Origin of the sequence: Pusillimonas sp. ANT_WB101 (assembly GCF_008369125.1) — a bacterium.
GTDB lineage: Bacteria > Pseudomonadota > Gammaproteobacteria > Burkholderiales > Burkholderiaceae_B > Allopusillimonas.
Map to the genome: position 1 here is coordinate 1,779,748 of NZ_VOAY01000001.1, position 57,671 is coordinate 1,837,418.

The following is a 57,671-nucleotide window of genomic DNA, read 5'->3' on the forward strand; positions in this document are numbered from 1 at the left end:
TCCAGCCCCCCCCTCTTCCCTCTACCGAGCAGTTCCACCCATGGCAGTCGTGGGTGGCCCGTACTGCATTGCTGCGCGCTTCGGTCACGTGAAGCGTTACGCTGCAAATGACAGTAGATGAGAACAGATAACGGAACATTTAGGCTTATTTGTCGCAGATAAGCGACATAACAGGCTAAAGCACCACTCCAAACCTGAATAGAACCTGACAATTAGAATGGGAATCACTACTATTCCTATTCATTTGAAAACCATAACAAAATTAATGCAGATCAATTTGTTTTTTCTGGAGAAGCTTTATATGTACCAAAACGACTCTCAAGTTCAGCGCCCCAGCCTGCTCTATTTGGCCGTATGCGGCACACTGGCCATGCCCGCGATCAGTGTTGCGCAAACAGGCGTCTCTGAACTGTCGCCGGTAACAATCGAAGGTTCTGCACCCGCCTTCAAGCCCGAAGCCGTCCAGTCTGTCAAATTCCAGGCCCCGCTGCTCGATACACCACAAACCATTAATGTGGTCCCAGCCGAAGTTCTGAAACAGCAAAATGCACAGAGCCTGCAAGACGTGCTGGGCAACGTGCCAGGCATAACCTTTTCCTCAGGGGAAGGTGGCGCCGGCTGGGGTGATATGTTCACCATTCGAGGCTTCTCCGCAGAACAAAGCATTACGGTAGATGGCGTGCGCGACAGCGCCCTGTCATCGCGCACTGACATCTTCAACCTCGAGCAGGCCGAAGTATTCAAAGGCACAGGCTCCATTGAATCAGGTGTCGCCGCCGTCGGAGGCTCGGTTAACCTGGTAACAAAAACCCCAAAGCTGGGTAGCTTTTATGACGTAAGCGGCGGTGTGGGCACCGATAATTATTATCGCGCTACCATTGACCTGAACCAGCAACTGGGTGACGTCAGTGCCTTTCGCCTGAACGCCATGCGCCATAAAAACGATGTGGCAAAACGCGGCAAGGCTGATTTTGATCGCTGGGGTATCGCCCCGTCATTTACATGGGGGCTGGGCACACCCACACGTGTTACTGCCGCGTACTCTCACCAAAAAGACGAGAACATGCCAGATTTCGGCCTGCCGCTTAACCGGGACGGCCATCGCATGAAAGGCATTAGCCGCGATTTCTGGGGTGGCTATGCCAACAGCAACGCGGAAGACACCGAAACTAACAGTGCAATGCTGCGCATCGAGCATGATTTCAACAACAAGGCATCCGTACGCAACCAAACCCGTTGGTCTGAAACCAAACGCTTTACCCAGCTGACAACGGGCGGGCGGCTGTTGAACGCCCCCGCAGGCTCGTTGCCCGGTGATGTAGTAACCGGTGTGAACAAAAGCAACTACTGGGGCTACAACGCCACCGGCAATGAAACCTACCCTTCTGGCCCTTACGCCGTTGCACGCCTGTCCGATAACGCTAACGCCTATAAAGGCAAGGTACTGGCTAACCAGACAGACCTCAACCTGGACTTCAACACAGGCAGCGTGCGTCACCGCCTCGTCACCGGCCTCGAGTTGTATGAAGAAAGCTATCGCAAAGCACCCTACAGCGTTCGCGGCCCCGCCGGAGATATGGTTATAGATGTACGCGACCCCGCGCACTCTTACACAGGCGACTGGACAACCAACAGCAACACCTCCAGAAGTGGAGCAAAGGTTAGCAACTGGGGGCTCTACGCCTACGACCAGATCACATTGACGGAACATTGGGATATTGCTGCCGGTCTGCGCTACGACAAATACAAGGTCAAATGGTATGACAACGCCGGCGATAAACTGCCCTATACACAGAGCGAAGGCATCTGGAGCGGCCGCCTGGGTATTGTGTACAAGCCAGTCGATTACGGCAGCATTTATGTAGCGTACAGCCAGGCATCTCAGCCCTCCGCTGCGGCCGCAGCCTCACGCAGTGGCGGCGGCGGTAACGACGACGTAGCAAACTACTCTGCGGGCAAGGCAAAAACCTGGGAACTCGGAACCAAATGGGATCTGCTCGATAAAAAACTAGCACTCACAGCCGCTATTTTTCAAGTCGAGCAAAGCAACCCCACCGACACGGATCCCGATGACCCCAATCGCGTGATCCAGCATGGCGGCAAAGAACGCATACGTGGCATTGAGCTGGGGCTTGCCGGCAATATCACGCCACAATGGTCTGTTTATGGCGGCGCGTCGGTGCTGCGTAGCAAAATACTTGAAGACCAAGACCCCACCCAGGAAGGCGGAAAAATGAAAAACGTGCCCGACTGGACCCTCAATGTATGGACAAATTATCAGATCACTCCGCAGTGGGATGCCGGAGTAGGTGCACAATACATTGGTAAACGACGCCTGGTTGCGGGCAATACCGTACGCGGCAAAGGCGGCCACACGGCTGACATCTATATGCCTAGCTACTGGCTGGCCAACGCCACCGTTGGCTACCATGTCAACCGCAATGTGTCCCTGCGCCTTAACGTAAACAATATCTTTGACAAGTTCTACATTGCAAGAGGCACAACCAGCTCAGACGGCTTCCAGGCCTACGGTGTGCCCGGCGCTGGCCGCAGTGTGGTGTTAAACGCCGAGGCAAGGTTCTGATTGCCCTAACGCAAGCCTGAACTAACTTTACTCTGGTACAGTCCGTTTTTTGTACACTGCATGCAACCCGACGTGACCGATCAGGCACCTGGGTTGCATGCCATTTACGGCCAAGGAATATCACCATGATGTTGCAGATCCCTGACGTGCTCACACCAGAGCAGTTGCAGCAGTGCCGACAAGCACTTAAGCAGGCAGAGTGGTCTGATGGCCGAGAGACAGCCGGGCATGTTGCGGCCAAAGCAAAAGCGAACCTTCAATTACCTTTGGATCATCCGGTAGCGCAACAGATTGGACAGTTGATTTTGCAACAGTTGGCGCAAAACCCGACGTTCATTGCTGCGGCCTTGCCACTAAAAGTGTTGCCCCCACGCTTCAACCGCTACGAAGGAGGCGGTACCTATGGCAACCATATCGACAATGCTATTTTTGGCATTCCAGGCAGCGGCGAACGGGTGCGCAGCGACATATCTTCCACCCTGTTTTTTTCAGACCCCGATGAATACGATGGTGGTGAGCTAATTGTGGAAGACAGTTTTGGAAGCCACAGTGTCAAACTGCCCGCCGGCCATCTAATCGTCTACCCCGGATCGAGCCTGCATCGCGTAAACCCTGTCACACGCGGCACGCGTCTGGCATCATTCTTCTGGACACAAAGCCTGATACGCGATGACCATCAACGCTCTATGCTATGGGAGCTCGACAATGGCATACAGCGGGTTACCCAGAGCGTGCCCGACCTCGAAGCCATCCTTCAACTTACCGGTGTTTATCACAACCTGATACGCCAATGGTCCAACACCTGATCTTTTATGCCTTCCCAGCCATTGCCTCCCTTGGCGCATATACCCGCTGATATTACTGCCGTTGCTGATTACGCCGCTTACGCACGTGAACGCATGACACCATCTGCCTGGGCCTATCTCGACGGCGCGGCCGCTGACGGGATCACCTGCACAGAAAACCTCGCCGCATTTCAACGACTGCGACTGCAACAACGGGTTTTGACCGACATGGTCGGTGCCACGACTCAATTTACCCTGCTGGGTCAGCGGTTTAACTACCCAATTTTCCTGGCACCCGTGGCCTATCACAAGCTGGCCCATGCCGGCGCAGAAATCGCCACAATGCACGCCGCCTCCGCCATGGGCGCAGGTATGATTGTTAGCGCCCAGGCAAGTACCAAACTTGAAGACATCGCCTCAACCGCGCAGGCACCGCTGTGGTTTCAGCTTTATATTCAGCCAGATCGCGACTTTACACTGCAACTGGTGCGGCGCGCAGAGGCGGCTGGTTACCAGGCGCTGGTGCTCACCGTTGACGCCCCCGTCAACGGCGTGCGCAACCAGGAGCAACGCGCAGGCTTTGCCTTGCCCCCGGGGGTTGAAGCGGTGAACCTGTGCGGCAGCCCGGTGCCTGCACATACCGCACGCCCCGGCACCAGCCCGGTATTTGGCAGCAAACTGCTAGCTGGTGCACCTACCTGGAAAGATGTGCAATGGCTGGTTCAGCACACACGCCTACCTGTACTCCTTAAAGGTATTACGCACCCCGACGACGCTTTGTCAGGCCTGGATCATGGCGCGGAAGGCATTATCGTTTCGAACCACGGCGGCCGTACGCTCGATACGCTACCCGCAACCATAGACATGCTGCCCGGCATCGTCCGTGCAGTAAATGGGCGCGCGCCGGTACTATTGGACGGCGGCATACGGCGAGGCAGCGATGTGTTCAAAGCACTGGCACTGGGCGCCAGTGCCGTGCTGGTGGGCCGGCCATATATATACGCACTCGCTGCCGCCGGCGCCCCGGGTGTGGCGCATGTTTTGCATATACTGCGCACCGAACTCGAAGTTACGATGGCGCTGGCCGGTACGCCTACCTTGGCTGACATAGATCATCGCGCCCTATTTACGCCAGGCCTGATCTGAGCAGCTAACCCTTTGCCACCAACGGCCTAGCGTTTCGCCGCTTTACGCTGCACCAAACTGCGCGACACTTCTGCCCGCTGAACTTGCGGTGCACCTGCCGTGCGCGCTTTCCATAAGTCATGCGCCGCTTGCTGCGCCAGCCATATTTCGGCCTTGCTTCCGCGCTCGGTACCGATCCAGCCCTCCAACCGCAGCGCCATTTCAATAGATATTGCTGCTCGGCCGTTTAGCACCCGAGATAACGCCGCCCTGGTGACATTAAGCTGCGCTGCCGCTTCCGTAATGCTGACGTCAAGTAAAGGCAAAATATTACGCAGCAGATGCCCCGGATGAACGGAATCTGAAGAGACAATCATCATTAATCCTTCTTGTTTGAGATGAAATGTGCTTGATATCACCCTGGGCACGTTACTTGCTACGATAAGTATCAAGAATCAACCATACCGCTCAAATAAGAGGGTTACATTATGAATTACAACTTCATCCCCATAGCGTTGTATTCGCTCGGCTTCCTGATGCTAGGCGCCCTCGCGCTTGTTCAGTGGACGGACGAGCGTGTCAATGCTGCGGCAACGCATACGCCCTGACTGTTTCGTCTGCTGTCTTGGCATCGGGGTTACCACCCGCACCCGCGACCACCAAGACGTACTGGCGGCCGTCACGTCCTAGATAAGTAATAGGACTAGCCTGACTACCAACGGCCAAGCGATCCTTCCAGAGTTCTTCGCCCGTGCCAACGTCATAAGCCCTGACAGAATCATCAAGCGTGCCCGACAAAAAGGCCACGCCACCGGCAGTCATAGTGGGACCACTCAGGTTGGTAACACCCAGGGTTAGCGGCCAACGAAACGGCAAGGAAGAGACCTTGCCTGACATCCCGTTTCTATGCATCCAGACGATTTTGCCAGTGGTTAGGTCCGCAGCCCCCACACCGCTCCAGGGCGGCTGATTGCACGGAATACCCAGAGGCGAAGTAAAAGGACTTTGCTGCACTGCATAGTGTGCGCTCTGGCCTGTATTAGGCCCAGACAGACTGTTCTGGGTTCGGTCGATTTCTGCCACATAATTCCCAGTGTCATCATGACGCGGCACCAGGCGCAAGATATGCGCAAGATACGTTGGCGTGGCTAATACGACCTGACGCTTCGGGTCAACCGCGACATTGCCCCAATTAGATGCCCCAAAATTGCCCGGATATATCAGCGAACCTTGGGTAGACGGTGGCGTAAACCGCCCCTCATAGCGCAAAGAATGAAAGGCAATTCGGCAGGCAAGCTGATCAAACAGGGTGACACCCCACATCGACGCACCCGAAAGCTCAGGCGGGCTCAACGAAAGTGCGGCTACAGATTGGCTGGCATGAACACCATTGATCTTCTGTGCAACCTGTGGTGCAGGCTGTGCAGTCACGGGGAGCAGCGGCTCGCCCGTGGCTCGATTCAGCACAAATAGCTCATCCTGTTTGGTCGGCTGCACAAGTGCAGGTATGGTTTCTCCGTCAATTTCCAGATCAACCAGAACGGGCTGGGCAGTAAGGCCACTATTCCATAAACCATGCTGCACGGTCTGGAACGCCCAGCGTACCTGCCCTGTTCCAAGATCAAGCGCAACAACCGACGACGAAAAATACGCTGTATTGTCGTCACGCTTCGCACCCCATTGATCGGACCGGACGCTGCTCATGGGCACATACACCATGCCCAGCCGACTATCTACGCTGAATACCGCTCCGCTATTGAGCGAGTTGGCGGCATAAGTTTGCTCAGGTGCTATCGGACGCGTCTCATCGGGGTTACCCGCCTCCCAGTTCCACACCAAGCCGCCGGTCTTGACGTCGAAAGCGCGAATAACGCCAGACGTCTCGGACGTCGGCACGTCATCACGCACTACACCGCCGACGATGATCAACGAGTCTGTCACCGCAATCGGCAAGCTGGAATAGTCTTGCTGGGGGACGGTGCTGGTGACGGGGCTAGGATTTGGAACGGAGCCAAGAATAGAACTATGGCTAAGGCTAGGGCTGGGGTTGGGGACAGGGCTGAGGATAGGACTCGAACTCGAACTTGGGCTAGGGCTAGGGCTTGGGCTAGGGCTAGGGCTAGGGCTAGGGCTAGGACTAGGGCTAGGATTGGGGTTGGGGTTGGGCTGGGAGTTGAAGGTGGGGTTCAGGTTGAGACTCATACCGGGCATATTGGCCCACAAATTGATCTGGCCCGTGCCACCGCCAAAGGCCTTGCATACTGCTCCACTTTTTGGGTCTAACGCGATAACCCTTGCATCAGCGGTGGCCATGAAGAGCATTGCATCACAAACTTCAGCAACCAGACCGTCATCGGCCGCCACGGGCTGACCAGACGCCGAAGGCGCCGGGTCACGTGGTTGCGAGAACGCCAGGCGCTCGTCTGCGGCCATAGCAGCCTCAATCGAGCCTGCCGCCACAACGCCGGCTTCAGACGGCGACCATTCCTCCAGTGCCCTCATCTCTGAAGATGTCGCCGCTACCCCAGTATTTTCCGATAGTAAACCCGTAGACACTGAGGCGTCATCGGCGCTGAACTGACGCTCACCTGAATAATATGCGAGCCCTCTGCATGTAAGATGCTGCCGAGCCAGCTTGTCTTTGATTTCTGGATCATATCGCCAGACCTCTTTGCCTGTAGCGGCATCCAGCGCAATGACCAACCGATGCGGTGTACAGATATACAGAAGATCGCCAATCTTTAACGGTGTAATCTCAGAGAGGGTTTCAGTTGAATCACGCTTCTTGGGCAGACCACCCGTTTTATACTGCCACACAAGCTCAAGCTGCGAGACATTACCAGGCGTAATCTGAGTCAGGGGCGAATAACGCTGGCCATACCTGGTACGGCCATAAGCATGCCAATCACCATCCGGAATATCCTCTGAAGACCCCACCGGCTGTGCAGGCGCCGCCAGCAAGACGCTCTCAGCCTGGTTCAGGTCAACAAACCATGACGCCACGGCCACGGCCAAAAACACCCCCAGCGCGCCTGCAAGCGCCAGGCTGGCTGCATCATATCTGGCAACCGGCGCGTCTGCATGTTTACGCACGCCGTTTGACACTACGGGAGTATTGCTCTGCTTTCGAACGTCTACTCGTCCAGACAGCGAACGAACGACGGGTGGAAGAAGTAGAAATAGCCCCAGCACAAACACGACGTCGCCACGCGCGGCCAAAGACCACCAGTCTAGGCCAACCTCCCACAGCGACCACGCAAGCGTTACCAAGATCAGCGAGGCATACACCCATAATGCCAAACGGCTGCGGCGATACAGCAGCACCGACACAGCCACCAGGGCAAGCCCACATGCCAGGTAATACCACGACCCACCCAGCACAATAAGCCATGCACCGGCACCAGCCAGCAATGCCCCAGACAAAACGCAAAAAGCGGCAATTGCAATCAAGACGACGCTACGCCTGGCGGTATGCATGGATTCACCTGAAGCAAAATTGAACAAAAAATATTTACCCAGCGCTGAACGCACACGCCGTACCCGTCCCGTTGTAGCCGTCTTGTTGTGGCTGTTCCGTTGTAGCCGTCCTTTTGTAGCCGTCCAGTTGTACCCGTCTTGTTGTAGCTGTCTTGTTGTAGCTGTCTTGTTGTAGCTGTCTTGTTGTAGCTGTCCTGTTGTACCCGTCTTGTTGTAGCTGTTCCGTTGTACCTGACTCTTATACTTGGCTCGTTATACCTGATCCGTTTCACCTGATACGTTTCACCTGATACGTTCCACCTGATACGTTTCACCTGATACGTTTCACCTGATACGTTCCACCTGATACGTTCCACCTGATACGTTCCACCTGACACGTTCCACCCTACTTCGTGCGAGTGCCTTTTTATACCCATCTTGTTATACCAGTGAATTCAGGCTTGCCCTGATGCGCCTGCTGCCTCCTCTCTGTAACGTGAAATCTGCTGCGCGGCCTCTCAACAGGCCCTTCTCCCTGAAAACTACCAGCCAAATGGCATGATGCGGACGCGCAGCAAGTGAGCTACGCCTAATTAGTATTCCATACGCACTCCCAGCATCACACGCCGCCCAGAAAGAGGCGCGGTGGCCGCAAGAAATGATGCATGGTTGAAAGCGCGCACATCAAACAGATTCGTGGCTCGCAGGTACACCGTGTAATCGGCAGCACCCAATTGCCCGTCATACGAGACACCCAAGTTGACCATGTTATAGCCTGGCGTTGCAGACTCGAAATCAGCCACCCTGTTTTGACGGAAGACGCGATACGCCTCAACGTTACCAGACCAGTTGCCCCAGTTGGTCTTTGCCCTTAGACCTGCACGTGCAGCAGGAATACGCGGCAAGTTGCCACCATGTGACACCAGCTTTCCGTGGACTACATCACCAAAGACGCCTGCGGTAAGGTGCGGACCGAAGCGGTAACTGGCCTCGCCTTCAATACCGGTAAAGCGCGCATTACGCTGAGCGTATTCAATAAGACGGAAATCTTCGTAGCGGTCCAGCGTATTGGCGTAGATATAATTTTTTATGTAATTATGGAAAACACCCACTGAAAAGCGAGCATCACCTGCATGCTTGCGCAGCGTCAGGTCAACATTATGAGAGGTTTCTGCCCTAAGATCGGGGTTGCCCACCTCATAGGTGTTGGTGGCCAGGTGTATGCCGTCTGCAAAAAGCTCTTGCGCGTTAGGCAGCCTCTGGGATCGAGAAAGCGACAAGGAAAGTGCGTACTGTGGCGAAAAACTCCACACCGTCGCCGCCGAGAGCGATGTACCGTTCAAGCTGGACGAAGAACCCTGCGCGCTGGCCTCAACCGACTGCCAGTCTTGCCGGGCCCCCAATTCAAATCGCCATGCACCCAGTGTGTATTCTTCATGAAGAAACACACCCATATTGCGGGTGACGGTACGCGGTAAAAAGCTTTCTACGCCGAGCGCGCTGAACGTGCTGCGCGCGCCCTGAAGCCCCGCAACCCCACGCCACCCTGCAACGGGCTTGTGCTCAAGCTCAACGCGCATATCTTCACCACGGTTTTTGAATGTGGTGGCGACCTCGCCGTCGTCGATTTCGTCATGCCGATAGTCGGTGAGCCCTCCGCGCAAGCGGATCTTCTGTATACCTGCGAACGGTTCACGGTATTCGCCTCGCAGGTCTATGCGCTGAGAATTTAGCCGCACAAAAGGGGCTGCATGATCATGGTCGTGTTCGTGGTCATGTTCGTGGTCATGTTCGTGGTCATGTTCGTGGTCATGGTCATGTTCGTGGTCGTGGTCGTGGCTACCGCAATGCAGATGACTTCCGTGAGGATGGCACCCTTCGTATTCATGACTATGCCCAGGCAAGCCGTATTGGCTGCGAGTTTTGGTGAAGGCTAGCCCTGCAAAGCCTCGACTGCCTATCCAAGACAAACCAATACTTCCCGTTGCGCTTTCGTTGTCAGAGCCTTTCAGACGTGAACTCGCCCAGTGTGGCACGCGGTAATCGTCGGAGCGACGCTTTGCACCTTCAATGTGCATGGCGATATTGCCTTCGCCTGCCGTCAGGCCAAACGCACCTGCACGTTCACGCGAGCCTGTTGCACCTCGCACTTCAGCAAACCCTTCGAAACCGTTTTCGGGCAATGACTCAGGGATCTTGTCATCCAGTACATTAACAACGCCACCTATGGCCCCACCGCCATATAGCAGGGTTGAGGGCCCGCGCAATACCTCAATACGACGGGCCAGCATGGGCTCAGTAGTTATGAGGTGATCAGGCGAAACATTTGAAGCGTCCATGAGTTCAGAACCATCTGACAGGACTTTAACCCGCGGTGCCGTCTGGCCCCGGATAATGGGACGGCTGGCGCCACCCCCGAACGTGTCGGCACGCACCCCCGGCATGCTTTCTAGTGTGGTACCCAATGTGGCCTCGCGAAGCAACACCAGATTTGAACCATCAATGGCATCAGCCGACACGGCCATTGACTCGCCACGACGAGACAGCGGGTAGGCCTTAATTGTGACGGCATCGAGGCGGGTAACCGCATCATGCGTTGAATGGCTTGACGTGGCTGTGTCAGCAAAAGAAGGCGGTGCAAAAGCGAGAGTAAGCGCCACAATCAATGGACGGGCTTGTAACAACACAGGTTTCCCCTTTTATAAACGATTTAAACAGAAACGAAATGTTATAACATTACATTCAATTTAAACAAGTTAATCAAAGGCAAAACATAAAATACCAAGGGCTCGGTACACAAAGGCCTCACAGTGATAGCATATCGGCCTCACCTCTTCGGCTTTGTGTAAACATGCGTGTGGGTAACTGGATAAAACTGTCTCACCTTTCCGCCGGCTTCATTGCTGTGCTGGTGGGCTATACAAGCTCAGTCGCTATTATTTTCCAGGCTGCCCATGCGGCAGGAGCCACCGATGCCGAGCTAAATTCGTGGATGTGGGCACTCGGTATTGGTATGGGCATCAGCTGCATTGGGCTGTCACTGCGCTATCGCAGTCCCGTGCTCACCGCCTGGTCAACTCCCGGTGCAGCACTTCTTGCCACTAGCCTTTCGGGGCTCACCATGGAACAGGCAACAGGCGTATTCCTGTTTTCGTCGCTGCTGATTACGCTCAGTGGCGTTACCGGCTGGTTCCAGAACCTCATGCAACACATGCCCCGCCACATCGCGGGCGCCATGCTGGCTGGCATACTCCTGCGTTTCAGCATGGATTTATTTCTTGCCATGCAGACACAATGGCTATTGGCCGGCCTCATGTTCCTTACGTTTTTGCTCGCACGGATCTGGTTGCCCCGCTATACCGTTCCGCTTGCGCTCGTCGCCGGTATCGCGTGCGCAGCATCGCTCGGGCTCATCCAAGCCGACGGCCTTGCCTGGTTTCCCGCCACACCGCGATTCATGAAGCCCGAGTTTTCATGGTCTGCCCTGGTTGGCGTGGGTGTCCCTTTGTTTATTGTGACCATGACCTCACAAAACGTGCCCGGGCTGGCAGTATTGCGCGCCAACGGCTACCAAATCCCTGCCACGCCACTGATCAGCTGGACGGGTGCCCTGGGTGTTGTGCTCGCTCCATTTGGCGGGTTTGCGTTTAACCTGGCGGCCATCACTGCTGCCATTTGCATGAGCCCCGATGCAGACCCTGACCCTCGCCAGCGCTACAAGGCTTCTATTTGGGCAGGGGTTTTTTATCTGCTCACGGGTATTTTTGGTGCAACCGTAGTCGGGCTTTTTGCGGCATTTCCTGTTGAACTTATCGCAGCCATTGCGGGGATCGCCCTGCTGGGCACCTTAGGCAACAGCCTGGCCCTTGCCCTAAGCGACGAGCACGGCCGTGAGGCCGCGCTCGTCACCTTTGTGTGTACGGCGTCAGGCATGTCGCTGCTCGGCATAGGCAGCGCCTTTTGGGGGCTGGTGTTCGGCATGTCGGTGCATCTGATGCTGCGTCGATCGATCCGATAAAAAGCTAATGCTCAGAGTTCTGGGTTCAGATCTCAGAACCCAGAACCCAGAACCCAGAACCCAGAACCCAGAACAGCATCCGCAATTATTAGCTTCTGGCAGCCCTTACCGTGACGCCAGCCTCATCAAGCGCCTGCCGTATGGTGCGCGCAAACATGGCGGCGCCGGGCTGATCGCCATGAATACAGAGGGTGTCTGGCGAAACTGCAATGTCTTCCCCCTGAACCGTGCCCACCTTGCCTTGCTCTACCATGCGCAACACCTGCCTGACCGACACATCGGCATCTACAATCATGGCATCAGGCTCTTTACGAGGTGTAAGGCTGCCGTCGCTTTGATAACTGCGGTCGGCAAATACCTCTTGCGCCACAGCTAAACCAAGCTCTTGCGCCACCTCGACCTGTACTGTGGAAGCCAACGCATAGAGAATCAACGAAGCGTCGACATCTCGCACAGCCTGGGCAATAGCCGTGGCCAGCTCCCGATTTTTGGACGCCATGTTATAGAGTGCACCATGCGCCTTGACGTGATGCAGGGCTGCTCCCTGACTGGCCGCCACCCCCGCCAGCGCGCCCACCTGTACCACAACCAGGTCATAGACTTCGCGCGGGCTGATATCCATGACGCGGCGGCCGAAACCCATGAGGTCAGGCAGGCCAGGATGTGCACCCAAGGCAACCCCGTGCCTCAACGCTGCAGCCACCGTGCGCCGCATAACACCAGGGTCGCCGCCATGAAACCCACAGGCAATGTTGGCAGAAGTGACATAAGGCAAGACTTCAAGGTCATTACCCAATGTCCAAACCCCAAAACTTTCGCCCATGTCACAGTTTAGATCGATGGTACGGGTCATGTTTATGCTCCCTTGCTGAAAACCTCAGCATCATAGCAAACGGGGCTCATAAGAGCCCCGTTTATTTACGCAATCAACACAGACAGACTACTGCCCTTCGAGAAAGCTCTTGAGCTTGTCGGCGCGGCTAGGATGGCGCAACTTGCGCAATGCCTTGGCCTCAATCTGACGAATACGCTCACGCGTCACATCAAACTGCTTGCCTACCTCTTCAAGGGTTTGGTCTGTGCTCATTTCGATACCGAAACGCATGCGCAGAACCTTGGCTTCGCGTGGTGTAAGCGAATCAAGCACCTCTTTGACTACATCGCGCATGGAACCGTGCAGCGCCCATTCAGAAGGCGACAGCGTACCGGTGTCTTCGATGAAATCGCCCAAATGTGAATCATCGTCGTCGCCAATTGGCGTTTCCATGGAAATGGGCTCTTTAGCAATCTTGAGAATCTTGCGAACCTTGTCTTCGGGCATATCCATTTTTTGAGCCAGCGTTGCGGGATCCGGTTCGGCACCGGTTTCTTGCAAAATCTGACGATTAATACGGTTCATTTTGTTGATGGTTTCAATCATATGAACCGGAATACGGATGGTGCGCGCCTGGTCAGCAATAGAGCGTGTAATAGCCTGACGAATCCACCATGTGGCGTAAGTTGAAAACTTGTAACCACGACGGTACTCAAACTTGTCCACCGCTTTCATCAAGCCGATATTGCCTTCCTGGATCAGGTCAAGAAACTGCAGGCCGCGGTTGGTGTACTTTTTAGCAATGGAAATGACCAGACGCAAGTTGGCCTCTGTCATCTCACGCTTTGCCTTGCGGGCCTTGGCCTCGCCGGTTGCCATGCGCTTGTTGACATCTTTGAGGTCTTTAAGCGGCAGCACGACGGCGCGTTGCAGGTCAATAAGTTTTTGCTGCAGTTCTTGAACAGCCGGAACGTGACGCTCAAGCGTTTCGGAGTAGGCGTGGTTGCCCGCCACCTCAGCGATAACCCAGTCAAGATTGGTCTCGTTGCCCGGAAATGCCTTGATGAAATAGGCGCGCGGCATGCCCGCCCTGTCTACACACGTGTGCAGCACAGCACGTTCAAGCTTGCGCACCTCACCAACTTGCTCACGCAGCGTATCGGCCAGTTTTTCAACCATTTTGGCTGTAAAGCGCACACCCATGAGCTCATTAAGAATGGCTTCCTGAGACTCGATGTAAACGGGTGCCTTGTAGCCCTCTTGCTCAAACGATTTACGCATCTTCTCGAACCAGACGCTGATGACTTCAAACTTTTTGAGCGCCTTTGAGCGTAAGTGTTCGAGCTGCTTGCTGCTCATGCCACCAGCAGGGCCGTCATCATCTTCACCCGCGCTGACGCCAGCGCCTGCGTATTCTTCGCCGTCTTCATCAACAAGGCCATCAACGACCTCATCAATTTGCGCAGCACCATCGCGTACACGCTGTACGTATTGCAGAATTTCGTTGACCGTGGTCGGGCAGGCGGCAATCGCCATGACCATATGCTTGAGCCCGTCTTCTATGCGCTTGGCGATTTCGATTTCGCCTTCACGTGTAAGTAGTTCGACCGTGCCCATTTCGCGCATATACATGCGAACCGGGTCGGTCGTACGGCCAAAATCAGAGTCAACAGTGGTAAGTGCGGCGTCGGCTTCATCTTCAACGTCGTCGTCACTCGTTGCAACGGGAGCGTTGTCACTCATGAGCAGCGCTTCTGCGTCAGGTGCCTGATCGTAGACCGAAATACCCATGTCGCTAAATGTGCTGATGATGCCGTCGATCGCCTCAGCGTCGACCAGATCATCGGGCAGGTGATCATTGATCTCGCCATAGGTAAGATACCCACGATCTTTACCCAGCTTGATCAAGATCTTTAGACGATTGCGGCGGGCCTCTTGCTCTTCAGGCGTCATCTGGCTGCGCGTCGGCGCATCCTTTTCGCCCTTGGCGCGCTTGCCCCGCTTGGGCAGTGGCTTTAGCTCAGGAATTACCTCAGCATTATCATTGTCGTCGTCGTTGAAATCGACCGAGTCATTATTGGCATTTTTGGCTGGACGCCCCGGACGGCGCCCGGTGGGCACCCTACCCACCGCTTTCTTGGCCACAGGCTCGCCAGCTTTGGCGACGGTCTTGCGCGCAGCTTTTTTGACTGCCGTTTTTTTCGTAGCGGTTTTGGTAGCCGCAGCTTTTTTCGCCGGGGTCTTGGCGACGCTGCCTGCCGCGTCAGCGCTGACCCCTACTTGCACATCTGCCTTGTCAACACCTTTGGTGGCGGCAAGGGATTTCGCTTTCTTTGCTGTCTTATCAACAGCCTGAGGGGTGTTACCAGTCACTTTGGTCATAGTCGCTTCCGTGTTCGCAGACATGCAAAGGCATTAGCCGTGCATGCCGCAGGGCAAACTTGTTTACGCGCGAACGCCGTCATACCTTGCGCAACACGCTGACATGGGCCTGGCTGCTCCGTTTTGGTAACCCGTCCTTGACTTACTTTGTTTGCAAGGCGAAATGGCAGGCAGGCCTGCATACCTGAGGCTGCGGGCTGGATACAACTACAATTCGCGAAACTTTCTATTTTACAGCACTTTGTCGCGCTGAATTGCTGTGCAACAATGCAATCCGACGCGTCAATTCTTGATACCGCTTACGCGACACCTCATCCTTAAGACCGGCGTCAATCAACGCCGACTGCTCCGCCTTAATGGCTTCGAGCTCGATACGATGCATGGCGTCGCTCCACTCAGCCTGAGGGTCGGGCAACTCTTCGCCCAGCAGTTCAGGCGTGATCGATACAAGCACAGCAGCAAGATCCGAGCCCGGATCTGCAGCTTGCATTAATGCACCTGCGTGTCGTGCTCCACTCAGATTGGCAAGAGTGATCAAGTCTCTTACCAATACCAGATGGGGGCCATTCTCCAGAATTTCAAGCTGCTGGTCGCCAAGGTTGCTGACAAGTTCAGGATGAGCCAGCAACAGACGCAACAAACGCTTGGCCAATGGCGTGACCATACGCGAAGTACTCGTCTTGCGACTACGCCCACCTCTGGCCCGCGGTGCCCGCGGCGCTTCCTCAAAATAAGGAAGATTAACCTCTGCCGCGTAGCCGCTGTCTTCCATAAAGCCAGGAGGCTCATCATACCCATCACTACCAGCATCGCTCGACGACATAACGCCATCGCGCGCCGACTCCGGTGACTGCTCCCACGATCTGACAGCCGATATATGCCCAGGCGTCACGCCAGCTGCCAGATCTGGCATATCGCGCAACATTTCTGCCAGCTCCTCGGGCGTCAGCTGCACCATTCGTGCGAACTCACGCTCGATTTGCAGCCTCAATGTGCTCTCAGGCAGCAGCGAAAGCAATGGCTTGGCTTCATGCACGCATGCGGCCCGGCCCTCTGCTTCGTTCATGGCATGGTGCGAAGCCAATTCCTCAAGCATAAATCGCGACAAGGGTGCAGCCTCATTGGCAGACGCCCGAAACGCATCAGCCCCGTAAGCGCGTATATACGAGTCAGGATCATGTTCAGAGGGCAAAAACAGAAAGCGCATCGACACATCGTCGCGCACCATTGGCAAGCACGTGGTCAACGCCCGCCATGCCGCCTTGCGCCCTGCCTTGTCCCCATCAAAACTGAACACGACCTTATTACTTACACGCAACAGTTTCTGGATATGGAACGGCGTTGTTGATGTGCCTAACGTGGCCACAGCATTACACAGCCCGTGCTGGGCCAAGCCCACCACATCCATATAGCCCTCGACCACCAGCACATAACCTTCGGATCGTATGCCTGAACGCCCTTCCCACAACCCATAGAGCTCGTGCCCCTTGGAAAACAAACTGGTTTCGGGAGAATTCAAGTACTTGGGCTCGCCCTTCTGGATAAGCCGACCGCCAAAACCTATTAAGCTTCCCCGCGTATTGCGTATGGGAAACATAATACGTTCACGAAAGCGATCGTAGCGACGACCGTCTTCCGCCTCGATGACCAAACCCGATTCGACCAGAATCGCTTCTTCGTAATTGGGAAACACCGTAGCCAAGCCACGCCGATCACTACCAGACCAGCCCAGGCCGAACTTTGCCGCTATTTCACCGGTAAGCCCTCGTTGTTTCAGATAACGAATAGCCGGCTGAGAAGCCTTTAGCTCACGCAAATAATGCGCCTGCGCCATATCCAGCACCTGCTGGTGGCGTGACACTTCTTGCTTTCTACGGCTATCTGCAGCGCGCTGTTTGGGGCTGCGCGGTTCTTCAGGCACAAGCATGCCTGCACTGGCAGCCAAAGACCGGACGGCTTCAGGAAAGCTGGCTCCGGTATGCTCCATGAGAAAGCTTATGGCGCTACCATGGGCTCCGCATCCAAAACAGTGATAGAACTGCTTGGAAGGACTGACAGTGAACGATGGGGATTTTTCATTGTGAAAAGGGCACAAGCCAAGCAAGTTGGCTCCGCCCTTGCGCAGCTGTACATATCGCCCGACGACGTCAACTACATCGACACGGGCGAGCAGATCCTGAACAAATGACTCAGGAATCAATCAATACATACGCGGAGGCAGTTGTTGGCTGCGAATGCGTTTGTAATGGCGCTTGACTGCGGCGGCGTGCTTACGCTTACGCTCAGCCGTAGGCTTTTCGTAGAATTCGCGCGAACGCAACTCGGTCAATAGACCGTTTTTTTCGATTGTGCGCTTGAAGCGACGCAGAGCGGCTTCAAACGGCTCGTTTTCTTTCAGACGAACTATAGGCATGTAATCTTGCGCCTTGCAGGTTAATTATTAACGGGGTATACGACAACCAAGGAGTTTAGCACGAAATGGCCTTACTTAGGCGTATTCAGTTGCTTTGCCCCTTGCGCACCCATGATTCGAGCTGATGCGGACGGATACTGTCGTAGTCTTCAAAGGGTTGATGGATCCAGGGGTTTGTAGGCAGCTTCTCGACGAAATAGTCGGGAATCGCCTGCGAATGCCCCTTCCACCATAATACGGCAGTACGCAGCTCTGTAATGGCTGGAAACTGGTTCACCAGATGATCACGCACGCGACGGAAGGTAAGCCCGGTATCTACCATGTCGTCTACCAGCAACACTTTACCATCAAGCGTACCGCGCGTAATCGTAATAAATTGGGCTATGTCGAGTTCACCTTGCTGGGTGCCGGCTGCCTCACGATAGCTGCTGGTGGCCAATATACCCAAAGGCATGTCATAGATGCGCGACAGAACATCACCCACACGCACACCGCCACGCGCCAGACAGAGAATTTTATCAAATTGCCAGCCAGACTCGTGCACTTGCAACGCCAGTTGTTCGATACAACGATGATATTGATCCCAGCTGACCCAGTGGTCGCGCTCTGTGCTTGGTTGCACGGTCATGGCAATTATTTCCAAATTGTTTACAAGGCCGTAATCATAAACCCGTATGGCCTGCGAGAAAAGCCACAGGCGCCACTACGGCGCCTGTTTTAACAACGACTACTGGTTTGCTCAGCCTTTGAATGGATGGCGCAACACAATGGTTTCCAGGCGGTCAGGCCCCGTTGAAACCATATCAATAGCCACTTCACATACTTCGGCGATACGTTCCAGATAACGACGAGCATTGACCGGCAGCTTGTCGTACTCAGTAACGCCTACGGTCGACTCAGACCAGCCGGCCATTTCCTCAAGGACGGGCTCGGCTTCGGCGGCAGCATGGGCGCCATAGGGCAGAACATCAAGGAATTGGCCCTTGTAACGATAACCCACCCCAATCTTGAGCTGCTCAACGCCATCAAGCACGTCAAGCTTGGTGATGCACAAGCCTGAAATGCCGTTAATCATGACTGAACGCTTCATGGCCGCAGCATCAAACCAGCCACAGCGACGCGCTCTGCCGGTAACCGACCCGAACTCTTTACCAACAGTAGCCAAACGCGCTCCGGTGTCGTCAAGCAGCTCAGTGGGGAAAGGCCCAGACCCGACACGCGTAGTGTATGCCTTGGCAATGCCCAACACATAGTTGAGGGCCTGAGGGCCGACACCCGCACCCGCTGAAGCGGCTCCGGCCACGCAGTTGCTGCTGGTGACGAAGGGGTAGGTGCCATGATCGATATCAAGCAGTGCGCCTTGCGCACCCTCGAAGAGCAGTTTGTGGCCCGTTTTCTGAGCGGCATGCAGACTGCTGGAAACATCGGCCACCATGGGCTCCAGCTGAGGTGCCAATGCCATGGCCTCATCACGTACCTGATCGGCCGACAAAGGCTTGCCGCCCAGGTAATTGCTGAGCACGAAATTATGATAATCGAGCACTTCGGCGAGCTTTTCGTCGAAAATGGCGGGATCATAAAGATCTTGTACACGCAGTGCGCGGCGTGCAACTTTGTCTTCGTAGGCTGGGCCAATGCCCCGTCCTGTTGTACCGATTTTGCCTTCACCCTTACGCGCTTCGCGTGCCTGGTCCACAGCCACGTGATAAGGCATGATCAATGGGCAGGCTGGTGAAATTTGCAGGCGTGAGCGCACTTCGAGGCCAGCGGCTTCGAGTTCGGCAATTTCCTGCAACAGCGCCTGCGGAGACAACACCACACCATTGCCGATATAACACACGACATGGTTGTGCATGATGCCCGACGGAATCAACCGCAAGACGGTTTTTTTACCGTTGATCCACAGCGTATGCCCAGCATTGTGGCCGCCCTGGAAACGAACCACGCCTTGTGCGGATTCGGCCAGCCAGTCGACGATTTTACCTTTGCCCTCGTCACCCCATTGGGTGCCGATCACCACGATGTTCTTGCTCATGTTACGTATCAAATAAAGATTGGCCTGATACATCCAAAGCCAAAGCAGGTTTAATTTATGCGATACAGCAGTTCGAAAGCCAAACTATCAGTGTATCGCCCTTATTGTCCATACTCCGTTTTCCTGGACCAACTCGCGATCTACGGAGAATTCATCCAGCCTGGGCGGCTGGCCGGGCAGCATTTGCACTACGATTTCGCCTTTTGCCCGCAAATTACGCAACGCCTCAGCGAGCGCGGGATCGGTACCCCAGGGAGCCAGTATTGCCTTGGCAACTGGCGCTGGTGGCAGCCCTTCAGAAAGCTTGCGCAAGTCTAGGCTAAAGCCTGTGGCCGGGCGAACCCGCCCAAATGCGCGCCCCACCCCATCGTACCTACCGCCTCGCACGAGCGCATCGTGCCAACCATTGGCGTAAATAGAAAAAACCACGCCAGAATGATAGCCGTAGCCACTGCCCATGTCAGCAAGGTCTACGCTGAAATCATGCCCCGGCAAGGCCAGCACCAAGGTTTGAAGTTCGTTAAGCGCGGCGTCCAGTGCAGGCAAGTGCGGCAAGACTTCGCGTGCCCTGGCAATGACACTGGTGTCGCCATAAAGCGTAGTAAGCGTGACCAGCGCCTGAACCGTGTCAGGCCTAACGCCCGGATATCGCTGCGCGAGCGTAACGATGGCCGGCACCTCTTTGGTACTGAGAAGCTCAATAACTTCTTGAGCGGCATCAGCCAACGCTGGATCTGCATCAATAATGGCGCGCGGCACGGCTGGGTGGTTAAGATCGACACGTGCCAGTTGAACACCGGCACGCCTGACGCTCTCAAGCGCAAGCTCGATAATTTGAATATCGGCCTCAACGCCTGCATGCCCGAAAACTTCGGCACCAATTTGCAGCAACTCTCGATCTGACAGCAAGCCTGCAGGTTTGGCATGCAGCACCGAACCACAATAACACAGACGCGTTACGCCATCGCGATTGAGCAAATGCGCATCAATGCGTGATACCTGTGGCGTCATATCAGCACGAACGCCAAGGGTGCGGCCAGAAAGCTGATCTATCAGCTTGCATGTGCGAAGACTGAGGTCACCGCCCCCAGCCGAAAGCAGGGACTCAAGATACTCTACCAACGGCGGCGCTACGAGCTCGAAGCCATAGGTACGGTACAGATCAAGCAGAGTACGACGCAACTCTTCAATACGCCGCGCTTCTGCTGGCAGAATATCGGCCAGACTTTCGGGTAACAACCAAGTGGACATTGTTGAATCTTGAGTATTTGGTGCGGGCCAAACAAAAAGCGACTCGGGGCGTAAGCCCGCCAAGTCGCTTGCGGAAAAAGGTTAAACAAAAACTTACGCGTTAGTATAAACGATGTAGCGCCTTAAGTGAAACAGGGCCATTACTGGCCCTGTTTCACAGCGTGTACAGCAGATCAGGGTGTGGCTGGTTGCTTGCCCTGGGCGGAGTTCCAGTATTTGAAGAACTCAGATTTGGGGCTTAGCACCAATGTGTCCTTGCTGCCAGAGAACGCCTCGCGGTAACCCTCAAGACTCTTGTACAAACTGTAGAAATCAGGGTTTTTGCCATAGGCCGCAGAATATATACCTGCTGCCTTGGCATCGCCCTCACCCTTGATTTTCTGGGCTTCAGCGTAAGCATTTGCCACAAGCTCCTGGCGTTCGCGATCAGCCTGGGCGCGGATGCGCTCGCTGTCGGCAGCGCCAGTTGCACGAAGCCGGTTAGCCTCCTGCTTGCGCTCGGCTTCCATACGCCGATAAACCGATTCAGAAATCTCGGGCGCAAAATCAATACGGCGCAAGCGAACGTCGGTAACGTGGACACCAAGCGGCTCAGCACGACGGGCGACGTTTTCGAGAATTTCACGCATGATCTCGTCACGCTGAGTAGCGACAACTTCTTTGACAGTGCGAACGTTAACTGCAGCGTTCAGTGCATCACGAATCTGCGCTGTCAGACGCTCAACAGCAGCCCGGTCGTTGGCACCAAATGTCACGTAAAACAGCCGGGGATCATCAATGCGCCACTTGACGTAGGAGTCAATGAGCAAGTTCTTTTTCTCAGCCGTCTGGATGCGCTCAGGATCATTGTTTTCAATGGTCTGCAAACGCTTATCCAAGCGCACCACATTTTCGAAAGGCGGAGGAAATTTAAAATAAAGGCCTGGTTCTACAATTGTGTCGCGGACTTCACCCAGAGCAAAAAGCAGGGCAGCATCACGCTCGCGCACAACAAAAACGCAAGAAGAAAGTACGGCCAGGACAATGACAAGGCCTACCAAAGCGGGAAATAATCGTTGCATACGGGCCTCCTAGCGCGAATACGGATTCACTGAGAGTGATCTGGCCGGTGTGGTGCCGGTGCTGCCCGAAGCTCGGTTAGTGCCTGCTGCCGCCTGGTTAGAGGACGAGGAAGACGAGGAAGACGACTGCGTAGCTGCAGCGGCTCCAGAAGTGGTCTCAACTGAACCACTGCTACTGGGGCTATTTCCCTGTGCAACCTGACCCATAATCTTGTCTAGGGGCAGATACAGCATGTTATTACTGGCCTCCGAGTCAATCATGATTTTGCTGCTGTCCTTGAGTATCTGGCTCATGGTAGAGAGGTACAGACGTTCACGCGTAATTTCGGGTGCGGCGGCATACTCAGCTTCAATACTGCTGAAACGTGAGGTATCACCTGTAGCATCCCCAATAACCGTGGCGCGATAACCTTCAGCTTCCTGAACCATGCGAGCTACCTGGCCTTGAGCTTCAGGCAATACCTTGTTGGCATAAGCATTACCTTCGTTGATCTGGCGCTCGCGATCCTGACCAGCCTTGACGGCGTCATCAAATGCGGCCTGAACCTGCTCAGGTGGTTGCACGTTTTGGATAGCCACCGTGCTGATCTGTATGCCGGTCTGGTAACGATCGAGAATGCGCTGCGCAAGGGTTTGCACTTCGGACGCTACTTCAGTACGTCCGGAGTACAGCACGAAATCCATGGGCTTTTTACCGACGACCTCGCGCATGGCCGTTTCGGCTGCCTGGCGTACCGACTCATCAGGCTGGCTCGTCTTGAAGAGATAGTCGGGCGCACCTTCGGGCATCAAGCGATACTGCACCACGAATTGCAGGTCGACGATATTTTCATCGAAGGTTAGCATCAACGATTCGCCCAGCACCTTATTGCGTGCCGTGCCGCGGAAACCCACTTCGAAAGTACGCAATTGCGAAATATTGACCATTTGGTCGGCTTCGATTGGGTACGGCATACGCCACTGCAAGCCAGGATTCAGCGTCTTGGTGTACTTGCCAAACTTGGTAATTACAGCCACCTGCCCTTCTTGGACGATCACGAAGCCGCTGGCAAGCCAGAGACCCACAATGATGGCAACGATGACCGCGATAAATTTGGGTGAGCCTTTGGGCAATTGCAAGCCGCCACCGGGCGAACCGGGGCCACCACCGAAATTGCCGCCACGTTTGGGCTTGCGACCAAACAGCGAGCCCAGGCGATTATTAAAGTCACGCCAGACCTCATCGAGATCAGGCGGGCCTTCTTTATTGCCAGGCTTGCGGGGGGGCTCAGCATCATTATTGTTGCCACGCCCCCAACCGGGATCATTCAGATTGTAGATTTTCGATATTGAACGCATTGTTTCCTGCGATATGACCTGTTTCGACAATTGCCTCGCGCAAACCATCCAGCCCTAGGCGATTGAGGGCGCCGACAAAAACTCGTGCAATCGTACCATGTTCGTCACGTTCTACACGGGGTTCATATCCTGCCATGTCGATTTTGTTGTAGACGAGTATGCGCGGAATGTCGTCGGCTCCGATATCAGCCAATACTTTATTGACTTCTATCACTTGTTCGTCACGCTGCGGACTGGCTGCATCGACGACGTGCAAAAGCAAGTCGGCCTGCACGGTTTCTTCAAGCGTGGCGCGGAATGCAGCAATAAGTGTGGGCGGTAAGTCGCGAATGAAGCCCACGGTATCAGAGATAACCACTTGACCTGCACCTTCGATCCAAATGCGTCGGGTTGTTGTGTCAAGCGTCGCAAACAACTGGTCAGCCGCATAGGCGTCTGCCCGCGTAAGCGCATTAAAAAGTGTTGATTTGCCCGAGTTGGTATAACCGACGAGCGACACCGACAGCGTGTTGCCTCGTGCGCGTGCACGCCGCTGTGTTGCCCGTTGGCGCTGCACACGGTCAAGACGCGAGCGCAACAGCTTTACACGATCGCCAATCATGCGGCGGTCAAGCTCGATCTGTGCCTCGCCCGGGCCGCGTGTGCCTATACCCCCCTGCTGACGCTCCAGGTGGGTCCACATGCGGGTAAGACGGGTGGAAAGATGCTGCAACTGTGCAAGCTCTACCTGCAGCTTGCCTTCGTGACTTTTGGCGCGCAACGCAAAAATATCGAGAATCAGCGCTACGCGATCAACAACCCTGCGATTTAGCTTGCGCTCGAGGTTACGTTGCTGCGCGGGTGACAGGGGTTGGTCGAACAAAATAATTTCGGCCTCGCCCTCATCAGCCTGCAGCAAAGCCTCTTCGACCTTGCCCGAACCAATGAAATACTTGGCATCGGGCCGCGCACGACGTGCCCCCACGGTGCCTACGATGTCGGCACCCGCCCCCTTGGCGAGCATAAGAAACTCTTCCACATGAGGCTGATAATCGAGGCCGCCAAGATCGACACTGATGACGAGTGCTTTCATGGCAGCTGCACAAACGAAATACCCGCCGACGCTGAATGCGTGGCGGGTGTTTCGGTAAAGATATGGCGAAAATTATTCAGCAGAGTCATCTACTTGAAAATTGACGGGACGCGCGGGTACGACCGTCGAAATCGCGTGCTTGTACACCATTTGGGTTACGGTATTGCGTAAAAGCACTACATATTGGTCAAAAGATTCAACCTGTCCCTGCAGTTTGATACCGTTGACCAGATAAATGGATACGGGTACGTGATCTTTGCGCAGGGCGTTTAGAAATGGATCTTGTAGTGTTTGCCCTTTGTTGCTCATTGGCTAGGCTCCAATTTGTTATTGAAATGGTTTGGTGAAAGTTCTACTTTACAGGGTTTTCCCGATGATCGCACGATCAGCTGGAAAAAAATACCCACTACCCGGGGGAATCAGCAAATTACTGACAGATTTCGGCCAGGTTGATACATAGACGCTCACACTCTTCAGGAGTTCCAACAGTAATACGAAGAAATTGATCAATTCGCTGATTTTCAAAATGCCGAACCAGAATATTACGCTCGCGAAGGGCCTGGCTTAAGCCAAATGCATCATGGTGCGGGTGCCGGGCAAATACAAAATTTGCCGCACTAGGCAGTACGTCGAAACCCAGCCCAGCCAACCGTTTGATAAGCACCTGGCGCGCCTGCATGATGGCATGCCGAGTGCTATCAAAGTAGGCTGTGTCTTGAATGGCAGCAACTGCAGCTACCTGAGCCAGGCTATCAAGTGGGTAAGAGTTAAAACTATCTTTTATACGATTTAAGCCATTGATTATTTCTGGGCTGCCCATGGCAAACCCCACACGCAAGCCCGCCAGCGAACGCGATTTCGACATGGTGTGAATAACCAAGATGTTGTCATACTGGCCAAGCAACGTCGAAGCGGACTCAGCGCCAAAATCGACATAAGCCTCGTCAACCACCACTGGAGTATCGGGGTTGGCACGTGCAATCGCCTCGATGTCAGACAATGGCATGGCTATACCCGTCGGCGCATTGGGGTTGGCGAAAATGATGCCAGCAGGCGCATTGCCACCTGCCAAGGTGTAGTCGGACGCGCAAATGGAAAAATCATCAGTAAGCGGTACAAGCTGGACGTCAATATCATAAAGCACACAATACGTGCGATAAAAACTGTAGGTAACGTCGGGCATGAGCAACGTGCGCCCTGCCCGGCGAAACAAACCATTGAAAACGTGAGCCAGCACTTCATCAGACCCATTACCAACGAACACCTGCGCGGCATCAATACCATGCAGGGCCGCAACGGCCTCACGCAGTGCTTTGCTCTCGTTGTCGGGATAAAGCCTCAGACGGTTGCCTACCGCCTGCGTAATGGCCTGCAAAGCCTTGGGCGAGGGCCCGTAGGGGTTCTCATTGGTATTGAGCTTGAGCAGGTCTGGCACTCGCGGCTGCTCCCCTGCGACATAGGGGGACAGGCTCGACACATGATCACTCCAGAAACGGCTCACTTTTGCCCCTGTATGTATGGATTATGCGAAGATTTGAATTCAATTCGCAACGGCGTGCCATCCAGTTTGAACTCTGTACGGAAGCGCGTTTCAAGATAACGACGATACGATTCGGAAATCGCATCTAAGGCATTGCCATGCACCACGATAAGCGGCGGATTCTGACCACCCTGGTGTGCATATCGCATTTTCGGACGGAAAATGCCCTTACGCGGCGGAGGCTGTTGTTCAACCGCAGCCTGCAGCACCCTGGTCAGCTTTGGCGTCGACAGCTTGGCGAAGGCGGCTGCATGGGCCGCGTTAACCGACTTGAGCAAGGCGTTAACCCCCTGACCTTTGATTGCCGACGTCGTATGCATACGCGCAAATGACAGAAACCGTAATTTGCGATCAAATTCGCGCTGGGTAAGCTCACGCTGCTCGCTGTCTATGGCGTCCCATTTATTGATGGCGACAACCAGCGCCCGCCCAGTCTCCAGCACGAAACCAGCAATATGGGCATCTTGATCAGATATGCCGTTTTCCGCATCAAGCATGAGCACAACGACATTGCTTGCCTCAATGGCCTGCAGTGTTTTGATAACCGAGAATTTTTCTACGGTTTCAAATACCTTGCCGCGGCGTCTTAAGCCGGCTGTGTCAATAAGCGTATATTCAACGCCACCTCGTTCAAATTCGATCTCAATGGCGTCGCGCGTCGTGCCCGGCATGTCGAACGCAATGACGCGCTCTTCACCCAACAGCGTATTGATCAGTGTGGACTTCCCTACGTTGGGCCGCCCCACAATAGCCAGCTTGACGCGATGGTGCGGGTCTACCTTCGCATCTTTAGTTGTCTTTGAGGCTTCAGCAGCTTCAGGCATGGGGTTGCCATCGGCGTCGATGAGTACTACCTCACCCGACGGGGCTTGACCCTGTGTGTCATGCATCTCACTCGGATCGTTGTCGTCGACAGCAAATGTGTTGACGTCCTCATTACTGGGCAGCGTCTCAAAATCAGCGAGAGCCAATTCGATCAGATCTACAACGCCATCACCGTGCGATGCCGAAATGGGGTGAGGCTCGCCAAGCCCGAGTTCATGAAACTCTGCCGTGACCGAACCGTAACGCATGCCTTCAGCCTTGTTGACGGCCAGAAAAACACGCTGCCCGCTTTTACGCAAGAGGCGGGCAATTTCGTGGTCATGCGCATTGACGCCTGCTCGCGCGTCGACCAGAAAGATCACGACATCAGCTTCGGCAATAGCCTGCTCAGTTTGGCGCGCCATTTCGAGGAGTATGCCGTCTTTGGCCACCGGCTCGAACCCGCCGGTATCTACGGCAATAAACGGATGATCACCCACCCGACCCTCGCCGTAGTGACGATCACGCGTCAGGCCCGGAATGTTGGCGACCAGAGCAGCTCGCGAACGGGTTATTCGGTTGAAGAGTGTGGATTTGCCTACATTGGCACGCCCGACCAGAGCAACAACCGGTTTAAACAAAATAGAACTCAATTGACACCAACCATGACGAGTTTGCCATCACCGGTTTGCACCAGCACCCCACGTGGGGTAGCAGTGAGGGGCGACACGAGTGCGCCGCCACCAACACGTACGCGACCGAGCAGATGCCCATCGCTACGGGCGAGAAAATGTACATAGCCCTCTATATCGCCAACCGCCACGGCCTGCGAAACAACTGCAGGCTGCGTCAAGCTGCGGTTAAGCAACGCATTTTGTTTCCATACCTCATGGCCATCAGCCAGCGCAAATGCATGGACAACGCCGCGGCTATCGGCGGCGTATGCCTGTTGGCCATCCATTGTCATACCCGTAAAGCTGGAGAATCGTTTTTCCCACAATGGCGCCCCCCCCTGAGACAGGTCGAAGCACGCAATACGCCCTTGATATGCCACGCCGCACAACAAAGGCCCTTGTATCTGAGGAGCACCAACCACATCACGTATGCGCTCGAGGTCTGTCGCGCCTTGAGACACGGCCACGGCGCCCTCCCATTGCACGTTACCTGAGGCGATATCGATGACAATGAGACGACCGTTGGGTAACCCAGAAATGAGGTAGCCATCAACAATGCGCATTTGCATATTGGTTTTAAGCGCCAGCGCAGGGCCGGGCCGCTGCACGTTCCAGAGCACTTCACCTGTGGCGGCGTCAAACGCCTGTATGCGGTAGTCGCTGCTACGCACCACCACAACACCTGCTCCTACCACGGGAGGGATCTGCACGGCGCTAGAAGCCTGTGCACGCCATTTCTCGACGCCCTGTGCATCAAAGGCAATGACAGCGCCATCCTTACTTGCAACCGCTGTGGTGTCACCGTCTGAGCCTGCGCCTGCGGCAAGCTTGCTGCCGGCATTTGCCTGCCATTGAACTGCGCCTGAACCCAGATCAATTTTTACAACGCTTCCACTGGCAGCCGCCGCAAAAACGGAGTTACCAACCAAGGTAGGTGCGAACCCATAACCGCCGCCGCTGCCGACAGACGCTGTCCAGGCGATGGAAGCCGAAACGCCTGCCGAATATTCGGTAAGCGGCGCTGGTTCGTAACGCTTATCGGAACTTGAGAACATCGAGCAGCCTGCCAGCGCTGTCAGGCTAAGCGCAAGAAGGGCGCTGCGGATCACACCACGTGTAAGCGAAATGGACATAGGTCAGGCCTCACCCAAAGCATCGATTTTAAGTTGGACAATCTGAGTCAAAGGATCAGTGCCCAACAATTTGAGGGCATTTTCCCACGCGGCATGGGCTTCGTCTTTTTTACCCTGCGCAAACAGAATGTCGCCACGCCTGTCAGCATACAGGCCAGCAAATGAAGACGGAGCATTATCAAGCTGTGACAGCGCTTCGTCGTATTTTTTTTGATCCAGCATAATGCCGGCTAAACGCAAGCGCGCAAGCGGGATGAGCGCCGCATCGCCACTTTTGGCCACCACCCACTCTAACTGGGCTCGGGCAGCGTCAAGCTCACCGCGTCGGCGCAGCGACTCAGCGGCAACGAGCGCACCACGCACCGCGTAACCAGAACCGGCGAAGTCGTCGCGCAAGGTCTGGCTAGCTGCCTGAACGCGGGTAATGGCATCATCACCATCTTGCGTCGCTGCATTCTCAAGCGCTTCGTAATACCCCATGGCCTGGCTTGCCTGATGCCCTTGATACCATTGCCAGCCACGCCACCCGGCGACACTGGCAGCAATCACAAACGCGATCACAACGCACAGCGTACCGTAGCGCTCCCACCAGGCACGCAACGCGTCGAGTTTTTCCTGTTCTTCTAAATCGTATGCCATCGGCTCAAACCTTTAATTTCAACTCTGTTACCAGACAATCGAATGGAATCGTTTCTTGTTGCGGCTGTGTGTCATCGTCTGTGGCGCGCAGCCATTTGACGCTGGCACTACCCGCCGCGAGTTCGTCAGCCGCAAGAATGACGGCTACACGCGCCCCGCTACCGTCTGCGCGCTTGAACTGCGCCTTGAAGCTACCCGGGCCGGCATGAACAATGACACGCAATCCGCCATCGCGCAAGCGCTCGGCCAACTGAGCAGCCATACGTTGGGCGTCGGCGCCTTGGTGCACCATATAAACGTCACACTCGCTTTGCTCAACCTCGACCGCCGATTGCGTACACAGGTCGAGCAACCTTTCCATACCGATGGCGAAGCCAACGGCTGGAGCCGGCTTGCCGCCGAGCAATTCGATCAGGCCGTCATAGCGCCCCCCGCCGCATACGGTACCCTGGGCGCCGAGGCGGTCAGTTACCCACTCAAATACGGTGAGGTTGTAGTAGTCGAGCCCACGCACCAAACGGGTGTTGAGCGTGTAGGCGATACCCGCATCGGCCAAACGCTGGCATACGCCATCAAAATGCGCACGCGACTCGCTACCGAGAAAATCAAACAGACGTGGCGCGGCGTTTGCCATTTCTTGCATGGCGGGGTTTTTGGTATCTAACACACGCAGAGGGTTAGTATGCATACGTCGCTGGGCTTCGTCATCAAGCACGCTCTTGTGCCGTTCAAGATGGCGAACCAGGGCATCACGATGCGCGGCACGCTCGTCGGCCTGCCCGAGCGAATTCATCTCTAGCCTGATGTCGTTCAGACCGAGCGTTTTCCAGAGACGGCCAAGCATGATGATGAGCTCTGCGTCGATGTCTGGGCCGGCAAACCCCAATGCTTCGACATCAATCTGGTGAAACTGGCGGTAGCGGCCACGCTGCGGCTTTTCATGGCGAAATACCGGGCCCATGGCCCAGACGCGATGTGGCCGCTCGTACAGCAAATTGTGTTCGATGCACGCACGCACCATACCAGCCGTAAACTCGGGCCGCATGGTTAGCTGCTCGTTATTGAGTGCATCGGTGAAGGAGTACATCTCCTTCTCGACGATATCGGTTACCTCACCGATGCCCCTAGCGAAAAGCCGGGTATGTTCGAGCACCGGCGTACGCATGTTGCGGTATCCATACGAGCCCAGCCAGTCGCGCACGGTCGCTTCAAGCGATTCCCATGAGGCACTCTCGTCGGGTAATACGTCTTTCATGCCAGTAAGGGCACGAACCTTTTTAAAGGTTTGGGTCATGTTGCTTTGCTTCGTGTAGTGCTTCTTGTAACCTGATCAGCCACAGTCAGTAGTTTGAGTGCTGGCGCCATAACGACGCGCAACATAATTTTCGACAATTGCCTGAAATTCTTGTGCGATGTTATCGCCTTTCAGGGTGACCGTACGTTGACCATCGATAAAAACCGGAGCAGAAGGCACCTCGCCCGTGCCCGGCAAACTGATGCCAATATCGGCATGGCGGCTTTCGCCCGGCCCATTGACAACACAGCCCATGACAGCCACATTCATGGACTCAACGCCAGGGTAGCGTGTTTTCCATGCAGGCATCTGGTCGCGCAAAAAGGTCTGAATGCTGTCAGCCAGTTCCTGAAAGAAGGTACTGCTGGTGCGACCACACCCTGGGCATGCGACCACCATGGGGGTAAAGGCACGCAGGCCCATGGTTTGCAAAATTTCTTGGGCAACAATCACTTCTCGCCGACGGTCGCCGCCAGGCTCTGGCGTCAGCGAAATACGGATCGTATCGCCAATGCCCTGCTGCAGCAGCACCGATAGCGCTGCTGTTGAGGCAACAATACCCTTGCTACCCATGCCTGCCTCGGTCAACCCCAAATGCAGGGGGTAATCGCAACGCGATGACAGGTCTTTGTAGACGGTAATCAAGTCTTGCACATGGCTGACCTTGCATGACAGCACAATGGCATTTGGCGACAGACCCAACTCTTCGGCCCGGTGGGCATTGGTGATGGCAGATACAACCAACGCCTCGCGCATGACCGCCTGGGCATCCCAAGGCTGGGAGCGCGCGTTGTTTTCATCCATCATGCGCGCCATGAGCTCATGGTCAAGGCTTCCCCAATTGACGCCGATTCGCACAGGCTTTTCGTAGCGGCAGGCCACTTCGATCATCTGCGCGAAGTTATCATCACGCTTTTTGCCACCGCCCATGTTGCCGGGGTTGATACGGTATTTTGACAGGGCCTGAGCGCACTCAGGAAACTGACCCAGCAATTTATGCCCGTTGTAATGGAAGTCACCAACCAGCGGCACCGACATATTCATCCGGTCGAGCAAGTCGCGTATAACAGGAACTTGCTGGGCAGCCTCAGGGGTGTTTACCGTAATGCGCACCAGCTCTGATCCTGCCTGCGCAAGATCCCATACCTGCTGGGCTGTCGCTTTGGCATCGGCAGTGTCGGTGTTGGTCATGGACTGCACAACAACGGGGGCACCGCCCCCTATCTGCACAGCCTTGCCTCCCCACCGCACAATAGCGGGACGCGTAGAACGCCGAGGAGCGGCCCCGATAGAAGTTGGATTGCCAGATGTCTGTTGGCGCAATGTATAAGTCATGATTTTAGCGATTTGAGCCAGTCGAACACGAGCCAGGAGTCAGGCACCCAGCCCCGCTCGACGGCATAAAAACCGGCCACGAATAACAAAACAAGAATAATGACCAGCCAACCCCATGGGCGGCGCACAGCCTCACCATGCAAAGGCATTTCAGCCGGCCCCATGGGGGCAGCCTGAACCCCAGCGGTTGAGGTCGTTGCAGCCCTGATGCCTTCGGTACCGGCCTGATCGTCGAGCATAATCAGCAAGGCATCAACATCGGCACCAAGATAACGACTGTAATTTTTTACAAACCCACGTAACGCAGCACCACCGGGGAGGCGACCCCATTGCTCGGTTTCAAGTGCTTCAATCTGACGAACGGAGTATTTGACACGGGCAGAAGCCTCATTGCGCGAAATACGTTTGGCCTCTCGAATACCTTGCAAGGTACTGCCCACACCCTGACCGCCCTCTTGCGAGGCAAGGGGTGAACCAGCTAACACAACGACCTCGGATGGCTCTGCGCCATCGAGCCTTTCAGCTGTGCGTCCAGGCAAAACGCTACCAACGGGAACACCTGGGCTTGACACGCCGGGCTGTGCTTCTTCTTTAGGCAACGGCAGATTCATCCACGCTCCTGATTGATGGCGATAACGGCCCGGTCTGGAAGGCGCTCATTAATGCGAGTGCGATCGCTGACTTCACCGGCAAGCTGCCCACAGGCGGCAGCAATGTCATCACCACGCGTCTTGCGTACTGTTGTGATGACACCTGCGTCCATGAGCCGCTGCGCAAACAAACGCACGCGAACTGGCGGCGAGCGCTTAAGCCCCGACTGGGGAAATGGGTTAAAGGGTATCAGATTAAATTTACACCGGATCCGTCCGGCGATGGCGATGAGTTCTTTAGCATGCTCGTCAGTGTCGTTGACACCATCGAGCATAATGTATTCGAAGGTAATGAAATCGCGAGGTGCATACTCAAGGTATCGATTGCACGCATCAAGCAGCTCGGCAATGGGGTGCTTGCGGTTTAGCGGCACCAGCCTGTCGCGCAGCGTGTCGTTACCGGCATGCAGCGATACGGCAAGCGCAACAGGGCAGTCACGAGCGAGCCGATCGATCATGGGTACAACACCCGAGGTTGATACCGTGACCCGCCTGCGTGACAAACCGTAAGCATGATCATCAAGCATCAGCCGCAAGGCACCAACCAGCTGGTCATAATTGAGCAGCGGCTCTCCCATACCCATCATGACCACATTACTGATAACGCGGTCAGGCGCAGGCTGATCGCCTGTTACGCCAATGCGTGCACTGCTTCTATCGGCCTCAAGCACGCGCTTGGCATGCCATAGCTGGCCAATGATCTCGGCGCTGGTGAGGTTGCGATTAAAGCCCTGATAACCGGTCGAACAGAACGGGCACGCCACAGTGCACCCAGCCTGGCTGGAGAGACACAAGGTGCCACGATCGTCTTCAGGAATAAATACCGTTTCGACCGCATTATTGCGGCCTACGTCAAACAGCCACTTGCGCGTACCGTCTGCCGATACATGTTCGGTCGACACAGTAGGCGCCTGGATGACGCAGTTTTCGGCAAGCTGTTGCCGAAAACTGCGCGCAAGGTCCGTCATGCTATCGAAGGAATCAGCGCCCCGCTGATGTATCCATCTCTGAAGCTGCCGGGCACGGAAGGGCTTGCCACCCCACTGGCCGACGAGGTCGGTCAGGGCGGCACTATCCATGCCCAGAAGGTTAATGGGCTGAGGCGTAGCCACGACAGTGGGGCGATGCATTGATGGACCTTGTTTTGGTATTAACGGCTGTAGATATTGCTTTCTGGGAAGAAAAAGGCAATTTCCACTGCTGCGGTTTCAGGTGCGTCGGAGCCATGAACTGCGTTGGCATCGATGCTGTCAGCAAAATCGGCACGAATCGTACCTGCTTCGGCTTTCTTTGGATCAGTCGCGCCCATGAGGTCACGGTTTTTCTGGATGGCATCGTCACCCTCGAGCACCTGCACAAAAACAGGGCCCGAGATCATGAATTCGACCAGGTCTTTGAAAAAAGGACGCTCTTTGTGTACGCCGTAAAAACGCTCGGCGTCGCCGCGTGAAAGCTGTTGCAGACGGGCAGCAATAACTGTCAGGCCGGCCTTTTCGAAACGGGCAACGATCTGACCGATTACATTTTTGGCAACAGCATCGGGCTTGATGATAGAAAGAGTGCGTTCAATAGCCATGTAGATTCCAGAGAAAAAATGACGCGCCCAATCGCATTGACATTAAACGTGCCCAGCGACATTGGCTGGTTGCGCGGCATGCCAAAAGATTGGGACATTGGGTTGTGAAAACAGTTTATTCAATAAAAACAATAACTTTGGCAAAGTTAATGTTAACCCGTAATTTTAACATGCCACGCCACTGCAGCTTGTGCCCCATAGCCAACCACCATAGTGAACGACACAATATTCCCATGTACCATGGGCCGGCCACAGGCTCACATCCTGTACGGCTATGTACTACACTGACTGCGAGCCTCTTTGGCACGACATCTGGCATATAAATGCCAGCCGCTGTGGTGTTCTGCCAGCATCCGTGCCAACAGGGCTGCCCAGGCACCTGAGCCGTCAGATAAAATACGTGTTTTACCGTCGCATATTTTTTACCGTCGCTTGTTTCATAGAGCCGATGCCCCAGGCAATCGACAGCCGTCCTTATTCTTTTTCCGTAACTATGACCACGAATCCCGCTGCCCTCCCCGATCAGCTTTCAAAAAGCTTTGAACCGCAAGAACTCGAATCGCGCTGGTACGCCGAATGGGAGCAACGGGGATATTTCCGCGGTGGTCAGCATGTTCAGAGCAACGAGCCCGGTGGCAGCCAGCCTTTTGTCGTTCAGTTCCCGCCTCCGAACGTAACAGGCACCCTGCACATGGGCCACGCTTTCAACCAAACCGTCATGGACGGGCTGGTGCGTTATCACCGCATGCGCGGCGACGATACGGTATTCATTCCTGGCACCGACCATGCCGGCATCGCCACGCAAATCGTTGTTGAACGCCAGCTTGATGCACAAAGCATATCGCGCCACGACCTCGGCCGCGAAAACTTCGTCGCCAAGGTGTGGGAATGGAAAGAAAAATCCGGCAATGCCATTACCGAGCAGTTCAGACGGCTGGGGTCGTCATGCGATTGGGATCGCGAATACTTCACCATGGACAACAACCTGTCACGCGGTGTTGTCGAAACATTTGTGCGCCTGCATGAGCAAGGCCTTATCTACCGCGGCAAGCGCCTGGTCAACTGGGACCCGGTACTGGGCACTGCTGTGTCTGACCTTGAAGTCGTCAGCGAAGAAGAAGATGGCCATATGTGGGAGATACGCTATCCGCTGACAAAGCCACAAGGCGGTATTGAGCATCTCGTTGTGGCAACAACCCGGCCCGAAACCATGCTGGGCGACGTTGCCGTCATGGTGCACCCAGAAGACGAACGCTATGCGCATCTTATCGGCCAAACCGTAATCCTGCCTCTGGTTGGTCGCGAAATCCCGGTTATTGCCGATGACTATGTCGACCGCGAGTTCGGCACCGGTGTGGTCAAGGTAACGCCCGCTCACGACTTTAACGACTACGCTGTGGGTCAGCGGCACGGCCTTGACATGCTCAGCGTCCTTACGCTCGACGCCAAGGTCAGCGATGAAGCACCTGCCGCCTATCGAGGCCTTGATCGTTTCGACGCGCGCGCCCAAATCGTCAAAGATCTGCAAGACCAAGGTTTGCTGCAAAGCATCAAGCCGCACAAGCTGATGGTGCCACGTGGCGACCGCACCAACACGGTTATCGAACCCATGCTCACAGACCAGTGGTTTGTGGCCATGAGCAAACCGGCACCCGAAGGCACGCAGCACCCCGGCAAAAGCATTACCGAGGTTGCCCTTCAGGTGGTTGATGACGGCCGCATCAAGTTCTACCCCGAAAACTGGACGACCACCTACAACCAGTGGCTAGAAAAAATCCAAGACTGGTGCATTTCGCGGCAACTGTGGTGGGGGCATCAGATCCCTGCCTGGTATGCGGAAGACGGGCAAATCATCGTGGCGCGCAACGAAGAAGAAGCGCGCAGCAAAGCCGATGCCGCCGGCATTACCGGCAGGCTGGTTCGCGACCCTGACGTACTCGACACCTGGTTCTCGTCCGCTCTGGTTCCCTTTACCGACCTGGGCTGGCCCGAAGAAACACCCGACCTGGCCCGTTATCTGCCTTCCAGTGTGCTGGTTACTGGCTTTGACATCATCTTTTTCTGGGTCGCTCGCATGGTCATGATGAGCATGCACATGACCGGGCAGGTGCCGTTTCACACCGTGTACGTGCACGGGTTAGTGTGCGACATGGACGGCAAGAAAATGAGCAAGTCCAAAGGCAATACCATTGACCCTGTAGACCTCATTGACGGTATAGAACTCGACGCCTTGCTCGACAAGCGTACCAGTGGCTTGATGAACCCCAAGCAAGCTGCCAGCATCCGTAAAAAAACCAGCAAAGACTACCCCAACGGCTTTCCTGCCTATGGTACCGACGCACTGCGTTTCACCATGGCGGCCTATGCAACCCTGGGGCGCAATATCAACTTTGACCTCAAACGCTGCGAAGGCTACCGTAATTTCTGCAACAAGCTCTGGAACGCCACCCGCTTTGTGCTCATGAACACTGAGGGGCATGCGCTCGCTCACGACAGTGTCAACACTGACGGCAAAACCGTCACTGCAGAACTCTCATTTGCAGACCACTGGATCATCAGCCAATTGCAGCGACTTGAGGCCGACATTGAACGCGGCTTTGTTGACTATCGTTTCGACAACATCGCCAATGCACTCTATCACTTTGTATGGGACGAATACTGCGACTGGTATGTGGAACTTGCCAAGGTGCAAATTAACCAGGGCAATGAGGGCCAGCAACTGGGCACGCGCCGCACCCTGATACGCGTGCTTGAAGCCGTGCTAAGGCTGGCCCACCCCATCATCCCCTTCATTACCGAAGAGCTTTGGCAGAAGGTTTCCGTCGTAGCGGGTAAGCGTGATCCAGACGAGGTTGCCAGTATTTGCGTGCAGCCCTACCCCCGCAGCAACGAAAGTGCCATAGACACAGATGCCGAGGTTCGCATTGCCGACCTCAAAGCACAGGTCGATGCCATTCGTGCCCTACGCGGCGAAATGAACCTCTCGCCGGCCCAGCGTGCGCCCCTCATCGCCCAGGGCGATCGCGACGCACTGGCCGCTAACCGCCATTACCTGATCGCGCTGGCCAAGCTTGAGAGTGTCGACATTGTCGACCACTTGCCGCAAGTAGGAGCACCGGTTCAAATCGTAGGGGCCACACAGCTCATGCTGCACGTAGAGATTGATATCGACGCCGAGCGTATTCGTTTAGGCAAAGAAATCGAACGTCTTGAGCGAGAGATTGCCAAGGCCAACGCCAAGCTTGGCAATGCCAGCTTCGTTGAGCGCGCGCCCGCCGCCGTAGTCGAACAAGAAAAAGCACGTGTGGTGCAGTTTGGCGAAACACTGAGCAAAGTGCAGGGGCAACTCGACCGTCTTTGATAGTGTGTGGAGAAGTGGATGCATAGGCATGTTGTAAGCGTGCCTGTGCATACATCGTGCTGTAACGGCATGCCACGAACACGCCACTACTCAAACTCCACAGCAAGAACGAGGCACGGGTACCCCTAAGCACATAGCACAGGCGTGACAAAGCCCCATCCTTAAGCGCAGACCCCGCGGTTTTGACATAGCACGCCCCCCATGCGTAAACGCCAGGAGCTTGCTGCGGAACAGGCGTCTTATTGCTTTATTTTTGCGCGTGAGTCAGCGTCTTCAAAAAAGCCTCGTCTGATTTTGACAGCAAGCCGGCTTTTCTGGCGGTAATAATTAGATCAGGCCTTCGCGCCATGGTCAGGGCAAGCGATTGTTGGCGCCGCCAGGCAGCAATATTGACATGATGACCGGACAACAGCTCTGTAGGCACAGACACACCTTCGTACTGCTCAGGCCGCGTGTAGTGCGGGCTGTCTAATAGGCCAGTTAAGGCTGTGTTGAACGAATCTTGCGGTGCCGACTGGGCATCGCCCAGCACACCGGGCAACAGGCGCAACACACTGTCCATAATAGCCAGCGCGGCGACCTCTCCACCTGACAGTACAAAATCGCCCAGCGAAAGCTCTCGCGTGACACAGCGATCAATAAATCGCTGGTCGACACCTTCATAGCGACCACAAACAAGAATGGCACCTGCACCTGTGGCAAGCTCTTGTGCCACAGCCTGATCAAAGCGCTGCCCGGTCGGGCTCATCAAAATCACCGGCGTGTCGCTTGTGGACGAATCAACGTCCGCAGCATGGGCTGAAATATCAGCGCTGACGGGGACAGAAACATCGGCAGATGACGTAACGCCATCTGGATGTAATTCGACACCAGCAGAACCTGGTACACCCTTTAAGTGACGTGCCTGCCCAGCGCTAACTCGACGCGCTGCTCGGGCAGAATCAACCGCCTGCTCAAGCGGCCCTGCCATCATGACCATGCCGGGCCCGCCACCGTAAGGACGATCATCAACGGTACGGTGCACATCGTGGGTATAGTCTCGCGGATTCCAGAGCCCCAATGACCATAGCTGCTGCCTGTGCGCCCTACCCGTCACCCCGAGGTCTCGAACTACATTAAACATGTCCGGGAAAAGCGTGATCACATCAAAACGCATGGGGCAATGCCTTCATAGTATAAGTGGGTGTGACACGCTGAAAACCAGCGCCCACCGGGCGTAAGACAAGACTAGAAGGCCAGCACTGACTGCAGAAGCGTCAGAGCTCAGTGGGCCAGTTACTGTCGATGCGTTTGCCGGCGATGTCTACGGTATGAACGTGCGCCTGGACGAAAGGAACCAATTCTTCGACGGGCCGCCCACGGGCGCTAAGCACCGCTGTGACCTCTCCGTCCTCATTGACGTGCTGGCGTTCAACCTTGAGAAGCGCATGGGCACCGTTGTCGGTAACTTCAGCAACAACGCCAATGAGCGCAGGCTGACCTTCGTGCATGCCATAGAACTGGCAGCCGATGAGGTCAACCCAATAATATTCGTCTTCTTCGGCGGCAGGAAAGGAGCCACGCGGTACCCAAACGGTATGGTTTTTTAGATTATGGGCGAGATCGCGGTCAGCCAGGTGCTCAAACTGAGCAACTATGGTGGACCCTTGCGGCCTGCTCGCTATCACACGGATTGCTCGCGCATGCGGCAAAACGCCCGTACCACCAGGGGGAACGGGCGATCTAAGCCACCAGTCATTAACTTCGAGCAGCGTGTTGCCGCCCGAGGAGTGTGGCTGAATTTTTACCCAACCTTTAACTCCATAAGCCGAAACGATGCGCCCAAGCTCGACCAGATCTTCGGGCTGGGCCTGGCTTGCGTCAGGAGTTTGGTGCGGGGTGCTCATCTGGATAACTTACGCATGGCTTGCGCCAAAAAGAAGACGCAAAGCCGGGCCAAAAACCACACTACCGCCTTGGGCAGCAGCGAGCCTGAAGGCCTGCGCAATAATTAGGCTGCAGCCTTTGCAGAGTACTCTTTAACCAAACGAGCAACAGCGGGTGACAATTGCGCGCCAGTGTCAGTCCAGTGCTGCACACGATCCATTGCCAAGCGCAGGTTCTCTTGCCCTTCAGTAGCAACAGGGTTGTAAAAACCCAGACGCTCGATGAAACGGCCATCGCGGCGATTACGCGAATCGGCTGCCACAACGTTGTAAAACGGACGCTTCTTCGAGCCGCCACGGGCCAGACGAATCACAACCATGGTAATCCTTTGAATATACGGTAGAAAACAAAAGATTCTAGCATTTTTTTGAGAACATCGGCAATCTAAACCGGATTGTTCCATAGGGAATAAGAAAAAAACCAACACCTTACGCGCAAGTGGTCCGATATGAGCAATGACGTGGCCTTAGCGCCGACGCAAATAATGACTGACAGCCAGACCCTCTTCTACTTGTGCTTCAAGCGCATTGCCCGTTTGCTTCGCAAACGCCTGAAAGTCTTGAATTGCGTGGGTATCAGTGGTTACAACCTTGAGCACTTGACCACTTTGCAGCTGCGCAAGTGCTTTCTTTGCCCGCAAAATTGGCAAAGGGCATTTCAGCCCCGAAGCGTCGACCTCCAGGTCGACGGCAGGTATGGCCTGGCCCGAGCTATTCGTAGTTAAGTCACTCATGTTTGCTTCTTTTCGATTACGGTGCCAGCTTCTGACGCACCCAAGCCTCAACGCCTTCTGTAGCCGCTGGAAGCGCCACGACATCTGTACCGCCCCCCATGGCCATCTCGGGACGGCCACCGCCCTTACCACCCACCTGGGCTGCCACCATACCAACCAGATCGCCGGCCTTAACTTTGTCGGCCAGATCGGACGTAACACCAGCAACCAGGCTGATCTTGTTGTCAGCCACCGTTGCGAGCAACACCACTGCAGACTTAAGCTTGTCTTTTAACTGATCAACCATACCCCGCAATGCTTTGGGGTCAGTGCCTTTCATGTTGGCAACCAGCAGCCTGACATTGCCTTCAAGCACAATGGCATTGGCGGCGAGATCACTACCAGCCGAAGTAGCTAGTTTGCTCTTGGCCTGGTCAAGATCACGCTCCAGCGACTTGATCTGGGACTGCAGCGCTGCAATGCGCTCAACCACGCCGGCTGGTTGCGTTTTGAGTTGCCCGGCTGCGCGCAACAAGGTTTCATTCAAATTCTGAACCCACTTGACGGCGTTATCACCCGTAATGGCTTCAACGCGTCGTACGCCAGCGGCAACGCCGCCTTCGGAAACAATTTTGAACAGCCCAATATCGCCCGTGCGCGCCACATGAGTGCCACCGCAGAGTTCACGTGAAAAACCAATATCGAGAACGCGAACGGTATCACCGTATTTTTCGCCAAACAAGGCCATGGCGCCACCCTGCACCGCCTCATCATAGGGCATGACACGAGCACTGGTCGGATGATTGGCCAGAATTTCATCGTTGACAATGCGCTCGACTTCAACGATCTGTGCTGGCGTAACCGGTGCGTCGTGGGCAAAGTCAAAACGTGTTTTGTCTGCATCGACTAACGAGCCACGCTGTTGCACATGCCCGCCCAGTACCTGGCGCAGTGCCTTGTGCATAAGATGGGTAGCCGAATGGTTACGCACGGTTCGAGCACGCTGTGCGGCATCAACCCGAGCCTCAATGGTATCACCGACAGAAAGCACGCCTTGCGCCACGCGCCCATGATGGCCAAAGACCGCGCTTTGTATTTTTTGCGTGTCAGCAACCTCAAAAAGCATGGCGTCACCGGCGAGTACGCCCGTATCGCCCGACTGCCCACCTGACTCAGCATAAAACGAAGTGGTATCGAGCACGACAATGGCTTCCTGACCTTGCTGAGCACTAGGTACAGAGGTACCTTCTACGTAAATCGCCGTAATTGTGCCCGTCTGCTCAAGGTGCTCATAGCCCTCAAATCGCGTATCAACACCCGCGTAGGTCAAGCCTTCAGCGACCTTGAACTTGCCAGCGGCGCGCGCCTGCTCGCGCTGATGACTCATTGCCTTTTCGAAGCCTTCGAGATCAACCTGTACGTTGCGCTCGCGACAGATATCTGCCGTCAGGTCTACCGGAAAGCCGTAGGTGTCATAAAGCGTAAAGAGGGTCTGCCCGTCGAGCGTGCCGTTTTCTGACACGCCGGCAAGCGCGGCATCGAGAATCTTGATGCCGTGCTCTAAGGTTTCGCTGAACCGCTCTTCTTCCTGGCGAAGCACCTGCGCGACGCGATCTTGCTGGGCCTCAAGCTCAGGGTAGGCCTGCCCCATTTCGGCCACAAGGTCTGGCACCAGTTTGTGAAAGAACAGACCAGTTTGACCAAGCTTGTGCCCATGGCGCAAAGCTCGCCTGATAATTCGGCGCAATACATAGCCCCGGCCCTCGTTGCCTGGGATAACCCCATCAACAATAAGAAAGCTGCAGGCGCGAATGTGATCGGCAATAACCTTGAGCGAATTATCGGCAAGGTTATCGACCCCGGTTTCACGCGCAGCAGCCTTGATCAGCGCCTGGAACAAGTCAATTTCATAGTTGGAATGCACATGCTGCAACACGGCAGACACGCGCTCCAGGCCCATACCGGTATCGACGCACGGCTTGGGAAGTGGCGTCATCGTGCCGTCAGCCGCACGCTCGAACTGCATGAAAACGAGGTTCCAGATTTCGATGAAACGGTCGCCATCTTCTTCGGGTGACCCCGGAGGCCCGCCCCAGATGGCAGGGCCATGATCATAGAAAATTTCGGAACAGGGCCCACAAGGCCCGGTGTCCGCCATTTGCCAGAAGTTGTCCGACGCGTAGCGAGCGCCTTTGTTGTCGCCGATACGAATGATGCGCTCAACCGGAACACCGACTTCTTCTGCCCATATCTGAAAAGCTTCGTCGTCTTCGTGATAGACCGTGACAGTTAGCTTGTCGGCTGGCAGACCGTATACAGACGTGAGCAACTCCCAGGCGTAATGGATCGCATCACGCTTGAAATAATCGCCAAAGCTGAAGTTGCCCAGCATCTCAAAGAACGTATGGTGGCGAGCGGTATAGCCTACGTTTTCAAGGTCATTGTGCTTGCCACCTGCGCGCACGCAACGTTGTGAGCTGGTTGCGCGCAGGTAGGAACGTGTTTCTCTACCGGTGAAGACGTCCTTGAACTGAACCATGCCCGCATTGGTAAACAACAGCGTCGGGTCATTGGCCGGGACCAGCGACGACGACGACACCACCTGGTGGCCCTTGGTCTCAAAAAAGGACAGGAACTTTTTACGTATTTCAGACGCTTTCATTGCAGAAAAACACTATTTGACAGGTAACCGCTAATTATAGAGGGAGATTTGCGATTCGGGGTCGTACACAGGCAAAGCACACCTTTACGTTGGCGCCAACCTAGCCAAGACATAGATAACGCCTGATGCGCCTATTGCCGTCACCCTCCCCTTCAGTGCTGCCTTCACTCATAAAAAATGCGGTAGTACCAGGCGGGCATGTGCAGTTTCCCGTGTGGGGATTAACGTAGTATGAATTAGGACGGCCCGGCTGACCTGGGCCTCTTAGTTGGCACAAATGCGAGCCGTCAACCGCGAACGCACCCGCTACGCCCCCGGTCAGTGCGCGCCATTGCCTGTTTCGGCAAAGCACTAAACCGCCGCGTTCGCGCAACGCGACTGCCCCCTCACTCGCGCAGGTAAGCAAGGTGGGAGGGATCGATCGCAAATGCAGATAACCGCCTACCTTAACGTCAGAAGACGCGGTAACAGGGCCTTTCACGGAAACGGCTGCTTGAAACTCAGGATCGCGCGTGTCGTGCATGCGTACGAACTTTGTGCCTGAGGTCGAGGTGGCCCCAACCGCCAACGCAACGGTTCCGGGAAGTAGTGCGGGACCTCTCCACGGCGGATTGACCCAGTCAAATGATGCGCCTGCAAGCTGACGAGGCCTGGCGGGGTTTACCCAACCACCCATTCCTTGCGTGCTTAGCAACCATTGTGCAATACCGCGGCTGTCTACTTGACGGCTATTTGGAGCAAGCATGGGGTGACGGCTGTAAACGACAGCGTGCAGACGACAAGCGTCCCCTGTGCAGCCGGGATTTTTGAATAAACGCACATGCGCTCCTTCCCTACCGGAAGCAGGCATTGCACCCCGACTTGCCGTAGCAGCCCCGTTGACCGGCCCTGCCAAGTTTAAACGCACAGCCATAGGCCCCGTCTTGGGAAACCCTCTCGACAGCAGACCATCTGATTCAAGCTCGCCCAGCGTGGGCGCAGCCCAATCTGCATAACCGGCGTTGGCCAGCGCATCGGGCTGGGTTGCTGAGTGCAAGGTGTCGGCATAACGATCCAGATACGCTGCCACGCCGTCGCGCACGGACATCATCCATACCGCCGACGCCTGGGCCCCCGACTCGTGGGCGGCATCTGCCAACCTTGCAGCACCCCATATAGCCAGCAATGTGGCCACCAGCGTCGCGACCAACAGTTCGAGCAGCGCAAACCCTTGTTGTTTGTGCATGATTCATGCCTTAGCTCATGGTAAACACGACCGTGTTTACATCACCCCGCGCGCAGCGTGCTTTAGCCAGCTGCGCGTTGTACTGAACAGTGCCGTCTTTTACTACCGAAGTGGCGCGCCCTTCTGCACCCATAACAATGGTATCGGCCATACGCTGCATCACCGATGCGATTGATGGGCACGCTGCATGGCTTACTCGTGTCAGTGTGATCGAGAAGGCCGATCCGCCGGCCTGCTCGGCAACACTGATTTCGCCGTTGGCACCAAGGCCATGCATTACGCGAGGCGCATCTTCTCTGCCTGAGACCGTAAAAATCGACGAACCCATGACCGAGCTGGCCAGCGTTGACGTGTTCATGCCCCTATAGGGCGTGGGTGAGCCACTAAGCGCATTGACCTTAGCCTGTAGAACAAACCGTGCCAATTGCTCGCCGACTTTAGGCACTTTGCTTTCTACAACAAAATTACTGATTACCGGGACGCCGATAATTGCCATCAGCAGAACAATAGCCATGACGACCGACACCTCAACCAGCGAGAACCCTCGTTGCCCCGAAACAGCCATAACAGCCATATAAGCTAGCTCCTTGAAAACCGCCCGGCCTTATTGCCCGGCATAGAAAAAAATGAGCGACTGGCGCAGCTCATCGATGACGGCATAATGAAAAAAGCCGATGACGGCCATGCTGGCAACCACTGACAACAACAGGGCCCAGCGCCATGCCTGCGCTTGCCTGGAAACGGTGCCCAACACATGATTACGCAAGCGCGCTGCGCACAACTGAAGGCCTGTGGCGAGGCCTCGCGCAGCCACCATGTCGCACAGAAACCAAAAATGATCGCTATCGAGCATGGGCGTTTCAAAACTGGCAGCACCTGTAGCGCCAGCATCAATACGCGCCAGCATGAATGCGATGCACTCTGACATCCAGGGCGAAGCGCCGGCCTGCTGACTTCTGAGAGCAGTACGCAACTGGATAGCACCACTGCCACCCGTGTCGAGCAAAATCGCGGTGAAATCAAGCAGTCTCAGTGTTTGCGCATATCGATAGATCCGCCAGATTGCGTGACGATCCAGCCAGCGGCGCACGGGACCTACGGCATTAGGCAAAGACCACAGCAGCACGAACGCTGCCGCAGCCAGCAGCACCGCCGCGATCAGCCACCAGGATTCGACCTGACGTGCCAGCCCGATCAGGCGCAACGTCAGTGGCCCGTAGTGGTCGGAGGGCAATACGGCAAACGCATGCAAAAGCTGAGGCAGCGTGTAAAAAGGAATCGCAAGCAACATGATGAACAACAGGCCGAGGGCCATGGCCGCCGCTGACAGACAACCGGCCAAAATACCTCTGACACTCTCGGCAAGCCGCAGGGTTTCCGAGAGTTTGCCCAAGGTGCTGGTTAGCGCGGCATGGCCGAACGCTTGTGCACACCTGAGAATACTGAGTTCTATCATGGGAAAACTGCCGCGCCAGGTGATATAGAGATCTCCACCTGATGCCTGATAGACACTTAACCATTCACGAGAAAGCCTTCCACGTACAGAGCGTTGCCCAAATCGGGCGGCATCTTGAGAAAAAACCTCTTTAAGTGTTCGGCGACCTTGACCACCATGAAGCAAGGCACAAAGATAGTCGTAATAGTCGACCCGCATTTGCCTGAAACGCCATCGATCAAAAAGACGTGAAAGCCGTGTCATGATTGACAGTTGGTGACCATATCCTCTTAAGAACGCGTTCACGATGCACCTCCCGCAGCCCGTTTGCGGGCTACTCGCATCATTTTCTCGGTTTCAAATGCATGAAAGCGTGACTCCACATCCCGAAGATCCACCTGCCCGTCCAGCGCTTTCAGGACAGCACTTTCCATGGCGCTGCGCTGTGGGCTCCAAGAGAGCGCTGGCTCAATAATTTCGGCTGCAACGGTGCGGCCACTGTATCCGTACAAGTCAGACAGGCCATTTTGGCGGCAGGCCTGACACCCCTCTGGGTTGCGTATACGTACTTTGCATAGCGATCGCCCATAAAGCTGCCGCACCAGCTCAAGCCATACCTGCCAAGTTACCCCCCGCACCCCCTCATCGCCAGCAACAAGTCGGGCTTCAGAGCCCAAGACAGGCAGGGCGCATTCATCGCAAAGCCGTGGCAACAACACCTGGAAAACCAGCAACCGCAGTACACCTGGTGTGGCGAGAAAGTCAGCAGGTACAGCAATAAAGCCGGATGACAACCGCACGGGTATCATCGCCGCCGAAGGGGCATGCACAGTGCTGTAAACATTGACGCCTGAGCCAACCAGGTCCATAAACGCACGCCCAGTCTCGATATCGCGGATTTCACCCAACAAAACATCGCTCATGGCCGAACGCCTGAGCGACCTGAGCTTGGCAGCAAACACATCATGAGAGCAGGTATCGAGATTGCGCACCAAGGTATTCTGTATCGCACCCGGAATGAGGTATTCAACCGGGTCTTCAAGCGTGATGACTTTGCGATGCGAAGGCAGACCGCTTAACAGTGCCGCCAGACTGGTAGATTTTCCCGAACCCACAGTGCCCGAGAAAATGACGGCACCGCTTTCAGAGATCATGGCACGCCTGATTTGCGCAAGTTGATCGTGCATGTAGCCTAAGCTATCAAGATCTGACGAACATGCCCGCATGCTGCGACTTAGCAGTCGCAGGCACACGCTCGGGCCAACATCTGCGGCCATGGACGACCAGCGTAGCAAAAGGGGCTTGTCATCTACGTGCAATGTCAAACTCCCCTGCTGCTCACGCATGGGATCAAACACCGACCCATTGCCGCCGCGAATATCCATCCAGGCAACAGAAAGCATGTCGAGCAAAGTGCTGGTGGGCATACCTCGGAAACATTCAGGCGCCACGTAGCGCCCCGATATTGTGTAATTAACCTCCGAATTCGGTTCGGCAAGATGAACATTCAGATGGATGTCACTGGCGCCATGCCGGACTCCCCATTCGACAAGATCTTGAAAAGCGGCTGCGAGCGCCGGCCTGGAGCTTGCGAGACTGTGCCTGGGCAAACCACCCAAGGACTCGGCCGTGACTTGCCCGCGCACAAGCGCCAGCAAAAGCGAACGGGCAAGCACATAACGTTCGGGCGTAGCCAGCTTGTGGCCCGCCGAAAGGATGCGACGTACAAGCTCGTCGGCCTGGTCACTGCCCACATACGCCGCCTGAGAAAATATGGCCACTGTTTGATCTTCAAGTTGCACGGGCACCAACCGGTCTGCCAGCGACTCAACTGAGAACGCCGCACCCAATGTGCGCACATAACCCGGACGCATGGCTGCCAATTGTTCAATGCTGGCAATAGTGCCAGCGTTAGAAACATCAAACCGGCCTAATGGCCCTTCTACGAACCTGTCTTTGCCAGCGCGACGCCAGAAAGCAAACATTTTCATGGGCGTCCTACAGCACCGTCGACTCGAAAGTCGGGATGAATACAAAGCGTTTGAGCCTGTTGGTCTCGTTCGAGCACTACGCATGAGTTTGAAATACCACGCAACCGATAGGCGTCGGTATCGGAAGACTCTGCAGTCATGCCGACCGGATACGCCTGCCCATGTCGGTACAAGTATTGTTTGGTGCCAGCCATGACTTGAGCGGCGAGCTTTTTTCCTATGCCATAAATGGCAATCAGCTTTAACCTATCGGCGCCATGGGTGTCTTGAGACATACGGGCTTCTTGAGAACTGCTAATGTCCGTCAAATACCCGTCGGAAACTTCGGGGGCATGCCGTGCACGAGCTATCGCCTGAGCTGTTTCGACCTCCATCAACTCGTATACCTGCTGCATAATCCGCGTCGTGGGATCAGCCGCGACTTCATGCCGGTGCGCAATACTGGGGGGCTCAGCCACCGTGGCCCACGCCATACCACTTCCAACTAACGCAACAGCTCCAAGTGCCACGTTCAAGCAGCCACTACGAGCTGGCCTATGCCTTGCGCCGTGCTGTCTTGTGTCTTGCTGTCTTGCGGCATGCTGTCTTGTTGCAAAGGGTTTAAGTTCAAAAGGACTACGTTCAAAGAGGTGCAGCGACAAATTCAGGCTTCGACGCATACTCATCGGCTGCAAAATTTGGCTTGGTCGTTTCATAAAGCGCTCCCGATAAAGAAAAAACAAACCTGCTATTTCGGGCATCTGCACGATCAATTGGCTGATGCCGTAGTTCGGCCTTTGTCCAGGCCATGCCTGCGGCATAGGGTGGCAAAAAGCTGAAAGAGCGCAATGGCCCGTCAATGTGTAGTGAGCGCCTCTGGTACTGAGGCCCGCCCTCACGGATTTGTTCCACCACAGGAGTTGAAATACCGATATCAATGCGCTGGAACGCTTTGCTGATGGCCTGCAGACGAGTGAACAAAAGCCTGTCGTTGTCGGACTTGTGCGCTAGCATGTCTGCGTGAAGCGCAGCCGTAAAAGCCTGGGTACTCCAGTGAACGTGAGCCGTCTCCAGCGAAGGAAAATCAACCCGCCACGAGGACGGCATCGCACGCAGGAACGCGGCGTTGCTGGCGCTGTGGGCAGCGCGGTGGTAGTGTGCAGTGCACTGCCATGACTGTGCCACATCCAGACACGCTGCGTGCTGCAGGACCCAGTCATCGGCCTGCACCGGCAAGCTATAAAAAACGTGAAGCAAACCGTCCAGCCCTGCCTCACCATGAACCCTGACGCCCGGCGCAGCCGTTGACGGGTGCAGCGAAGTAAAGCCCGGGGCAAATTGGCCATCTCGAACTGCCCTGTCACTTTCAGTGGTATGCCTAGTGTTAAATGGCCCGTAGAGCGCAGACAGCAATAAGCCAAATACCAGGCAGAACCCAATCCCAAACGATCGCGCTGAACCAACCTTGAGCAAGAGCGTCTTGCTGGAAACGGCTGATTCAATATCAGACAGCGTGGGAGCTGACGGGGCGTTTGGCGTGCCCAGCTCGACCAGATGCGGATAAGCCATAGTCAACTCAGTAATGAGCGTTCGCACCAAAGCCGTGTCGCGATGCAATACGTCGGTGCGAGCGATCACCGCGCCTTCGTGCACGCCCACTAGCCAGTAAACGCCGGCAGCGACCTCTAGCATCAACGTATAAGTGCCTTGAGGAAACATGGAGGCGACAGCTTGCGCAGCCGAATGCAACTCCGTTGCACGCCGCCGTGCACCACCAAGAAAAGCCAGGCCAACCGACGCAGCCGCTGACCCTGTGAGTGCCATATGCGTTGCCCTGCGCTGACGCGCCAGGCGTCGACCTGCTTTTGCTGGCGTGGCCTCGATCAACGCATGCCATTCAAGCCCGAAGATCAGCTGAGTGCGGCCTGCCGAGAGCACAAATGGATCGGTCATTGCACCCTCCGTATCATTCTTCAACCTGCGCCGTAATAATGATGACCGTCGTGAGTTGCTGGGTGGCTGCCTTATCACCTCCGCCAAAGGCGAGAGGCACATCTGGATTTAGCCGTCGACCGGCGGACTCATGGCGCAGGCGGTTAAAGCCAGAAATAACGAGAGGCTGCCCCGGTTGCAGGGACACTTGCTGTACGGTACCGTTACCGTCTATGGCGATCTGCTGCAATTGCAGTGGATCACTGTTTTTGCTGCCAAACGTTACGGAGCGCAAAGGCTGCGCTACGGTATTGTCATAGGCCAGTGAAAGCAGGATCTGCCCGTCATCCTGGACGTCTGGCACCAGCGTGAGCAATGACCCAACCGTTTGCTCACGTTGTGAAACAGATACGGAAGGTATGGCCATCCCTTGTGTGCTGGCCAATGCGGCGGTTTGTACGCTGTCGATATACGAAAAAGTGGTGCGAACAGCGTGCGTAACCGGCCGGCGGTTAAGCGTAATTACGGGCATGCTGCTGTGCCTTACCACCCGCCCCGCCTGACTCAAGGCCTTAATCACGGCCTCGGATCCGCTGAAAGGGCCAGAACCTGCCTGCGCACCGAGCGCCGACGCAGCAGCCGACACGGGCCCCGAGGTCACCAGTGATGCAGCGGCCTGGGCGCTGGCAAAGACCAGCCCCCAATCGAACGCCACCTCAGCCGTATCATGGGCATCGACCGTCAACTCTTCAAACACCAGTCGAACCCGCCGGAGCATGGTGCGATTCTCGCGATCAAGATAGGACGCAATGGCTTCAAGCACTTGAGGCGTGTCGGTTACCACAATACTGGCACTGGCCCCTGGCTGGGCCACTACCACCCCCGAGCGCGTGAGAAACGGCTCAAGACGTGCCCGCATAACGGCAAACACGTCGTGCTCACCGCTATCAAGCCGCGTCTGAGATGAGCTGACAAAGCCTTTGCCAGAATCGCCACTGGCCAACCCAAGCGATGCCTGCGTGCTGGCGGCCAGTGTAAGCGCCGCGATGGTGAAGGCCCGAGTTTCTGTACGGTAAAATTCGATACGATCATTTTGATACCGCCACAACACCCCCAATCGTGCAGCAATACCGTCAAGTAGTCGGGCTAGCGGTTGTGCACCTCCCTCAAGCTCGGCGGTTGTAAGCGTCGCAATCGGCACTGCTGTCGAACCACCAAGCCGGGGCAGAAAAGCCTCAGCAGGCAGTAATGCATCGGGGCGCACATGTACGGGTATATCTGTGGCCGCCGCAATGCGCCGAGCGATCGCTGAAAGATCAAGTGGCCCACCCGAAAACACCAGGGAAGTAGGGACGTCCGTACGCAAAACCGCCGGCAAGGCGATCTCTCGCGCCAACGATTGTGCCTTGCCTGCAAGCCACGGGCGATTGATTTCTTGAGCAGCCTGCCGAGCAGCCTGATTGCTGCCCACGTTGCCAGCGGCATGGCTGAATTTTTCGTGGCGTTGCTGTATAGCCTGGCGAGCCTCGGAGAACACGTCACCGATTTCACTCATGCGACTGGCGAGGGTGCAGCCAGCCAACCCCGCGCAGCCTAGCACTACGAGAATAGGACGAAGTATGGCGTTCATGATGCCCCGCTCGCGCTCAGGCCTCGATCGCATGCTTGGGCGAACGGCACGATACGAAGTACCTGATTGGAGTAAAAACAAGGTTGTAAAGGCCGGTCAGCCAGCTCGGTAGCGGCCACCAGCTGACGCACCGCCTGCTTGAAATCGGTTTCGAATACAGCGCTGCCAGAAATAGGTATGTCAACGTCAACAGCCCAGTGTTCGGGCTCGAAGGTCCAACCAGCCTGACGGGCCCAACGCCCCAAGGCCTGCCTGATCGTGACGTCTTGGGGGCTGACACGATAGGCGCTTGTCGATGGCGTGGAAACTGAAAAACTCTTTGCTGTCAGCGATGAGGCCAGGTTCTGCCCAGTTTTTTTCTCGGCCGATCGAGCCACGCCGGTGATTGCTTGCGCCTGGGCTGCGAAGCCGGCAACGTCTGGTTCGATGACGGGAGCAGCGGGCGGCGTGACAACAGAGGCAGTAACTGCAGCCGTAGCTGGGGGATTAGCTGACGGAATAGCTGAAGTATTGGCTGAAGTATTGGCTGAAGTATTGGCCGAAGGATTAACCGGAGGATTGGCTGGAGGATAAGCTTGAGCAGCAGTGGACAGGCCAGCGGACGCCGCGACAGCAGCCACTGCTTTTTGCGCCGGCAGCGAACGCGGATAACCGTCAATGGGGGCAGGCACACCTGGCTGTATCGACTGGGTAAATTGGGCCGGTACCGGAACGAGACGTTGCACCCGACTTTGCAGATGGCCGCCTCGCAAGGCAAGCTGCGGCCATACACCTTGCAAGACCGCGTAGGGCCCCTCGACGCGATAAGACAGTGGACGATCTCCAGTCGGGGTAACCTCAAAAATGGCAGGTACTGGCTGGCCAGATGCAAACTGCAGCCAGGTACGTCGGCCGTCGTCAAAAACCTGCAGTGGCGCTACAGCCCGGTCGCCTGAAAGCTGCCAATCAAAACTGAACTGTGAGGGGCTGGTGGGCCGACGGGCAAACAGGTTGTCGTGTGATGCCCATTGAGGCACCGAAGCGCATGCTGGAAGCAGGCACACGAGCAGAATTAAAACGGGTTGTCGAAGCATGGATGAATTCAAGCAGAATACGCGCCAGAAGTTGGCGCCTGGACGCTATCTTGCTCAAGCGACAACCCCACATACAGACGGGTGATTACTGTCTGTTGGTTTTATCTTACCCACACAAAGAGAAAAACCTATTATTTTTCAATGGATTATGAAAACCATGAAGAACTAACGCAAAACGCGTGCAATAGGCTTTTTTTGCCTACAGCACGCGTTCAGAAGCGTTGCGGCCGCCAAGCCAAGCTGTCGTTAAACAGCCAAGCTTGCGTCGTTAGTTGCTATTTTTTTGCTTGCATCAGTTTGGTTGCTTCGGCAGCAGCCGTTTTCAACGCTGTAACGGCGGGCTTGTTACCGGCCAGCGCATCATCTAGCGTGTCACGGAACATGGCACGAATACGAGGGTAATTGTCGATGCGAAAGCCCCGGCTGTTTCCGCTGATGGGCTTGCTGTAAACAGCCACCAGATTTTGCCAGTCACCCAGGTTTTTGTAATAGCCAGAGCCAGTATCTGAAAATGCCTGTTGGGTAAGCGGCAAGAACCCTGTCTGCTGGTACCAGCGTGTAGCGTTATCGGCCTGTGCCAGGTAATCAAGAAAACGGGCGCTGGCCGCTTCACTGTCTTTGGTCTGACCTGCCGTGGCCCACAGGCCTGCTCCACTAACAAATGGCGCGCCAGGCTTAGCAGTTACTTCAGGGTAATAGGGCAGACCGCTGACAGAAAAATTGAGATTGCGAGTATCGTTGAACCAACCGAGATTGCTTGATTTTGATGTCAAGACGGCGCATTCATTGTTGGCAAAACGTTTGGTCGCCTGGGCATTATGCGCGGGCTTGACCATGATTTCACTGCGCACCCAACTAATCATCAGCGACAAGTGGCGAATATACACGACGTCAAAACTGAACCCTGGCTTGCCTTTGGCCCCAAGCCCGTTGTCATTGCCGGCAAACAACTGATTGTTGACCGCCGCAAGGTTTTCGAGGTTGACAGACACCGACTGGTCAGAAGTTAGCGGGCATTTGCGTGAACCATTGTTGGCCAGAGTAACCAGCTGGGCTTGCAGCCCGCTCCAAGCACGATCTGGCACAGTTGGGTTGAGCCCCGCCTTTTTGAAAGACTCAATGTTGTAGTACATGACCGGAACTTCTGCCATATACGGAAACGCAAGCAAACGCCCTTTGCTGTCGCGAACAAACGTGTTTGTGTCAGACAGAAACCATTTGACGTTTTTGATGGGGTGCTTACCCAGCATGACGTACATAGGCTGTATGTACTTAGGTAAATCAGCCTCAGTGCGCACCCGCTCATCATCAAGCTGTATTAACTGGGGTCGTTGATCGGCCGTTTTGATACCAGCCATGGCCGTTTCGAGGTCGGCGTCATTGTCGAAGGCCTTGAGCTTTACCTTTACGCCATCCTGGCTTTTGTTGAAATCTTTGACCAGCTTTTCGAAAACGTCGCGATTATGCGGGTTGAGAAAATGCCAAACCTGAACATCGGTGGCTGCATACGCTGCCGGGCAAGATAGAAGGATGGCGCCCGCAGCGCCCCACGCAAGCCGGCGACCATGACAGGAGGCGGCTTGAATCCAATTGAGATTCATATAACGTTTAACCTAGAAAAGGGAACTCGGGTTTGGGTTGTTGACCTGACATCAGATCAGCCAGGGCGCGACCTGACCCCGCGCCCATGGTCCAGCCAAGCGTGCCATGCCCAGTATTCAGATAGAGATTCTGGATGGACGTTTTGCCAATAAGCGGAACGTTCGAGGGCGTGGACGGACGCAGGCCCGACCAGAACTGTACGTTATCAAAATCGAGCGCCGTTGGGAACAGTTCTTGGGCCTGTCTTAACATATTTTCACAACGAATTGTATTTAATGCCCTGGAATAACCAGCCAGCTCGGCCGTGCCGGCCATACGCAACTGGTCGCCCAAGCGGGTATAGACGACTTTATGCGCGCCGTCAGTGAGGCTGACGGTAGGTGCTGCCTCAGCTTCAAGGACACGGAAGCTGGCTGAGTAACCCTTGGTGGGATAAACCTCGCAGGCCACACCCAATGGCGTTACAAGTTGGGGAGTATGCGCGCCAAGTGCTGCTACAAACGCGTCACCCCCTACTGTGTGATAGAGCCCGTCAGCCCCCACCACTTCGGCACCCTGTATGCGCCCATCTGCAGCAAGAAGACGGCACACCCGGGTGGAATACATAAACTGTACGCCCGCATCACGGGCGCGCTCAGCCAGTGCGCAGGTAAACAAATAGGCATCACCTGACTCGTCTTCGGATGTATAGTCACCACCCACGATACGGTCGCGCATGGGCGCGAGAGCCGGTTCGATGGAAATAATTTCTTCAGTCGTGACAACACGACGATCTACGCCGAAGTCACGCATGATATCGGCCATTTTCTGCGAACTATCAAGCTCGTTCTGATCGCGATAAAAGTTGAGAATGCCGCGTTCAAGATGGTTGTATTCAATGCCAAGCTCGCGCCGCATAAACTGCAGAGTTTGACGACTGTACTCGGACAGACGCAACATGGCCCCTACGTTTGCAGACAAACGCGCAGGCAGGCATTCGCGCAGGAACATGGCACCCCAACGCCACTGGCGAGTATCAAGTCGAGGCCTGAACAGCAATGGCGCATCTTCTTTGAACAACCAGCGAGCCAGCTTGAGCGGTGCCTGGGGACTGGCCCATGGTTCAGAATACGACACTGACACCTGACCGCCATTGGCGCGGGTTGCACCCTGCGCCGGCCCGCACTCGCGGTCGATTACGGTAACGTCATGGCCAGCTTCCCTGAGCCACCATGCCGTAGAAATACCAATAATGCCACTGCCCAGTACGATGATATTCATACGTTCTACCCCTGCCTTGCGGTGAAATAGAGCCGGCATGACCGGTGCAGCAACCGGCCCCGCACGACGATGCTAGACGACATCCGCCTCAGTGGTAAAGGCATCCGCGAAAAATGCCTCTTCAGACAGGGCTGCCTGGTGCTTGAAGTCGCGGCGCGCACTTTCTACCATGAGTGGTGTCCCACAGGCGTAAACTTGAAAGCCGGACAGATCAGGGAAATCTTGCAGCACGGCATGGTGTACAAACCCGACACGACCTGTCCAGCCATCTTCGGGCAGCCCGTTTGATACTACTGGCACGTAGCGAAAACCTGGCAGGGTTTGCTCAAACTCTTTGGCCACGCTGTTCATATACAGATCGGCAGGTCGACGCCCGCCCCAGTAAAGAACGGCCTTGCGTTTGTCGCCATGCGCAACCATGCGTTCAAGAATGGCTTTAACGGGAGCAAAACCCGTGCCGCTGGCCACGAAAACAATAGGCTTGTCGTCATCGCGCAAAAAGAATGAACCCAGCGGCCCTTCTACACGCAGAATTTCGCGCAGCTTCATCTGTGTATCACCCGCACCGAACACGTGGTCTGTAAATACCCCACCAGGCATATGGCGAATATGCAGCTCTACACGATTGCTTTCGGCAGGTGGCGAAGCCATGGAGTAACTGCGGCGACGACCATCTTTAAGTATAAATTCAATATACTGGCCGGCGTAATAGTTAAAGGGATCGGCCGTTGGTAATTGCAGCGTCACAATCATGACGTCGTTTCCGGCACGCTCGAGATCTATAACGCGGGCAGGCATTTTGCGTATCTGGATATCGCTGGCCATGCGGATTTCATGCGCTTCGATCTGCAGGTCAGAAGTAGGTTTGGCCTGGCAAAACAGCGTAAAGCCATTGGCAATGTCTTCTGCGGGGAGGATATGCGCCGGTGCGGGCCCTGCCTCATACGTGCCTTCAAGCACTTTACCCCTGCACGTGGAGCATGCACCGTCGCGACAACTGTATGGGAGAACAATTCCCGCTGCCAGCGCGGCATCTAATACGCTCTGGCCATCTTCGACCGTAAACTCATGCTTGCTGGGAAGAACGGTAACCTTGAAACTCATAACACCCGCTTATTGAAAAATAAAGAAAAACACGGACTATTTTAAGTCGTAAACGCGTCAGAGGCTTTATTAGCCATTCTTGCTACACAAGCTATGCCACGGCCCACTGCCATGACGCCGGCCCAAGAAGAGCCCTTGAGCATACTGGAGCTGGTTGACTGCTGGCCATTCTGACGGCCACCAGACGGCTCGCCTGAGCCAATGATACGCGAGCAGCCAGCCCCGCAAGACCGCTGCTCGCGAGATTAAACGGCGATCAGGCGCGCATCCTTTACCTTGACAGCCAACAGCTTGCCTTTGCGTGCCCGCTTGCCTACATACTCGGCCAACTCGTCACCCGCCAGACGCAGGGTAGTATCTTTTTTGCGATACTCACCTGCCACCTGCAGCCCCGCCTCGCCGACGGGCACCCACTGAGCCAATGCGTCGCCCTCGTCCAGCCCCATAAGTATGGTGCCGCGACCACCACCCGACAAGGTTTTCAACTCTTGCAACGGCACAACAAGAAAGCGCCCTTTTTTGGTAAGCATGGCCAAATGCGTGTCGCGGTCACGCAAAGCCAGAGGTTTGAGCAGTCCATCGCCTTTTTCGAGCGTAACAAACTGCTTGCCCGCTCGCTGTCGCGTTGTGAGATGCTTGAAGGTAGTGATGAAGCCATAGCCCAGGCGCGAGCCCAGTATGTAACGCTGACCAGCCTCACTGGCAATCATGTGCACGATGCGGGCACCTGGCTCGATTTCTATCATCGAGGTAATGGGCTGCCCGTCACCACGTGCCGAAGGCAGACTGGCTACAGGTACGGTGTATACACGCCCCGTATTTGAAATGGCCACCAGATCGCCGGTGCTGCGACACTCAATAGCGTCGTAAAGCGAATCGCCGGTTTTGAAGCCAAACTGTGACGCGTCATGGCCATGCCCCTGGCGTGAACGCAGCCAGCCCTTCTGGGAAACAATAACCGTAACGGGTTCTTCGACCACCCGCACCTCAAGCACGGCGCGTTCTGCCGCCTCGATCAGGGTGCGTCGGTCATCGCCATAGGTTTTGACATCGGCCTCGATTTCTTTAATCATCAGACGCCTGAATGCGCGCGGGTTATCTAGCAGCTCTTTGAGGCTGGCCTGCTCTTGCTTCTGCATGGCGAGCTCTTTCTCGATCTTGAAACCTTCAAGCCGCGCCAGCTGACGCAATCGCATTTCGAGAATATCTTCGGCCTGGCGCTCAGACAGATCAAAGCGCTGCATAAGCGCCTGCCGGGGCTCATCTGACTCGCGTATGGTCTGGATAACCTCATCGACGTTCAGATAAACCACCATGCGTCCTTCGAGCACATGGATGCGGTCAGTGACTTTATCCAGACGGTATTGGGTACGCCGTGTCATGGTGTGAGCACGGAAGTGTATCCATTCAGTCAGAACCTTGCGCAACGGCCGCTGCCCGGGGCGCCCATCGGTACCGATGCACACCAGGTTGATGGAAACACTGCTTTCCATACTGGTTTGCGCCAGCAGCATGGTTACGAACTCATCGCGATCAATACGGCTGGTTTTGGGTTCGAAAACCAGCCGGACGGCCGCCTCTTTACCCGATTCATCACGCACTGCATCAAGCATGCCCAGAACGAGAGCCTTGGTTTGCTGCTGCTCGGTGCTAAGGCTTTTTTTACCCGCCTTTACCTTGGGATTACTGCGATCTTCGATTTCTTCGAGAATTTTTTGTGTAGAGGTGCCTGGCGGCAGCTCATTAACAACCAGTTGCCACTGCCCGCGTGCCATCTCTTCAAACTGCCAGCGCGCACGT

At 55.4% G+C, this 57,671-nt stretch carries 45 protein-coding genes (1 of these 45 running past the window's edge); 5 read left to right on the forward strand and 40 right to left on the reverse strand.

Annotated features, from left to right (window positions below; translation table 11 throughout):
- The first annotated feature begins 301 nt into the window (after positions 1 to 301).
- From FQ179_RS08050 to FQ179_RS08060, 3 genes are all read left to right on the forward strand, one after another.
- Positions 302 to 2,584 (forward strand): TonB-dependent siderophore receptor, encoded by a 2,283-nt coding sequence (locus FQ179_RS08050; protein WP_188074529.1) that lies wholly within the window; start codon positions 302 to 304, stop codon positions 2,582 to 2,584.
- A 125-nt stretch (positions 2,585 to 2,709) separates the two neighbouring features.
- Positions 2,710 to 3,390 (forward strand): Fe2+-dependent dioxygenase, encoded by a 681-nt coding sequence (locus FQ179_RS08055; RefSeq protein ID WP_149396670.1) that lies wholly within the window; start codon positions 2,710 to 2,712, stop codon positions 3,388 to 3,390.
- Between the two features lie 6 nt (positions 3,391 to 3,396).
- Positions 3,397 to 4,515 carry an alpha-hydroxy acid oxidase gene (locus FQ179_RS08060; RefSeq protein ID WP_149396671.1) on the forward strand — a complete coding sequence of 373 codons (1,119 nt, stop codon included), beginning with the start codon at positions 3,397 to 3,399 and terminating at the stop codon, positions 4,513 to 4,515.
- 26 nt (positions 4,516 to 4,541) lie between these two features.
- Here FQ179_RS08060 and FQ179_RS08065 read toward each other — a convergent pair whose 3' ends face one another.
- The 3 genes from FQ179_RS08065 to FQ179_RS08075 all read right to left on the reverse strand — a co-directional run bounded on the left by FQ179_RS08065 (position 4,542) and on the right by FQ179_RS08075 (position 10,637).
- Complete coding sequence (locus FQ179_RS08065; RefSeq protein ID WP_149396970.1) at positions 4,542 to 4,871, reverse strand: HigA family addiction module antitoxin; 330 nt, start codon at positions 4,869 to 4,871, stop codon at positions 4,542 to 4,544.
- A 202-nt stretch (positions 4,872 to 5,073) separates the two neighbouring features.
- Complete coding sequence (locus tag FQ179_RS08070; protein ID WP_149396672.1) at positions 5,074 to 7,971, reverse strand: PQQ-binding-like beta-propeller repeat protein; 2,898 nt, start codon at positions 7,969 to 7,971, stop codon at positions 5,074 to 5,076.
- A gap of 572 nt (positions 7,972 to 8,543) precedes the next feature.
- Positions 8,544 to 10,637: a TonB-dependent receptor domain-containing protein gene (locus tag FQ179_RS08075; RefSeq protein WP_370459844.1), complete on the reverse strand. Its 2,094-nt coding sequence runs from the start codon at positions 10,635 to 10,637 to the stop codon at positions 8,544 to 8,546.
- Positions 10,638 to 10,801: 164 nt separating this feature from the next.
- On the opposite strand from FQ179_RS08075, the gene FQ179_RS08080 reads away from it, so the two are divergent.
- On the forward strand, positions 10,802 to 11,968 hold the full coding sequence (locus FQ179_RS08080) for a benzoate/H(+) symporter BenE family transporter (protein WP_149396673.1): 1,167 nt from the start codon (positions 10,802 to 10,804) through the stop codon (positions 11,966 to 11,968).
- An 88-nt stretch (positions 11,969 to 12,056) separates the two neighbouring features.
- On the opposite strand, the gene FQ179_RS08085 is transcribed toward FQ179_RS08080, so the two are convergent.
- From FQ179_RS08085 to ndk, 20 genes are all read right to left on the reverse strand, one after another.
- Complete coding sequence (locus FQ179_RS08085) at positions 12,057 to 12,821, reverse strand: LamB/YcsF family protein (RefSeq protein WP_149396674.1); 765 nt, start codon at positions 12,819 to 12,821, stop codon at positions 12,057 to 12,059.
- Positions 12,822 to 12,908: 87 nt separating this feature from the next.
- On the reverse strand, positions 12,909 to 15,164 hold the full coding sequence (gene rpoD / locus FQ179_RS08090) for an RNA polymerase sigma factor RpoD (RefSeq protein ID WP_149396675.1): 2,256 nt from the start codon (positions 15,162 to 15,164) through the stop codon (positions 12,909 to 12,911).
- A 226-nt stretch (positions 15,165 to 15,390) separates the two neighbouring features.
- A complete protein-coding gene (gene dnaG / locus FQ179_RS08095; RefSeq protein ID WP_149396676.1) occupies positions 15,391 to 17,364 on the reverse strand; it encodes a DNA primase in 1,974 nt (657 codons plus the stop codon).
- On the reverse strand, positions 17,365 to 17,577 hold the full coding sequence (rpsU, locus tag FQ179_RS08100; protein WP_137237684.1) for a 30S ribosomal protein S21: 213 nt from the start codon (positions 17,575 to 17,577) through the stop codon (positions 17,365 to 17,367).
- 85 nt (positions 17,578 to 17,662) lie between these two features.
- The gene (locus FQ179_RS08105) at positions 17,663 to 18,205 is read right to left on the reverse strand and encodes a phosphoribosyltransferase (RefSeq protein ID WP_149396677.1); all 543 of its coding nucleotides are present in this window, start codon (positions 18,203 to 18,205) and stop codon (positions 17,663 to 17,665) included.
- 111 nt (positions 18,206 to 18,316) lie between these two features.
- Positions 18,317 to 19,612: an adenylosuccinate synthase gene (locus tag FQ179_RS08110; protein ID WP_188074530.1), complete on the reverse strand. Its 1,296-nt coding sequence runs from the start codon at positions 19,610 to 19,612 to the stop codon at positions 18,317 to 18,319.
- 87 nt (positions 19,613 to 19,699) lie between these two features.
- Positions 19,700 to 20,863 (reverse strand): ATP phosphoribosyltransferase regulatory subunit, encoded by a 1,164-nt coding sequence (locus tag FQ179_RS08115; protein ID WP_149396678.1) that lies wholly within the window; start codon positions 20,861 to 20,863, stop codon positions 19,700 to 19,702.
- A 173-nt stretch (positions 20,864 to 21,036) separates the two neighbouring features.
- Positions 21,037 to 21,924 (reverse strand): protease modulator HflC, encoded by an 888-nt coding sequence (gene hflC / locus FQ179_RS08120; protein ID WP_149396679.1) that lies wholly within the window; start codon positions 21,922 to 21,924, stop codon positions 21,037 to 21,039.
- A 9-nt stretch (positions 21,925 to 21,933) separates the two neighbouring features.
- On the reverse strand, positions 21,934 to 23,262 hold the full coding sequence (gene hflK, locus FQ179_RS08125; protein ID WP_149396680.1) for an FtsH protease activity modulator HflK: 1,329 nt from the start codon (positions 23,260 to 23,262) through the stop codon (positions 21,934 to 21,936).
- Positions 23,228 to 24,334, reverse strand: a complete 1,107-nt coding sequence (gene hflX / locus FQ179_RS08130) for a GTPase HflX (RefSeq protein ID WP_149396681.1) — start codon at positions 24,332 to 24,334, stop codon at positions 23,228 to 23,230. The genes hflK and hflX overlap by 35 nt, the downstream gene beginning before the upstream one ends.
- Before the next feature lie 72 nt (positions 24,335 to 24,406).
- The gene (gene hfq / locus FQ179_RS08135) at positions 24,407 to 24,643 is read right to left on the reverse strand and encodes an RNA chaperone Hfq (protein ID WP_137237690.1); all 237 of its coding nucleotides are present in this window, start codon (positions 24,641 to 24,643) and stop codon (positions 24,407 to 24,409) included.
- A gap of 118 nt (positions 24,644 to 24,761) precedes the next feature.
- Positions 24,762 to 25,835: a histidinol-phosphate transaminase gene (gene hisC, locus FQ179_RS08140; protein WP_149396682.1), complete on the reverse strand. Its 1,074-nt coding sequence runs from the start codon at positions 25,833 to 25,835 to the stop codon at positions 24,762 to 24,764.
- Positions 25,832 to 27,322, reverse strand: coding sequence for a ribosome biogenesis GTPase Der (gene der, locus FQ179_RS08145; RefSeq protein WP_149396973.1), 1,491 nt, complete (start codon positions 27,320 to 27,322; stop codon positions 25,832 to 25,834). Before der ends, hisC begins: the two co-directional genes overlap by 4 nt.
- A gap of 5 nt (positions 27,323 to 27,327) precedes the next feature.
- On the reverse strand, positions 27,328 to 28,485 hold the full coding sequence (gene bamB / locus FQ179_RS08150; RefSeq protein ID WP_149396683.1) for an outer membrane protein assembly factor BamB: 1,158 nt from the start codon (positions 28,483 to 28,485) through the stop codon (positions 27,328 to 27,330).
- Between the two features lie 3 nt (positions 28,486 to 28,488).
- The gene (locus tag FQ179_RS08155; RefSeq protein WP_149396684.1) at positions 28,489 to 29,124 is read right to left on the reverse strand and encodes a tetratricopeptide repeat protein; all 636 of its coding nucleotides are present in this window, start codon (positions 29,122 to 29,124) and stop codon (positions 28,489 to 28,491) included.
- 4 nt (positions 29,125 to 29,128) lie between these two features.
- Positions 29,129 to 30,418 (reverse strand): histidine--tRNA ligase, encoded by a 1,290-nt coding sequence (gene hisS / locus FQ179_RS08160; protein WP_149396685.1) that lies wholly within the window; start codon positions 30,416 to 30,418, stop codon positions 29,129 to 29,131.
- Between the two features lie 36 nt (positions 30,419 to 30,454).
- A complete protein-coding gene (gene ispG, locus FQ179_RS08165; RefSeq protein WP_149396686.1) occupies positions 30,455 to 31,753 on the reverse strand; it encodes a flavodoxin-dependent (E)-4-hydroxy-3-methylbut-2-enyl-diphosphate synthase in 1,299 nt (432 codons plus the stop codon).
- On the reverse strand, positions 31,750 to 32,364 hold the full coding sequence (locus FQ179_RS08170; protein WP_149396687.1) for a RodZ family helix-turn-helix domain-containing protein: 615 nt from the start codon (positions 32,362 to 32,364) through the stop codon (positions 31,750 to 31,752). The genes ispG and FQ179_RS08170 overlap by 4 nt, the downstream gene beginning before the upstream one ends.
- Positions 32,361 to 33,533: a 23S rRNA (adenine(2503)-C(2))-methyltransferase RlmN gene (gene rlmN, locus FQ179_RS08175; protein WP_370459845.1), complete on the reverse strand. Its 1,173-nt coding sequence runs from the start codon at positions 33,531 to 33,533 to the stop codon at positions 32,361 to 32,363. Before rlmN ends, FQ179_RS08170 begins: the two co-directional genes overlap by 4 nt.
- Positions 33,534 to 33,553: 20 nt before the next feature.
- The gene (gene ndk / locus FQ179_RS08180; RefSeq protein WP_149396688.1) at positions 33,554 to 33,979 is read right to left on the reverse strand and encodes a nucleoside-diphosphate kinase; all 426 of its coding nucleotides are present in this window, start codon (positions 33,977 to 33,979) and stop codon (positions 33,554 to 33,556) included.
- A 493-nt stretch (positions 33,980 to 34,472) separates the two neighbouring features.
- On the opposite strand from ndk, the gene FQ179_RS08185 reads away from it, so the two are divergent.
- Positions 34,473 to 37,340, forward strand: coding sequence for a valine--tRNA ligase (locus FQ179_RS08185; protein WP_149396689.1), 2,868 nt, complete (start codon positions 34,473 to 34,475; stop codon positions 37,338 to 37,340).
- A gap of 247 nt (positions 37,341 to 37,587) precedes the next feature.
- Here FQ179_RS08185 and trmD read toward each other — a convergent pair whose 3' ends face one another.
- The 17 genes from trmD to parC form a co-directional block, all read right to left on the reverse strand.
- Positions 37,588 to 38,496 carry a tRNA (guanosine(37)-N1)-methyltransferase TrmD gene (gene trmD, locus FQ179_RS08190; RefSeq protein WP_149396690.1) on the reverse strand — a complete coding sequence of 303 codons (909 nt, stop codon included), beginning with the start codon at positions 38,494 to 38,496 and terminating at the stop codon, positions 37,588 to 37,590.
- A 100-nt stretch (positions 38,497 to 38,596) separates the two neighbouring features.
- A complete protein-coding gene (gene rimM, locus FQ179_RS08195) occupies positions 38,597 to 39,226 on the reverse strand; it encodes a ribosome maturation factor RimM (protein ID WP_149396691.1) in 630 nt (209 codons plus the stop codon).
- Between the two features lie 104 nt (positions 39,227 to 39,330).
- Positions 39,331 to 39,585 (reverse strand): 30S ribosomal protein S16, encoded by a 255-nt coding sequence (gene rpsP, locus FQ179_RS08200; protein ID WP_149396692.1) that lies wholly within the window; start codon positions 39,583 to 39,585, stop codon positions 39,331 to 39,333.
- A gap of 147 nt (positions 39,586 to 39,732) precedes the next feature.
- A complete protein-coding gene (locus FQ179_RS08205) occupies positions 39,733 to 39,999 on the reverse strand; it encodes a sulfurtransferase TusA family protein (protein ID WP_149396693.1) in 267 nt (88 codons plus the stop codon).
- Between the two features lie 16 nt (positions 40,000 to 40,015).
- Positions 40,016 to 42,640, reverse strand: coding sequence for an alanine--tRNA ligase (gene alaS, locus FQ179_RS08210; RefSeq protein WP_149396694.1), 2,625 nt, complete (start codon positions 42,638 to 42,640; stop codon positions 40,016 to 40,018).
- Positions 42,641 to 42,740: 100 nt separating this feature from the next.
- Positions 42,741 to 43,865 carry a hypothetical protein gene (locus tag FQ179_RS08215; protein ID WP_149396695.1) on the reverse strand — a complete coding sequence of 375 codons (1,125 nt, stop codon included), beginning with the start codon at positions 43,863 to 43,865 and terminating at the stop codon, positions 42,741 to 42,743.
- Between the two features lie 10 nt (positions 43,866 to 43,875).
- Positions 43,876 to 44,439 (reverse strand): type 4 pilus major pilin, encoded by a 564-nt coding sequence (locus FQ179_RS08220; protein ID WP_149396696.1) that lies wholly within the window; start codon positions 44,437 to 44,439, stop codon positions 43,876 to 43,878.
- Between the two features lie 30 nt (positions 44,440 to 44,469).
- The gene (locus FQ179_RS08225; RefSeq protein WP_188074532.1) at positions 44,470 to 45,564 is read right to left on the reverse strand and encodes a general secretion pathway protein; all 1,095 of its coding nucleotides are present in this window, start codon (positions 45,562 to 45,564) and stop codon (positions 44,470 to 44,472) included.
- Between the two features lie 38 nt (positions 45,565 to 45,602).
- Positions 45,603 to 47,291 (reverse strand): ATPase, T2SS/T4P/T4SS family, encoded by a 1,689-nt coding sequence (locus tag FQ179_RS08230; protein ID WP_255474880.1) that lies wholly within the window; start codon positions 47,289 to 47,291, stop codon positions 45,603 to 45,605.
- Positions 47,288 to 47,764 (reverse strand): hypothetical protein, encoded by a 477-nt coding sequence (locus FQ179_RS08235; protein ID WP_149396698.1) that lies wholly within the window; start codon positions 47,762 to 47,764, stop codon positions 47,288 to 47,290. The genes FQ179_RS08230 and FQ179_RS08235 overlap by 4 nt, the downstream gene beginning before the upstream one ends.
- A gap of 148 nt (positions 47,765 to 47,912) precedes the next feature.
- Positions 47,913 to 49,223: a type 4b pilus protein PilO2 gene (locus FQ179_RS08240; RefSeq protein WP_188074533.1), complete on the reverse strand. Its 1,311-nt coding sequence runs from the start codon at positions 49,221 to 49,223 to the stop codon at positions 47,913 to 47,915.
- Positions 49,224 to 49,236: 13 nt separating this feature from the next.
- The gene (locus tag FQ179_RS08245; RefSeq protein WP_149396700.1) at positions 49,237 to 50,832 is read right to left on the reverse strand and encodes a hypothetical protein; all 1,596 of its coding nucleotides are present in this window, start codon (positions 50,830 to 50,832) and stop codon (positions 49,237 to 49,239) included.
- A complete protein-coding gene (locus FQ179_RS08250) occupies positions 50,829 to 51,905 on the reverse strand; it encodes a TcpQ domain-containing protein (protein ID WP_255474881.1) in 1,077 nt (358 codons plus the stop codon). Before FQ179_RS08250 ends, FQ179_RS08245 begins: the two co-directional genes overlap by 4 nt.
- Before the next feature lie 275 nt (positions 51,906 to 52,180).
- Positions 52,181 to 53,506 (reverse strand): extracellular solute-binding protein, encoded by a 1,326-nt coding sequence (locus tag FQ179_RS08260; protein WP_149396701.1) that lies wholly within the window; start codon positions 53,504 to 53,506, stop codon positions 52,181 to 52,183.
- A gap of 7 nt (positions 53,507 to 53,513) precedes the next feature.
- Positions 53,514 to 54,767, reverse strand: coding sequence for a D-amino acid dehydrogenase (locus FQ179_RS08265; protein WP_149396702.1), 1,254 nt, complete (start codon positions 54,765 to 54,767; stop codon positions 53,514 to 53,516).
- A gap of 72 nt (positions 54,768 to 54,839) precedes the next feature.
- Positions 54,840 to 55,871, reverse strand: a complete 1,032-nt coding sequence (locus FQ179_RS08270) for a CDP-6-deoxy-delta-3,4-glucoseen reductase (RefSeq protein WP_149396703.1) — start codon at positions 55,869 to 55,871, stop codon at positions 54,840 to 54,842.
- Between the two features lie 245 nt (positions 55,872 to 56,116).
- Positions 56,117 to 57,671: the 3' portion of a DNA topoisomerase IV subunit A gene (gene parC, locus FQ179_RS08275; RefSeq protein ID WP_149396704.1), read on the reverse strand. The gene runs 755 nt beyond the window's last position; the window shows 1,555 of its 2,310 coding nt (coding positions 756–2,310); the start codon falls outside the window, past its right edge; its stop codon occupies positions 56,117 to 56,119.

Bases quoted from the DNA above. Each gene is read 5' to 3' on its own strand.
- FQ179_RS08185 (WP_149396689.1), top strand. From the start codon at position 34,473: ATGACCACGAATCCCGCTGCCCTCCCCGATCAGCTTTCAAAAAGCTTT.
- FQ179_RS08230 (WP_255474880.1), bottom strand. From the start codon at position 47,291: ATGAAAATGTTTGCTTTCTGGCGTCGCGCTGGCAAAGACAGGTTCGTA.
- alaS (WP_149396694.1), bottom strand. From the start codon at position 42,640: ATGAAAGCGTCTGAAATACGTAAAAAGTTCCTGTCCTTTTTTGAGACC.
- FQ179_RS08085 (WP_149396674.1), bottom strand. From the start codon at position 12,821: ATGACCCGTACCATCGATCTAAACTGTGACATGGGCGAAAGTTTTGGG.
- hisS (WP_149396685.1), bottom strand. From the start codon at position 30,418: ATGACCCAAACCTTTAAAAAGGTTCGTGCCCTTACTGGCATGAAAGAC.
- hflC (WP_149396679.1), bottom strand. From the start codon at position 21,924: ATGCAACGATTATTTCCCGCTTTGGTAGGCCTTGTCATTGTCCTGGCC.
- FQ179_RS08060 (WP_149396671.1), top strand. From the start codon at position 3,397: ATGCCTTCCCAGCCATTGCCTCCCTTGGCGCATATACCCGCTGATATT.
- FQ179_RS08250 (WP_255474881.1), bottom strand. From the start codon at position 51,905: ATGCTTCGACAACCCGTTTTAATTCTGCTCGTGTGCCTGCTTCCAGCA.
- FQ179_RS08215 (WP_149396695.1), bottom strand. From the start codon at position 43,865: ATGCACAAACAACAAGGGTTTGCGCTGCTCGAACTGTTGGTCGCGACG.
- rpsU (WP_137237684.1), bottom strand. From the start codon at position 17,577: ATGCCTATAGTTCGTCTGAAAGAAAACGAGCCGTTTGAAGCCGCTCTG.
- FQ179_RS08220 (WP_149396696.1), bottom strand. From the start codon at position 44,439: ATGGCTGTTATGGCTGTTTCGGGGCAACGAGGGTTCTCGCTGGTTGAG.
- FQ179_RS08055 (WP_149396670.1), top strand. From the start codon at position 2,710: ATGATGTTGCAGATCCCTGACGTGCTCACACCAGAGCAGTTGCAGCAG.
- FQ179_RS08070 (WP_149396672.1), bottom strand. From the start codon at position 7,971: ATGCATACCGCCAGGCGTAGCGTCGTCTTGATTGCAATTGCCGCTTTT.
- FQ179_RS08050 (WP_188074529.1), top strand. From the start codon at position 302: ATGTACCAAAACGACTCTCAAGTTCAGCGCCCCAGCCTGCTCTATTTG.
- FQ179_RS08110 (WP_188074530.1), bottom strand. From the start codon at position 19,612: ATGAGCAAGAACATCGTGGTGATCGGCACCCAATGGGGTGACGAGGGC.
- FQ179_RS08270 (WP_149396703.1), bottom strand. From the start codon at position 55,871: ATGAGTTTCAAGGTTACCGTTCTTCCCAGCAAGCATGAGTTTACGGTC.
- rpoD (WP_149396675.1), bottom strand. From the start codon at position 15,164: ATGACCAAAGTGACTGGTAACACCCCTCAGGCTGTTGATAAGACAGCA.
- FQ179_RS08235 (WP_149396698.1), bottom strand. From the start codon at position 47,764: ATGGCGTGGGCCACGGTGGCTGAGCCCCCCAGTATTGCGCACCGGCAT.
- hflK (WP_149396680.1), bottom strand. From the start codon at position 23,262: ATGCGTTCAATATCGAAAATCTACAATCTGAATGATCCCGGTTGGGGG.
- FQ179_RS08080 (WP_149396673.1), top strand. From the start codon at position 10,802: ATGCGTGTGGGTAACTGGATAAAACTGTCTCACCTTTCCGCCGGCTTC.
- FQ179_RS08155 (WP_149396684.1), bottom strand. From the start codon at position 29,124: ATGGCATACGATTTAGAAGAACAGGAAAAACTCGACGCGTTGCGTGCC.
- rlmN (WP_370459845.1), bottom strand. From the start codon at position 33,533: ATGCATCGCCCCACTGTCGTGGCTACGCCTCAGCCCATTAACCTTCTG.
- ndk (WP_149396688.1), bottom strand. From the start codon at position 33,979: ATGGCTATTGAACGCACTCTTTCTATCATCAAGCCCGATGCTGTTGCC.
- hflX (WP_149396681.1), bottom strand. From the start codon at position 24,334: ATGAAAGCACTCGTCATCAGTGTCGATCTTGGCGGCCTCGATTATCAG.
- FQ179_RS08115 (WP_149396678.1), bottom strand. From the start codon at position 20,863: ATGTCCACTTGGTTGTTACCCGAAAGTCTGGCCGATATTCTGCCAGCA.
- ispG (WP_149396686.1), bottom strand. From the start codon at position 31,753: ATGACTTATACATTGCGCCAACAGACATCTGGCAATCCAACTTCTATC.
- FQ179_RS08260 (WP_149396701.1), bottom strand. From the start codon at position 53,506: ATGAATCTCAATTGGATTCAAGCCGCCTCCTGTCATGGTCGCCGGCTT.
- FQ179_RS08265 (WP_149396702.1), bottom strand. From the start codon at position 54,767: ATGAATATCATCGTACTGGGCAGTGGCATTATTGGTATTTCTACGGCA.
- FQ179_RS08240 (WP_188074533.1), bottom strand. From the start codon at position 49,223: ATGACCGATCCATTTGTGCTCTCGGCAGGCCGCACTCAGCTGATCTTC.
- FQ179_RS08245 (WP_149396700.1), bottom strand. From the start codon at position 50,832: ATGAACGCCATACTTCGTCCTATTCTCGTAGTGCTAGGCTGCGCGGGG.
- rpsP (WP_149396692.1), bottom strand. From the start codon at position 39,585: ATGGTTGTGATTCGTCTGGCCCGTGGCGGCTCGAAGAAGCGTCCGTTT.
- FQ179_RS08065 (WP_149396970.1), bottom strand. From the start codon at position 4,871: ATGATTGTCTCTTCAGATTCCGTTCATCCGGGGCATCTGCTGCGTAAT.
- FQ179_RS08105 (WP_149396677.1), bottom strand. From the start codon at position 18,205: ATGACCGTGCAACCAAGCACAGAGCGCGACCACTGGGTCAGCTGGGAT.
- FQ179_RS08225 (WP_188074532.1), bottom strand. From the start codon at position 45,564: ATGACACGGCTTTCACGTCTTTTTGATCGATGGCGTTTCAGGCAAATG.
- hfq (WP_137237690.1), bottom strand. From the start codon at position 24,643: ATGAGCAACAAAGGGCAAACACTACAAGATCCATTTCTAAACGCCCTG.
- FQ179_RS08205 (WP_149396693.1), bottom strand. From the start codon at position 39,999: ATGAGTGACTTAACTACGAATAGCTCGGGCCAGGCCATACCTGCCGTC.
- FQ179_RS08170 (WP_149396687.1), bottom strand. From the start codon at position 32,364: ATGAATCTGCCGTTGCCTAAAGAAGAAGCACAGCCCGGCGTGTCAAGC.
- rimM (WP_149396691.1), bottom strand. From the start codon at position 39,226: ATGAGCACCCCGCACCAAACTCCTGACGCAAGCCAGGCCCAGCCCGAA.
- bamB (WP_149396683.1), bottom strand. From the start codon at position 28,485: ATGTCCATTTCGCTTACACGTGGTGTGATCCGCAGCGCCCTTCTTGCG.
- trmD (WP_149396690.1), bottom strand. From the start codon at position 38,496: ATGCGTTTTGATGTGATCACGCTTTTCCCGGACATGTTTAATGTAGTT.